The organism is Desulfuromonas thiophila (genome assembly GCF_900101955.1).
In the GTDB taxonomy this organism is placed as follows: domain Bacteria; phylum Desulfobacterota; class Desulfuromonadia; order Desulfuromonadales; family Desulfuromonadaceae; genus Pseudodesulfuromonas; species Pseudodesulfuromonas thiophila.
Map to the genome: position 1 here is coordinate 1 of NZ_FNAQ01000018.1, position 50,317 is coordinate 50,317.

General features: G+C 50.6%; 37 protein-coding genes and 6 pseudogenes. 12 read left to right on the forward strand and 31 right to left on the reverse strand.

The features are described from left to right. Both BLR80_RS12765 and BLR80_RS11020 read right to left on the reverse strand, forming a co-directional pair. The coding region (locus BLR80_RS12765) for a transposase (RefSeq protein WP_143012147.1) at positions 1–265 on the reverse strand (265 nt) is incomplete at its 3' end. 67 nt (positions 266–332) lie between these two features. Beyond that, positions 333–725: pseudogene (locus tag BLR80_RS11020) on the reverse strand (IS21 family transposase); the annotation flags it as partial. Between the two features lie 66 nt (positions 726–791). Here BLR80_RS11020 and istB point away from each other — a divergent pair. Beyond that, positions 792–1,295: pseudogene (gene istB, locus BLR80_RS11025) on the forward strand (IS21-like element helper ATPase IstB); the annotation flags it as partial. A 42-nt stretch (positions 1,296–1,337) separates the two neighbouring features. After that, positions 1,338–1,814, forward strand: a pseudogene (locus BLR80_RS11030) (transposase). A gap of 119 nt (positions 1,815–1,933) precedes the next feature. On the opposite strand, the gene yidC reads toward BLR80_RS11030, so the two are convergent. The 4 genes from yidC to rpmH are packed head-to-tail and all read right to left on the reverse strand — an operon-like array spanning position 1,934 to position 4,193. Then, a complete protein-coding gene (gene yidC / locus BLR80_RS11035) occupies positions 1,934–3,490 on the reverse strand; it encodes a membrane protein insertase YidC (RefSeq protein WP_092080050.1) in 1,557 nt (518 codons plus the stop codon). Positions 3,491–3,494: 4 nt separating this feature from the next. Next, complete coding sequence (gene yidD, locus BLR80_RS11040) at positions 3,495–3,701, reverse strand: membrane protein insertion efficiency factor YidD (RefSeq protein WP_092080053.1); 207 nt, start codon at positions 3,699–3,701, stop codon at positions 3,495–3,497. Next, complete coding sequence (gene rnpA / locus BLR80_RS11045) at positions 3,698–4,036, reverse strand: ribonuclease P protein component (RefSeq protein ID WP_092080057.1); 339 nt, start codon at positions 4,034–4,036, stop codon at positions 3,698–3,700. The genes yidD and rnpA overlap by 4 nt, the downstream gene beginning before the upstream one ends. 7 nt (positions 4,037–4,043) lie before the next feature. Next, on the reverse strand, positions 4,044–4,193 hold the full coding sequence (gene rpmH / locus BLR80_RS11050) for a 50S ribosomal protein L34 (protein WP_092080060.1): 150 nt from the start codon (positions 4,191–4,193) through the stop codon (positions 4,044–4,046). A 1,001-nt stretch (positions 4,194–5,194) separates the two neighbouring features. On the opposite strand from rpmH, the gene BLR80_RS11055 reads away from it, so the two are divergent. Next, positions 5,195–6,415, forward strand: coding sequence for an ISL3 family transposase (locus BLR80_RS11055; protein WP_092080063.1), 1,221 nt, complete (start codon positions 5,195–5,197; stop codon positions 6,413–6,415). Positions 6,416–6,742: 327 nt separating this feature from the next. Here the strand turns inward: BLR80_RS11055 and nth are convergent, their stop codons facing one another. The 12 genes and pseudogenes from nth to glmU form a co-directional block, all read right to left on the reverse strand. After that, positions 6,743–7,396 (reverse strand): endonuclease III, encoded by a 654-nt coding sequence (gene nth / locus BLR80_RS11060; protein ID WP_216095215.1) that lies wholly within the window; start codon positions 7,394–7,396, stop codon positions 6,743–6,745. Then, the gene (locus BLR80_RS12770) at positions 7,383–8,138 is read right to left on the reverse strand and encodes an endonuclease/exonuclease/phosphatase family protein (RefSeq protein WP_143012148.1); all 756 of its coding nucleotides are present in this window, start codon (positions 8,136–8,138) and stop codon (positions 7,383–7,385) included. Before BLR80_RS12770 ends, nth begins: the two co-directional genes overlap by 14 nt. Positions 8,139–8,340: 202 nt before the next feature. After that, a pseudogene (locus BLR80_RS11065) lies at positions 8,341–9,557 on the reverse strand (ISL3 family transposase). 157 nt (positions 9,558–9,714) lie between these two features. Beyond that, positions 9,715–10,758, reverse strand: coding sequence for an NAD(P)H-dependent glycerol-3-phosphate dehydrogenase (locus tag BLR80_RS11070; RefSeq protein WP_092080151.1), 1,044 nt, complete (start codon positions 10,756–10,758; stop codon positions 9,715–9,717). Then, positions 10,748–13,243, reverse strand: coding sequence for a DNA gyrase subunit A (gene gyrA, locus BLR80_RS11075; RefSeq protein ID WP_092080066.1), 2,496 nt, complete (start codon positions 13,241–13,243; stop codon positions 10,748–10,750). The genes BLR80_RS11070 and gyrA overlap by 11 nt, the downstream gene beginning before the upstream one ends. A 10-nt stretch (positions 13,244–13,253) precedes the next feature. Beyond that, positions 13,254–15,617, reverse strand: a complete 2,364-nt coding sequence (gene gyrB / locus BLR80_RS11080) for a DNA topoisomerase (ATP-hydrolyzing) subunit B (RefSeq protein ID WP_092080069.1) — start codon at positions 15,615–15,617, stop codon at positions 13,254–13,256. 1 nt (position 15,618) lies between these two features. Then, positions 15,619–16,716, reverse strand: coding sequence for a DNA polymerase III subunit beta (gene dnaN, locus BLR80_RS11085; protein ID WP_092080072.1), 1,098 nt, complete (start codon positions 16,714–16,716; stop codon positions 15,619–15,621). A 382-nt stretch (positions 16,717–17,098) separates the two neighbouring features. After that, positions 17,099–17,845, reverse strand: a pseudogene (locus BLR80_RS13420) (IS5 family transposase); the annotation flags it as partial. 682 nt (positions 17,846–18,527) lie between these two features. Then, positions 18,528–19,871, reverse strand: coding sequence for a chromosomal replication initiator protein DnaA (dnaA, locus tag BLR80_RS11100; RefSeq protein ID WP_092080081.1), 1,344 nt, complete (start codon positions 19,869–19,871; stop codon positions 18,528–18,530). A gap of 63 nt (positions 19,872–19,934) precedes the next feature. Next, entirely contained in the window at positions 19,935–22,307 is a 2,373-nt protein-coding gene (locus BLR80_RS11105; RefSeq protein ID WP_092080084.1) for a penicillin-binding protein 1A, read from the reverse strand. 30 nt (positions 22,308–22,337) lie between these two features. Continuing rightward, the gene (gene glmS, locus BLR80_RS11110; RefSeq protein WP_092080087.1) at positions 22,338–24,170 is read right to left on the reverse strand and encodes a glutamine--fructose-6-phosphate transaminase (isomerizing); all 1,833 of its coding nucleotides are present in this window, start codon (positions 24,168–24,170) and stop codon (positions 22,338–22,340) included. Positions 24,171–24,251: 81 nt separating this feature from the next. After that, entirely contained in the window at positions 24,252–25,628 is a 1,377-nt protein-coding gene (gene glmU / locus BLR80_RS11115; RefSeq protein ID WP_092080090.1) for a bifunctional UDP-N-acetylglucosamine diphosphorylase/glucosamine-1-phosphate N-acetyltransferase GlmU, read from the reverse strand. Positions 25,629–25,751: 123 nt separating this feature from the next. Here glmU and BLR80_RS13010 point away from each other — a divergent pair, with 123 nt between their 5' ends. Together BLR80_RS13010 and BLR80_RS11120 are read left to right on the forward strand one after the other, a co-directional pair. Beyond that, complete coding sequence (locus BLR80_RS13010; protein WP_171906432.1) at positions 25,752–26,279, forward strand: MXAN_5187 C-terminal domain-containing protein; 528 nt, start codon at positions 25,752–25,754, stop codon at positions 26,277–26,279. Next, positions 26,279–28,063, forward strand: a complete 1,785-nt coding sequence (locus tag BLR80_RS11120) for a B12-binding domain-containing radical SAM protein (RefSeq protein ID WP_171906433.1) — start codon at positions 26,279–26,281, stop codon at positions 28,061–28,063. The genes BLR80_RS13010 and BLR80_RS11120 overlap by 1 nt, the downstream gene beginning before the upstream one ends. 39 nt (positions 28,064–28,102) lie before the next feature. Here the strand turns inward: BLR80_RS11120 and BLR80_RS11125 are convergent, their stop codons facing one another. From BLR80_RS11125 to pal, 4 genes are all read right to left on the reverse strand, one after another. Beyond that, a complete protein-coding gene (locus BLR80_RS11125; RefSeq protein WP_171906434.1) occupies positions 28,103–28,972 on the reverse strand; it encodes a response regulator in 870 nt (289 codons plus the stop codon). A gap of 112 nt (positions 28,973–29,084) precedes the next feature. After that, positions 29,085–29,972, reverse strand: a complete 888-nt coding sequence (gene hslO, locus BLR80_RS11130; protein ID WP_092080100.1) for an Hsp33 family molecular chaperone HslO — start codon at positions 29,970–29,972, stop codon at positions 29,085–29,087. A 9-nt stretch (positions 29,973–29,981) separates the two neighbouring features. Further along, positions 29,982–30,881, reverse strand: a complete 900-nt coding sequence (ybgF, locus tag BLR80_RS11135; protein ID WP_092080102.1) for a tol-pal system protein YbgF — start codon at positions 30,879–30,881, stop codon at positions 29,982–29,984. Between the two features lie 215 nt (positions 30,882–31,096). After that, a complete protein-coding gene (gene pal / locus BLR80_RS11140; RefSeq protein WP_092080105.1) occupies positions 31,097–31,612 on the reverse strand; it encodes a peptidoglycan-associated lipoprotein Pal in 516 nt (171 codons plus the stop codon). A gap of 321 nt (positions 31,613–31,933) precedes the next feature. Between pal and nadA the strand changes: the two genes are divergently transcribed. The 7 genes from nadA (at position 31,934) to BLR80_RS11175 (ending at position 41,711) form a co-directional block, all read left to right on the forward strand. Next, on the forward strand, positions 31,934–32,848 hold the full coding sequence (nadA, locus tag BLR80_RS11145; protein ID WP_092080108.1) for a quinolinate synthase NadA: 915 nt from the start codon (positions 31,934–31,936) through the stop codon (positions 32,846–32,848). 67 nt (positions 32,849–32,915) lie between these two features. Beyond that, entirely contained in the window at positions 32,916–36,386 is a 3,471-nt protein-coding gene (gene mfd / locus BLR80_RS11150) for a transcription-repair coupling factor (protein ID WP_245691501.1), read from the forward strand. Between the two features lie 41 nt (positions 36,387–36,427). Then, positions 36,428–37,354 carry a peptidyl-prolyl cis-trans isomerase gene (locus tag BLR80_RS11155; protein WP_092080111.1) on the forward strand — a complete coding sequence of 309 codons (927 nt, stop codon included), beginning with the start codon at positions 36,428–36,430 and terminating at the stop codon, positions 37,352–37,354. 86 nt (positions 37,355–37,440) lie between these two features. Then, the gene (locus tag BLR80_RS11160; RefSeq protein WP_143012150.1) at positions 37,441–38,499 is read left to right on the forward strand and encodes a hypothetical protein; all 1,059 of its coding nucleotides are present in this window, start codon (positions 37,441–37,443) and stop codon (positions 38,497–38,499) included. Next, on the forward strand, positions 38,475–38,858 hold the full coding sequence (locus tag BLR80_RS11165; RefSeq protein ID WP_092080117.1) for a hypothetical protein: 384 nt from the start codon (positions 38,475–38,477) through the stop codon (positions 38,856–38,858). Before BLR80_RS11160 ends, BLR80_RS11165 begins: the two co-directional genes overlap by 25 nt. Continuing rightward, on the forward strand, positions 38,858–40,384 hold the full coding sequence (locus tag BLR80_RS11170) for a sensor histidine kinase (RefSeq protein WP_092080120.1): 1,527 nt from the start codon (positions 38,858–38,860) through the stop codon (positions 40,382–40,384). Before BLR80_RS11165 ends, BLR80_RS11170 begins: the two co-directional genes overlap by 1 nt. Continuing rightward, positions 40,362–41,711 (forward strand): sigma-54-dependent transcriptional regulator, encoded by a 1,350-nt coding sequence (locus tag BLR80_RS11175; RefSeq protein WP_092080123.1) that lies wholly within the window; start codon positions 40,362–40,364, stop codon positions 41,709–41,711. Before BLR80_RS11170 ends, BLR80_RS11175 begins: the two co-directional genes overlap by 23 nt. A gap of 138 nt (positions 41,712–41,849) precedes the next feature. On the opposite strand, the gene BLR80_RS11180 is transcribed toward BLR80_RS11175, so the two are convergent. The 9 genes and pseudogenes from BLR80_RS11180 to BLR80_RS11220 all read right to left on the reverse strand — a co-directional run. Next, entirely contained in the window at positions 41,850–42,902 is a 1,053-nt protein-coding gene (locus BLR80_RS11180; protein WP_092080126.1) for a TonB-dependent receptor, read from the reverse strand. Between the two features lie 90 nt (positions 42,903–42,992). Then, a complete protein-coding gene (locus tag BLR80_RS11185) occupies positions 42,993–43,307 on the reverse strand; it encodes a hypothetical protein (RefSeq protein WP_092080129.1) in 315 nt (104 codons plus the stop codon). 275 nt (positions 43,308–43,582) lie between these two features. Continuing rightward, the gene (locus BLR80_RS11190) at positions 43,583–44,014 is read right to left on the reverse strand and encodes a (deoxy)nucleoside triphosphate pyrophosphohydrolase (protein ID WP_171906435.1); all 432 of its coding nucleotides are present in this window, start codon (positions 44,012–44,014) and stop codon (positions 43,583–43,585) included. After that, a complete protein-coding gene (locus tag BLR80_RS11195; protein WP_092080135.1) occupies positions 44,011–44,511 on the reverse strand; it encodes a DUF1499 domain-containing protein in 501 nt (166 codons plus the stop codon). The genes BLR80_RS11190 and BLR80_RS11195 overlap by 4 nt, the downstream gene beginning before the upstream one ends. A gap of 11 nt (positions 44,512–44,522) precedes the next feature. Next, positions 44,523–47,810, reverse strand: a complete 3,288-nt coding sequence (locus BLR80_RS11200; protein WP_092080139.1) for a type I restriction endonuclease subunit R — start codon at positions 47,808–47,810, stop codon at positions 44,523–44,525. 17 nt (positions 47,811–47,827) lie between these two features. Beyond that, complete coding sequence (locus BLR80_RS11205) at positions 47,828–48,529, reverse strand: transposase (protein ID WP_216095216.1); 702 nt, start codon at positions 48,527–48,529, stop codon at positions 47,828–47,830. 131 nt (positions 48,530–48,660) lie between these two features. Further along, entirely contained in the window at positions 48,661–49,230 is a 570-nt protein-coding gene (locus BLR80_RS11210) for a DUF6933 domain-containing protein (protein ID WP_092080142.1), read from the reverse strand. Then, positions 49,227–49,844 (reverse strand): annotated as a pseudogene (locus tag BLR80_RS11215) (restriction endonuclease subunit S); the annotation flags it as partial. The gene BLR80_RS11210 and the pseudogene BLR80_RS11215, both read right to left, overlap by 4 nt. A gap of 211 nt (positions 49,845–50,055) precedes the next feature. Then, positions 50,056–50,317: integrase core domain-containing protein (locus tag BLR80_RS11220; protein ID WP_143012120.1), on the reverse strand; the 262-nt coding region annotated here is incomplete at its 5' end.

Genomic DNA, 50,317 nt, shown 5'->3' on the forward strand with positions numbered 1-50,317 from the left:
ACTCGCCGATCCGGCGCATGGCCTGGTTGAGTTCAGTCTGGACGGGATCATTCTGGCGTTTTTTCAGCGACTCGTCGATCCCGGCCAGCGCTTTCTCTCGCCACTGCTCCAGGCGGTAGATCTCAAGGCTCAGTTCGCGGGATAGCGCATCAACGGATTCGCCCCGCAGCAGACGTAGGACCACTTCACGCTTGCGGGCGGCACTCCAGCGCTGCCCCTCGGCCAACGGTCCTGTGACGGTTTCGTTCTGGTTCTGTTTGGTCATTGTTAATCTCCTTGGACACGGGGACATTACCCCAAATCAGTGTCCAAGAAAACCGGCGCCGCTCCATGCGCAGTTCAACCCAGTCGGCTTGCATCTGCCGACCCGGTTCCGTCTCGAAACGCACCACGGGCTCTAACTCCTTGACCGGGGCCAATGCTGCCAGAAAAAGCCGGACCATGCGTTCTGAACCGTCATAGCCGAGTTCCCGGATCTCCCGGGCCAGTACCGTTGCCGGAAGTCGATGGGGAGCGGCCGCTTTCTGCCGCTCTTCCAGAAACGTTTTGAACGGATCAAGCTTTCCCGGGCGTGGTCCGCGTTTCTTGTAGGTCGGCATGGCCGCCGAGCGCAGAAACTTGCGGATGGTGTTGCGCGAATGCCCGGTGATCCGATGGATCTCCCGGATGCTTTTGCCCTGTTTGCTGAGAATTCTGATTTCCATACACTCTTCCTTTGCGATCATGCCGACCTCCTGGTCGGCTAGGATAAGGGAAGAGTGGGTCAATTTTCAGTTGCCGAGGTGGGTCATTTTTACTTTTCCGCTAACAACGTCATCCTGCTCGGACCCAGCGGCACCGGCAAGACCCATCTGGCCCTCACCCTGGGCTATCGGGCCACGCAGTGCGGCGTCAAGGTGCGCTTCATCTCCGCTGCCGACCTGATGCTGCAACTGGAGAGCGCCCAGCGGCAAGGCCGTTATAAAGAAGTGTTGCGACGCAGCGTGCTGGGGCCGAGACTGCTGATCATCGATGAAATCGGGTATCTGCCCTTCAGCGACACCCAGGCGAACCTGTTCTTCCAGGTGATCGCCAAACGCTACGAAGAAGGCTCGGTCATCCTGACCTCGAATCTGAGCTTCGGCGAATGGGAGCAGGCCTTCGGCGGCAACACGGCCCTGACATCGGCCATGCTGGACAGACTGTTGCACCATGCCCATGTCATCCAGATCCGAGGCGACAGCTATCGTCTGAAAGAGAAGCGCAGAGCGGGAATCATGACCACCCCGCTACCGACGGCACAAATTGAAGACTGACACAGGAGATGGGTCAATTTTCAACTTCCAAGAGCCGGTTAAGTGAGTCGGTTGTCGATTGCCGTTGACACAAAAGTGCGGGGATGGCGCAAGACTGCGAAGTCCGACTGGGGAAACCCTCCCGAAACATTCCGGCTTGTGACCTATCGGGACGCGGAAACGAACATCGTCTATCCGTTGGTGACCAATACCCTGGACCTACCAGCACGAACGAGTGCCGATCTCTACAAGGAACGTTGGCAAATTGAGCTTTTCTTCAAGTGGATCAGACAGAACCTGAAAGTGAAGAGCATCCTCGGCACCTCCATGAACGCGGTGAAGGCCCAGTTCTGGATCATTCTGTGCGCCTATCTACCTAGTGCTGTCGTTTCAAAAGTTCCAGTCGAAAATCAGCGCGTCGTTACAACGTATATTATTGATATTGCTGCTGAACTTGTTCGAGCGAGGAGATTTTACAAACTATTTGACCCGCCAAAGCAGGAAAACGCTACGCAGAACGGTCAGTTATGTTTGCTGTGAAACTGTGAGACAGTTGTGCCCCAAAAAGCATCGCCCGATAGGTGTTACCCACTCGATCGGGGGAAGAGCCTATAAAAAAGGGCGCAACAAGTGCGCCCTCCTATAAGACAATCAAAAACTTAATCAGCACGCCTATATATGAGATATTGCTGCAAGATTGTTAAAAGATTATTTACTAACCAGTAAAGAACAAGTCCTGCAGGAAAATTAAGAAAAAGAAAAGTAAAGACGACAGGCATGGCAAGCATCATCTTCGCCTGAATCGGATCCATTGTAGAGGGTGTCAGCTTTTGCTGTATAAACATAGTGACACCCATAAGGACCGGCGTAACAAAATAAGGATCCTTAACAGAAAGATCTGTAATCCACAGCATAAATGGAGCATGACGCAACTCAATTGTATCAAGAAGAACTTTATATAGAGCGAAAAAAACAGGGATTTGAACCAACATTGGCAAACAACCACCTAAAGGGTTAACCCGGTTTTCCTGATACAATTGCATTGTAGCGCGATTAAGTCCCTCACGATCAGTGCGATATTTTTCACGAATTTTTTTCATTTCAGGCTGAAGCTTTTGCATAGCCTTCATTGAAACATAACTTTTCTGAGTGAGAGGCCAGAAAATAAGTTTTATGATTACAGTAAGAAGAATAATCGATACTCCATAATTTCCTACAATATTATAAAAATAATTTAGAAAAAAATGAAGAGGTTTGGCGAGGAATGAAAAAAAACCAAAATCGACAGCCTTTGATAAATTATAGTCAAATTTTGAAAGCTGATTAGTTTCCTTTGGTCCAGAGTAAAGCAACGTGGTAAAAGTGAATGTCTCTCCAGGTAAAACTGAAAACTCAGGATAATTGATTTGATGTAAAAAATATTTATCATTGCAACTAACAACTACTTGTGCATTATTGGATGCATTTATAAACAATGACATAAAATACTTAAGAGTGAATCCAGACCAAAGAGTTTTTTCGCTATAACTAGTGTGGCTATTAATTAGATCATCTTTGTCTTCCTTAACAAGCTCATCATTATGGAGAGTAATAGAACCCTCAAAATCAAATCGATTTTTAGATTTATTATTGTTGATATTGTTATAAAATTTTATGGAATAACTGTCTTGCAAAGAAGAGATTGTACAATTTTTTACTTCGGTGGAAAGCTTGATAATATATGAATCTTTTTCGAAAGAAAAATTTTTATATATCTCGACACCCTTTACATCTTTTCGAAAAACGACATTTGTATCATTTTTAGAATAAAGATGATATTCACCACCATTTAAATAGTTGGAAAAATTATCTTGAAAGTACTGCCCACCCCCAAGGCTATTAATTATACATACATTTTCCGAGTTATTGGCGCTTTCTAGGTATTTAGGAAAACAAATTTTCTCTATCGATGCTTCATTTTCAGAAAAAACAATATCATAATTAGCGGAATTAAAAATTATTTCACTACCTGCAGCTTGTTCATTTGTTATGGAAATAAAATCTTTTTCTGGCTGAATCAAATTATCCCTATTTTCATCTTCAGCAGAAGTTATATTACTTGCCATATCCTGAAGGTCAGCAGTATCGACTGAATCCTTACCAGGAAACAAAAAGGAAAAAGTAAACCAAACAAGAACCATTAAAGTTATTGCAATTATAGTATTTTTATTTTCCATCAGTTCACCTTAGTGGATCATACCCGCCTTTAGACAGAGGATGACAACGTGCGATCCTATATAAAGAAAGACCTAAACCCCGTAAAAACCCATATTTAGTAATTGCCTGAATAGAATATTCAGAACAAGTTGGTAAAAATCTGCAACATTGTGGCTTAAATGGAGAAATAAATTTTTGATATAAACCAATTATAAATATAGAAATTTTCATTTTATATGCTTCAGGCTATTTTCTAAATCAATCCAAAAAAAACGGCTATCTATATCTCTAAGATCACATTTTGCTACATAAACATAGTCATAATTCGGAGAATATTTTTCGATATTCATCCTAAAAAAAGCTCTAACAACTCTTTTAAATCGATTACGCAAAAAAGCCCTACCGTTTTTACGACTTACAACAAGTCCTAAACGTGCAGGGCTATCAATATTTAAGCATTTGAATATAACAAAATATTTACATTTGTATTTAATTCCAGCTTTAAATACCCTATTATACTCTTGTTTTTTTTTAACAAGATTTTTTTTCTCTAGCAAGTTAGCCACAACCCATCTACTTGACTGGGATGGAAACTACAAGACGCCTACGCCCCTTAGCTCTTCTCCTATTAAGAACGTTACGTCCATTCGAGGTTGACATCCGCTGACGAAAGCCATGTGTTCTCTTACGGCTAACACGACTTGGTTGATATGTACGTTTCACTTAATCCTCCTATGTGTTTAGCAAAACAAGCTGACATCATCTAAAAAAAAAAGTCAAAAGGCAAGAACTTTAAAAACAAGAAAAATTATAAATTTTATGATAAAATTTAATTAACTAATTAAATTTCAAATAAATTGCCAACCAAAAACGTCTAATAATATATTAGATCACATCAACCATACAAGCCAAAACTGCGCTTTTTCGTCTTACTCACAAAATCGCCCTTCCCCAAAGAGAGTTGGTAGGTTAGCGTCTCTTCAATGAAAGATGCTGATCTTTACGCTCACATTCATGGCATTCGGTCGCCGAAATAAAGCTCGCTCTCGCTGCCGGCGAGGTCAGTGTTTTTGTCGAACACGATCCGGCCATCACCCTGACTTATCCGAAGTGCGGGGCAACCGCCCCCGGCAACAATAAGCGGCAGTGAATATGGCAGCACCTCGACAACTGTCAGTACAAGACCATGCTGGTGGCCGACGCCTCCCGCGTTAAGTGCCTGGAACACGCCGTCGTAACTGTCGAAGTGTCTTGGTCAGAATCAAGCTGGGATTCACGGCCCTGTACGAAGCTTTGGTTATCAACTGGCTCTGAGAGGCCTCCATTTAAGCTGTTTCCCGGTAGATAAACCTCACTTGGAAAGCCATCGACGACATCATGTCGCGGGCCGTCGCTCGTGGACTTGCACGGCGTGAATCACAAAGTCACAAGCACGTCGAGATTGATGAGACCGCTTTTCGCAAACAGCATGACTACGTCACTATCGTTTCGGACCAAGAGCAAGGGCGTGTGTGCTCCAAGTCGCTTCGGGTCGTAACAAGAAGGATCTGGCCGCTTATTATGAGACCTTTTTAGGGCGCATAAATCAGGCATTAACAAGATATTGAAAAAGTCCCATCCGTTTTTTTAATGACGCAAGCCGAAAATGGGCTCCTCGCTATTCCATGTGGGTAATGGTATGAGAGCGTTACTCTCACCACTGCCCGGAGGTTTTGCTTTTCACTATGAATCCTGAAGCACTTTTTGCCGTTGCGCTCGGAATTGCCCCTCCCTGGGAGGTTGTCGGCGTTGAGTTCTCTCAAGCAAGCAAACGTCTCGACATCCGTATCGATTTCCCCCGAGGTGCGCAGTTTGCCTGCCCTGTTTGCGGCGCTCCGATGTCGGTTTACGACACAACCGAGAAAACCTGGCGGCACCTGAACTTCTTCCAGTACGAAGCCTATCTGACTGCCCGGGTGCCGCGCACCAACTGCCCCAACGCTGGTTGCGGTATCAAGCAGGTGGTCGCGCCCTGGTCCCGCGCCGGTTCCGGCTTCACCTTGCTGTTCGAAGCGCTGGTGATGGCTTTGGCCCGGCAGATGCCGGTCAATGCCATCGCACAGTTGCTGCAGGTTCATGACACCCGGCTGTGGCGGATCATTCGCAGCTATGTCGATGCCGCCCGCGCCGCCGAGGACTTCTGCGGCGTGACTCGTCTGGGTGCCGATGAAACCAGTGCCCGGCGGGGGCAGGACTATGTCACCTTCTTCTTCGACATGGACGCCCGCAAGTTGCTGTTCGGAACCCACGGCAAGGACCACACGACGGTGGAGCGTTTCGTCGCCGATTTCGAGACGCATGGCGGCAACCCGGAAGCCGTCACCGACGCCTGCATCGACATGTCCAAATCCTTCATCAAGGGGCTGCAGGAGCAGTTTCCCAACGCGGCGCTGACCTTCGACCAGTTCCACGTCATCAAGCTGATGAACGACGTGCTGGGCAAGATCCGCGCGGAAGAGGCCCGTCAGTTCCCCGAAGAGCTGCGCAAGACCCGCTATCTGTTCCTGAAAAACCCCGACCGCCTGACCGAGGAGCAGGAACAACGACTGCGCAGCCTAACCCGCTTCAACCTGGGAAGCATCAAGGCCTACATCCTCAAGCTGGGCCTGCAGATCGTCTACTGCGCCGAAAATCACCAGGAGGCGGAAATCCTGCTGAAAAGCTGGTACCGCCGTGCCGTGCGCAGCAAGGTCGAGCGGATCGTCAAACTGGCCAAAACCGTCAAAGAACACTGGCAGGGCATTCTGAGCTACTTCGACTCACGCCTGACCAACGGCTTTCTGGAAGGAATCAACAGCCTCGTTCAGGCAGCCAAGGCCAAGGCGAGAGGCTACCGGAATCCGGACAACCTGATTGCCATGGCGTATCTGATTGCCGGCAAGCTCGAATTTCCTCAACACACTTGAAACAGCGAAGAACTCGAAAATGCGATTTCCGTCTTGCTCACAAAATCAATTCATTGCGGAGCAATGATTGATTTTGATCGCCCGTCCATGGGCTCTACAGGCTGTTTATCAACAGCCAGTTGATATGTCTGACAATTACAAGAGTAAACCACAGCTCCTTGAAAGCTATGGTTTACTCTCTGCCATGAATGAGCGGGGCCACTTTTTACGACGGTAGATCGCGCTGATATTCACGGGTTGGGTACCGCCTGTCTTGCCTACGTCGTGGAGCTGCCTCTCGCTAAAGTCGGGAGTTCAACAGATGCCTGATATAAATAGATCTTTCAATCAAAGAAAGGATTTAATATTCTTTGGGCACAAATGAATTAGACAACATTCCGAACAAGCTGGGCGACGGGCCTTGCAGCAGTTGCGACCATGAAAAATAAGCAAATGTGACACTTTACACCACAATTCTGGTGTTATTTTTCGGCAAAGATCTTGCTCAATTACTCTAACATCAGTGGAATCAGATAATCCAAGCCGATAACTAACACGTCTCACATGAGTATCAACGGCTAATCTCGGTATATTAAATGCATTACTTAAAACAACATTAGCTGTTTTGCGACCAACCCCAGGCAGTTTAACTAATTCCTCAAAATTTTTCGGAACAACACCATTGAATTGATTAACTAATTGTTGTGCACACAAAATAATATTACGGGACTTAACACGGTAACAACCTATAGATCGCAAAATCTGTTCTATATTATCAATTTTAGCTGAGGCCAACTTAAAGGGATCTGAATAATATATGAACAATTCTTTAGTAACCTGATTTACACGAACATCGGTTGTTTGCGCAGAAAGAATAGTTGAAATCAACAATTCGTACGGATTTTGGAAATTTAACGAACAAGCAGCTTGGGGATAACAACTCAGCAAATAATTAAGAATCTGAGAAATTCCATCACAAGCCATAGTTTCACGAACCAACATAAAAATTATCAACAGAGCGCAAGTTCATAAAAGTGTTTCCCGGTACTGATTTAAATTTATCAAATAATTTTAAACCAACAGGTAGAGATATAAAATCCTGTGACAATGTAAAATTTAGAAATAAGGGTAAGTGACTACATAAAAATCTCTCTCGTATACAATATAAGATTTCTACCTGATTTACCAGAATCCCATTCATCTTATAAATACGGTCCCGAGCGATAAGAGGAAAGCAAGCCGGATATGTTGCTCGACACCAGAAAGGAGCGACACGTTTTAGGTTTTGTTGAAATGGATTAAACATACTAAGCCATATACCATCAAAAAAATCACCAACTAAAATACAAGGCAAAGCTAAATGAGAACGCTGAAAAATATCTGGACCAAATAAACGGTGCAACTGTTGAGGTCGAAACCAAAACCCACCACAAAGCCTTAAATTAACCAACAAAAAACGATAAATACTAAATCTTACATCTGCAACCTGACAACTTGCACCGGCCCCGAGATCAAATTCTTGAACTTGCTGAAATATCGGCACAGAAGCTAACAGAGCTAAACCGGAACGTTGTCCGACACGAATTTGTGAAAAACCAGTATAAAAAACTAATTCATCAAGACTGACTAAATCTGCATATTGCAAAGCAACTATATCAACCTGCTGCGATCGTATCCAAGAAAAAAATGACGCTGAATCCCGTAAGCCCTTAAGATTGAAAGATAACAGGCGGAGATTTCGCATCACATACTCCGGAGACAAATAAAAAATTCACCAAGTCGTGAAAGTTAAATCGATAAGATCTTTTACCGATAAAAAATTTTTCTTCGATCTTCATGCAAAAGTAGATGCAGATCTATAAATATAATTACATAAAGATCAATCTTCAGAGACAACCAGCTGATATTGTTTAGTTATCATACAAAACAACAGGATCCTCGCTGTTTCAAGTGGGTAGCCTGATATCAAGCTTGCCTGCAATGAGGTAACCCACGTTGATCAGATTCTTGATGGAGCTATACCCACGAGCTCTTCTTTTGGTTGCCTGGATGAGGCCGTTAACGGCTTCGAGAAACCCGTTGGAAAGCTTGCTGTCGAACCAGGCCAAGATTCCGTTCCAATAGTTCTTAATCGTTTTGGCGACTTTCTTGACTTGGCCAATCTGGCTTCGGATCGCCCAGCTATACCAGGCCGTAAGCCGTCCCTGGGCATCCTCGCAAGTGGTGGCGAAGTAAACATCCTGCAAAGCCAGTTTGATAAGATAAGCTCGGGCCGTCTTAAGCCGGTAGTTGGACAGCCGGGCAAGGTCTCATCCTGTTTTTCGGTCAGGTTTTCCGGGTTCTCAGGTAGGCATAACGGCTGCCTTTCATCATCTCCGGATAGATCTGAGCCTCTTCCGCACGCACTTTACTCAGAGCGTCGTTCATCTGCTGAATCAGGTGAAACGGATCAAAGGTGATTTCGACGTTGGGGAGGGCTTCGCTCACCCCCTTGATGAAGGCCTTAGATGTCGATGCAGGTGTCGGTAACGTAGGCGGGATCGCCCTTGTGGGCCTTGAGATCCTCCGCAAAGGCCCTGACTGTCTCATGACTCTTTCCCTCGGTCCCGAACAGAAGTCGCCGAAAGTCCAGATCAAAGAAGAGGGAGATGTAGTCCTGGCCTCTTCTAGCGGAGGTTTCGTCAATGCCGACGCGCTTCACCTCTGAATGATTCTCTTGCGCACGGGCACATTAGACATAATGATCGAGAACCCGCCAGATGCGGGTATCATGCTCGCCCAACAGAGCCGCAGCTACCTTGACCGGCATCTCTCGAACCAGGGCCATGACCACTGCCTCAAAAGAAGCATAAAGCCGGAGCCGGGTCGTGCCCAAGGGATCTGAACCTGCTTGACTCAACAACCGGCATTGGGGCACTTCACCCAAGGCACCCGGGCGGTCAGGTAGGCCTCATACTGGAAGAAGTTCAAATGCCGCCAGCTCTTCTCGGTCGTGTCGTAAACTGGGACTTCGGCGCTACAGGTGGGGCAGACGAACTGGGCACCACGGGGGAAATCGATGCGAATATTGAGCCGCTTGTTCTCCTGGGAAAATTCGACGCCGACGACCTCCCAGGGCGGAGCAATTCCAGGGGGAACAGCAAAAAAGGGATTCAGGGTTCATGACAAAAGAAAAACCTCCGGGCTATAGTAAGAATCACCTTCTCAAACCATTACCCACTTGAAACAGCGAGGAGCCCCGAAAACGGTATACAGAGCAGTCTGTTCTATTTGCTGTAAAACTGTAATAAATTAATAGACAGACGCAATAAATAAAATATTCAAAGAAAACAATCACTATTATCTTCAGACCGTAATTCTCGCTTCATCAATTCCTGAACAGCATCTTGGGGTTTTTTACCCTGATTAAGAATCATATACATCTGTTCAATAATTGGTACTTCAACGTTGTATTTTCTAGCAAGTAAATAGGCTGATAAAGTTGTTTTAACACCTTCAGCGACCATAGACATTTCAGCAAGGATATCACTTAATATCATACCTTGCCCTAATTTAATACCAACATATCTATTACGAGACAACTCACCAGTACAAGTTAATACCAAATCTCCCATACCAGCTAATCCTGCAAAAGTATGATTAAGCGCACCGCAACGTAAACCAAGACGACGAATTTCTGCTAATCCTCGAGTTATCAAAGCAGCACGAGCATTAAATCCATACCCCAAACCATCACTAATTCCAGCAGCTAGAGCAATTACATTTTTTAATGCACCAGCTAATTCAACTCCAATAACATCACAATTAGTATAAACCCTAAAATTGCTATTACTGAATATTGCCTGCAAAATACTGGCTTTTTCGATATTTTTAGATGCAACAACAACTGCACTTGGTTTACCTTGGGCAACTTCCATTGCAAATGTTGGTCCTGACAAAACGGCATAAGATGCCGATAAACTATCCGGTATTATATTACGAACAACATCACTCATAGTACTAAGTGTGTTTTGTTCTATACCCTTTGAAGCAGAAATAATAGTTGAATTTTTCTGTATAAAATCAACACCACTTTCAATTATTTTTCTCGAAAATTGTGTTGGAGAAACTAGTAAAACGTATGGCAAACTAAACACATCTTCAAGTTTATTTGTAAATCTTATTTTTTCATCAAGATATATATCTGGTAAATATTTTTTATTTTGTCGATGTAAATCTAAGTCTGCAACAAGTTCATTCTCATAACACCACAATACAACGTCATGACCATTAGATGATAGCAGAGTAGCGAGACTTGTTCCCCAGCTACCAGCTCCCACAACTCCTATCAGTTCAGATTTAAATTTAAGACGATCATTCCTCATCGTCATCAAACTCCTCATCTGAATCACAGTCGAGCAAATCAATAGTATTAATTAAGTCCTCATCCTTCTCGGCCAACTTAGCAACTGCAACAACACGTTCAGAAGGTTCGAGAACCATCAAACGAACACCTTGTGTATTTCGACCAATAATAGAGAGACTATGAACACTAGTTCTAAGAATTTTACCCTTATCCGTTATAAACATTAAATCTTCATCAGAAGAAACAAGTTTAACATCTACTACAGCCCCGTTTCTATCTGATGTTTTTATTGTAATAATACCTTTTCCACCACGCGATTGTTTTCTATATTCATTAATATGAGTGCGTTTACCGTAACCACGTTCAGTAACACTAACAAGAGTTGCATTAATATCTTCGGTAACAGCTTCCATGCCAATAATAAAATCTCCATCCTCAAGACTCATGCCACGAACACCTCGCGCAATCCGCCCCATAGGTCTAACTTCAATTTCATTAAATCTGATAGATTTTCCGCAATAACTTGCTAATAATAGGTCCATATTACCGGAAGTAATTCTAGTTGAAACAAGACAATCATCACTATCTATTGTCATTGCTATGATACCACCTTGTCTCGGATTTGAATATGACATCAAATCTGTTTTTTTAACAATTCCTTTTTTAGTACATGCGATAATAAATTTATCTTCTGCAAATTCTTTAACCGGCAATATTGTCATTATTTTTTCATTTTGGTCTAACTGTAATAAATTAACTATTGCCTTACCGCGTGCTGATCTTCCTCCTTGAGGAATTTCATGTACTTTAAGCCAGTAAACTTTACCAGTATCAGTGAAAACTAAAATATATGAATGCGTCGAGGCAATAAATAAATGTTCTACGAAGTCTTCTTCCTTCGGTTTAATACCAGTTTTTCCTTTGCCTCCTCTTTTTTGAGATCTATACAAAGAAACTGCATTTCTTTTTATATAACCAGAATGTGTAACCGTAACTACCATATCTTCTTCAACTATAAAATCTTCTAAAGTTAAATCTTTTCCAGCACTAACAATTTCAGTTCTACGAGGATTTGAATATTTATCCCTTAACTCAATAAACTCTTCTTTAATGACATTTAGAATTTCAATTTCACTTCCTAAGATAATTTTCAGTCTATCAATAAGAGCAACTAAATCATTATACTCAGAAATAATCTTATCTCTTTCAAGTCCTGTTAATCTATGTAAGCGCATATCCAGAATAGATTGAGCCTGAATATCTGAAAATTTGAATATTAATATCAAAGAATTTTTAGCGTTTTGTGAATTTTCTGACTCTTTAATTATTTTTATAATATTATCAATATTATCGATAGCTTTTTTTAAACCACTTAAAATATGAGCTCTTTCTTCAGCTTTCCTAAGCTCAAATATACACCTTCTAGTAACAATATTTCTTCTATGTTCAATAAAATAATCAAGTATCTGCCTCAATGATAATATTCTTGGTTGGCCAGATACGATGGCTAAAAAAATAATTCCGAAAGATGTTTGCAGTGTTGTCATTTTATAAAGTTGGTTTAAAACAACTGCAGAAACTGAATCTTTCTTTAATTCTATTACTATACGCATACCATCACGATCTGACTCATCTCTCAGATCTGAAATTCCATCAATTTTTTTCTCTTTCACTAATTCTGCAATTTTTTCTATTAACTTAGCTTTATTCACCTGATAAGGTATTTCATTTACTATAATACTTTCCCTTCCAGTACGTTTATCTATTTCTATTATAGCTTTAGCTCTTACTTTAAGTATACCTCTTCCAGTTTTATATGCTTCAATTATATCATCTCTACCCAAAATAAAAGCACCAGTAGGAAAATCTGGACCTGGTATAATTTGTAACAAGTCGTCAAAATCTATTGATGGATCATTAATTATTGCAATTAATGAATCAAGTACTTCCTTAAGATTATGTGGTGGTATTTTTGTAGCCATACCTACAGCAATACCTTCAGAACCATTAATCAGTAAATTAGGTATTTTACATGGTAAAACCAAGGGCTCAATTAATGAATCATCATAATTATTACCAAAGTCTACTGTTTCTTTTTCAATATCAGATAAAATTTCATGGGCTAAACGATCCATCCTAATTTCTGTATAACGCATAGCTGCGGGAGAATCACCATCAACCGAACCAAAATTTCCTTGTCCATCAATAAGTGGATGTCTCATCGAAAATGGCTGCGCCATTCGAACGATGCTATCATAAACCGCAGAATCTCCATGTGGGTGATATTTACCAATAACGTCACCGACAACACGAGCAGACTTCTTATATGGCTTATTATAATCATTATTTAATTCATGCATTGCATACAATATTCTTCGATGAACAGGTTTAAGTCCATCGCGAACATCAGGTAATGCTCTTCCGATAATAACACTCATCGCGTAGTCCATATATGACTTACGCATTTCATTTTCTATATTTACATCAACTATTTTATCAAACATATTTTCACACTCATATATCTAAATTCGAAACACTGAGAGAATTTTTTTCAATGAATTCACGCCGTGGCTCAACTAAATCGCCCATTAAAACTGTAAATACTTCATCTGCAGATATTACATCTGAAATTTTAACTTTCAATAGAATTCTTTTTTCTGGATCCATAGTCGTTTCCCAAAGTTGTTCCGGATTCATTTCACCTAAACCTTTATATCTTTGTATATATATACCTTTCTTACTTCTTTCATATATTTCTTCATAAACTTGTTTAATACCATTACAGCTTGTAATGAACTGATCATTTTTATAAATGTCAAATTTAATTTGATAGTACTGTTCTATATCACTATAAAGTTGAATTAAATAGCTATATTCTTGTGACGATATCAATTTCAAATAATCACTGTCAATCCTAACATTAATATTACCTGACCGAAAAATGATTCGCTGTGGATTGTCATAAAAAGTGAATTTTGACGACACTGACAAATTTTCAAGTAAACCGTAGAAAAAATGGAGGTTTTCAAAATCAGGGCTATCTCTCGCAACTTTGTTTTTTATTAATAAATCTAATACATAAGAATTTATTCCCTTATTTACTAACTTCGTATATGAATCATTAAATTTAATAGTATTTTTAACAATAGGTATTATTTGTTTTCCGCGTAATTTTTTTCCTAAATACTCAAGGTGTATATCTTCCACACCAGATTCAAGTAAGTAATCCACTAATGACATTTCATCCTTTATGTAATTTTCTTTTTTTGATTTTTTTATTTTATATAGGGGGGGCTGTGCGATATATAAATAACCTTTCTCTATCAACTCAGGCATCTGTCTATAAAAAAAAGTCAATAAAAGTGTTCGTATATGTGACCCATCAACATCTGCATCAGTCATTATTATTATTTTATGGTATCTTATCTTATCTATATCATAATCATCTTTGCCTATTCCGGTACCTAATGCAGTTATTAGTGTTCTAATCTCGTTTGATGTTAACATTTTATCGAATCTTGCTTTTTCGACGTTAAGAATTTTACCTTTTAATGGCAGTATTGCCTGAAAAGCCCTATCTCTTCCTTGCTTTGCACTACCACCTGCACTATCACCCTCGACAATATACAATTCACTTAAAGAAGGATTTTTTTCCTGACAGTCAGAAAGTTTTCCAGGTAATGAAAGGCTATCTAGAGCTCCTTTTCGACGTGTTAGATCTCGAGCTTTTCGCGCAGCTTCACGTGCCCTAGCAGCATCAATTCCTTTTTCAAGAATTTTTTTTGCAACTTGAGGATTTTCTTCTAAATAGACTGATAATTTTTCATTTACTAGACTCTCAACGAATCCTTTAATTTCAGAATTACCTAATTTTGTTTTTGTTTGTCCTTCAAATTGAGGATTAGGTAATTTAATAGAAATGATAGCAGTCAAACCTTCTCTTAAATCTTCGCCACTGATATTAACTTTTACATTCTTTAAGAGATTATTTGAGGAGGCATAACTATTCATAGTTCGCGTAAGAGCAGCTTTAAATCCAATTAGATGTGTACCACCTTCATGTGTATTTATATTATTTGCAAATGAGAATATTTTTTCATCGTAACTATCATTATATTGTATAGCTACTTCGATATTTATTTTTTCCCTATTACCTTCTATATATATGGGATGATCGTGTAAAGGATTTTTAGCACGATTTAAATATTCAACAAATGATGTTATCCCACCTTCATAGTAAAACTCTTGTTTTTTTTCGGATCTATTATCATTTACTGTAATCTTCACACCAGCATTAAGAAAAGCAAGTTCTCTCATTCTTTTACTTAGAATTTCGAATGAAAAAACTGTTGTTTCAAATATTGATTCATCAGGCCAAAAAGTTATTTTAGTTCCTCTGTTATTCGACTCAGAAATAAATTTTAGATCAGTTACTGGTTTACCATATTCATATGTTTGACAATAAAATTTATTTTCCCTTCTAATTTCTAAATATAGTTTTTTAGATAATGCGTTTACGACGGAGACACCTACACCATGTAATCCACCTGAAACTTTATAACTATCATTATCAAATTTTCCTCCCGCGTGTAGTATAGTCATAACGACTTCTGCAGCAGGCTTGTTTTCAGTTGGATGTAAATCAACTGGTATTCCTCTTCCATTATCTTCTACAGTTATTGAATTATCTAAATTTATTGTTAATATTATATTTGTACAAAATCCGGCCAATGATTCATCTATTGAATTATCGACAACTTCATAAACAAGATGGTGTAATCCTTGTTCATTTGTTGAACCTATATACATTGCTGGTCTTTTTCTTACTGCTTCTAGACCTTCCAATATTTTTATATTATCTGCTGTATAATTATTCATTTTATAACCTCATAGGCATTATAACAGAAAGAAATTTTTCCGAATCACCATCAGTAAAAAGACAAGGCGACATATTGTCTTTTATATATAAATTTATATTTTCGCAGTTTGTAGAATTAAACAAATCAAGTAAATATCTAGAGTTGAAAATAATTTTTATTTGATCACCTGTATAGTCTATTTCTATTTTTTCTTCTGCTGTACCATAATCATTATTCGATGCTTCAATTATAAGTATTTTGTTTGAAAAAATTAGACTAATATTTTTTGTAACATCGTTACTCATTATTGATATTCTTCTAACTGCGTCATTTAAAAGTTGTCTGTTTAATTTTATCGGAAAACTATTTTTTTCAGGTATTACTTTCTTATAGTTAGGGAATTCGCCATCTATAAGTCTTACATACAAATTTACTATATCATTATCTATCAATATATATTTATTTTCTATATATATATTAATAAGTTCTGATTGTTCTAAAATTTTCTTTATTTCGATTAGCCCTTTTCTTGGAATAATTATTCCATTATCTATTCTAGAATCATTTATTTTTTCGGTGCTATATTTAGATAATCTGTGACCATCTGTAGATACAAAATTTATTTTATTATCTTCTCTTTGAATATATAGACCGCATAAATTGAATTTTGTGTCATCTTGACTAATTGTTGGACTTGTCATTGATATTGCTTTTATAAATATTTCTTTATCAATATTTATGTTACTTGTTTTATTTATTATTGTTTTTTTTGGAAACTCTTCTTCAGGTAACCCAAGTAATTTATATTCAGTTTTAATGGTTTTTAACTTTATGAAATTATTTTCAATTTTTTCAATATTAATGTTTTCATTTGGTAATTCTTTAATGATATCATATAATTTTTTTGCTGGAACAGTTATTGATCCTTTTCTTATTGTTTCACAATTGAATTTTGAAATTAATGTAATTTCTAAATCTGTAGCTTCAATTGTTGATTTTTCATTATCTACGTTAATTAATATATTTGATAATATGGGCAATGTTTTCTTTTTTTCAATTATAGATTGCATTAACCCAATTGTTTTTAGAATTTCATTTTTTTCTACAGAAAAGTTCATTTTTTATGCTCCTTTTTTTTGTTTTATAAAAATATTCATAGTGTCTGTTTAGTGTTAATAATTTTTGTAATACGTTGTTTTTATTATTTTTTTTGTTTTGGTTAGTTGTGGAAAGATAGTGGTTTAGATGAACTTATTGTTGAATAGTTTTTTCTTTGTATTTTATCCAGTAAGGTGATGTTTTAATATATTAAATATATTTTATATACATAAATAGATATGATTGATCTTATGGTTACACCTGTTATTTTGCCAATGGCGATCTGCACAGAGTTATTGTTAGCTTTTACCACTATAAAACGCCTGAGTATGATGCTGTTGAAGTAGACGCAGCTGAAATTATCTCGATGACTCGTTGTTCTAGGGAACCTCCCAATAAATCTAAACATATGTGAGTTGAATCTAAAATCGGCATTGAGTTGTAATTTCTCGCTAAACGTTCATAGCGCGTTGCAATTCTGCGATATTTCTTGATTTTCTGGAAAAAATGCTCAACCAGATTGCGTTCTTTGTAAATATTTCTATCGTAATCACGCTTCTTCTTGCGATGGCTACAAGGCGGGACAGCGGCGAGAGCTCCGTTGTAGTGAATGGCCTGGATAAAATCGTCTGAATCGTATCCCTTGACAGTAAGGATATATTCAGCCTCCAAGCCACAAATAAGCGCCTTGGCCACGGTATATTCTGAGGTTTGGCCCTGAGTCAGAACAAGACGTATAGGATTGCCCAAAGCATCAACGGCAGCATGGATTTTTGTACTCAATCCACTGTGGGATTGACCGTGCCCCTGCTGGGCTTATGTTTTTTCTGCGCAGCGCCATGCGTGATGGACGCGGACAATGCTTCTGTCAATCATCAGGTGTTCCAAATCGGGATCATCGGCTATGGTTTCAAAGATACGCAGCCAAACCCCTTTGCGAGACAAACGGTCATAACGGACATAAACATGATGCCAATGCCCATAATGCTTGGGGAGATCGCGCCAAGGGGCTCCTGTTCGAGCGACCCATAAAACAGCCTCGAGAAACAGCCGATTATCTTTGGTAGTAACACCGCAATCACTGCTTTTTCTGGGGAGTAATGGGGCAATACGTTTCGACTGATCGTCTCGTAAGATTGCTCTGTCCATTTTTTGTTCCGTTTGAGGGGCGGGTATCCCCCTTATCGGAACTAAAAAATATACGTTTAAATGAGAACGCTCCTTGGTTTTTGATCTTGTCTTATTCCTTCTTTATAAGGTAGATGATGGTACCTGAGCAGATCTTGGTGCCCCACAGCGCTTTGGTGATATCTTTGATCCGCCGCACGGATATATCTTAATATTCGCTTCCTTGACCGAAGACACCCGCTTCCGTGAACGCTCGAAAATGGTCATCTCGAACGTCTGTTGCCCTAGCTTGATTATCAACAGGGTGACCTAGCCGACACGGCTATCGGTACGGGCCTTATGGCACTGATACTTTTCAGTGTTTTGCATAGGCGATCCGCTTTAGCTTCTAAAACCTAGTTGTGGATCTCCCCAATCGTGTTTCGCTTTATATTTCCCCGGTGGTCACGGATGATGTCTTTATTGAGCTGGAGAATCTTCCTTTCTTTTGCGCTTCAATCATTTTTCCACGGCAGTGTTTCTTTTTGGCCTGAATTGGTCTCTTACGACGTTAATTTAGCCCATCAGCGGACCTGCGGTTTTGTTTAAAAAAATAAAAGGCATGCTATCGGCTTATTACTGTGTAATATTTGACGCTATATATAATATTACTTTAGTGTAAAAATTAAGTAATATGTATTTAGTTTTTATACGTAGACGAAAATTATACTACTAAAGTAGATTTTATATTCCTGATTATGTTTTTTAATATTTGATTTGTCTCCATTTCAGCCTCAATTTTCTTTATTGAATGAATTACTGTAGAATGATCCTTCCCACCAAAATGTTCACCAATTTCGGGATATGAGCAATCTGTTAATTGACGGCATAGATACATGCTTATCTGTCTTGGAACGACATATTTTTTCGCTCTTTTAGAAGACTTTAGATCGGAAATTTTTATATTGAAATGTTGACATGCTTTTTTCTGTATGTCTTCAATGGTTACGATAGAAGATTTTTCTATAATTATATCTTTAAGAATTTCTTTTGCCATTTCGACGGTAATTTCTGTTGATGTTAAACTGGCATATGCACCTAATCTTACAATGTAACCTTCTAATTCCCTAATATTGCTAATAACAGAGTTTACAAGAAAATCAGTTACTTCTTTAGTAAGCTTTATCTTGTTTTTTTCTGCTTTAGCTTCAAGTATGGCTTGTTTGGTCTCATTGTCTGGTGGTTGAATATCTGCTATCAGCCCCCATTCAAATCTCGATCTAAGTCTTTCTTCTAATCCTGGTATTTCTTTAGGGAATTTATCTGATGTTACAACTATTTGTTTTTGTGATTCATATAAGGAATTAAATGTGTGGAAAAACTCTTCCTGGGTTCTTTCTTTTCCAGCTATAAATTGTACATCATCTATTAGTAATACATCTATATTTCTAAACTTGTTTCTAAATTCATCCATTTTACCGTAACGAATTGAGTTTATAAGTTCATTAGTGAATTTTTCTGACGAATAATAAAAAGCTCTTAATTTTTTATTTTGTATTACGCAATTTCCTATAGCATGAAGAAGGTGTGTTTTTCCGAGGCCTACACCTCCATAAATAAATAATGGATTATAAACCGTAGCTGGATTATTTGCCACAGCCTGAGATGCCGCTGCAGCAAACTGATTTGAATTTCCTGAAATAAAATTTTCGAAAGTATATTCCTTATTAATGTATGAATTTATTGTATCAACTTTCGTTTTAATTGTATTTTCATCTATTTTGGAATTTCTTTTGTCTTCATCTATGTATTTATCTGATACAATTATTTTTATATTTATATCAGAAATACTATGTTTTTTAAAAGCTGCAGTCTTTATTAAATCTACGTAGTTTTTATCAACCCAGTTTTTTATAAATATATTTTTTACACAAAGTGTAATTGTATTATTTTTAAATTCGAGGAACTTTATTGGCTTGATCCATGTTGTAAAGTTTTGCTCGCTTGTTGAGTTTTTTAGAACATCTAGAATAGAAAGCCATAAATTTGAATCGTGATAATTGATCATTATTGAATATTTTTCTTTTTAATTGGTTGTTTTTATTTATATAGTGTTTTGATAATTTCTGATTCATTCCCAACGGAAAAAATCTTTCGCTTGTGGTTGCCGATTGTCTGAGGCGTAACGCTGAGGTGCGGTTCCAGGCGCGAACACTTCAATAAAGCTGTTCGGCTGGTCTTCTGCTGTAAGAAGTCCTGAAGTACGGTCAATAGGATGGAATTCAATTCTGTCTGGTATTTTGAATTCCTCAATAGGCCATGATTTGCACGCCTCCACCATAAAATTTATCCAAGCTGGTGCTGCTGCTTTTGCTCCAGTTTCTTGCGGCCCGAGAGGCTTTTCCTTGTCATAGCCAACCCAACTTACTGCTACCATTTGTGGAATATAACCAACATACCAAGCATCTTTTAGTTGATTAGTCGTTCCGGTTTTGCCAGCACTAGGGCGTTTCAGACTGCGGGCCCGGATCCCGGTTCCTTCTTCGACCACTGATTCCAGCATATTTGTAATCAGGTAGGCTGTTTCCTCAGATATAACTCGCTGCCGACGGGGCTTTACCAACCGTTGATTGGCTAAAAGTCCTGAAGGAAAATCTGCAGGATCGATGGACTCAAGTATGCGTCCTTCGCGGTCGAGAACGCGCTGAATATAACTGGGTTCTATGCGAATGCCACCATTAGCGAATACTGTGTATGCTGTAGCAAGTTCAAGAGGTGTCAATGCACTTGAACCTAAAGCCAAGGTTAAATCTCGGTTGAGGGGTGATTTAATGCCCAGTTTCTTCAGATAGGTCAGGGTATATCCAACACCAATTTCTTCGAGAAGCTTAACAGTTACCACATTATTCGATTGGGTTAATGCCTGGCGTAGTGAGGTAGGACCGGCAAAACGATTGTTATAGTTTTTGGGTTGCCAGCGTTCACGTCGGCCGTCACTGCTGGTGCGATTGTAGATAACCGGAGAATCAATAACAACTGAAGCGGCAGTGAAACCTCGGTCCAGTGCTGCAGCATAAATTAGGGGTTTAATGGCTGATCCTGGCAGACGCTTTGCCTGAGTCACCCGATTAAACTGACTGTCTGTAAAATCGTATCCGCCAACCATGGCCAAGACAAATCCTGTATCCGGCTCAAGGGCAACCAGAGCTCCTTGGGCCTGTGGTTCTGGCAGTAAGTCTGCAAGAAAAGGCTGCCTGTCTTGCTGGATAACCCGAATGCGTACCAGTGCTCCACGCGGAATCTTACGGGTGATTTCACCTGGTGTCTCGGTGGCGTTGTCTACAAGCTGAAAAGGTTCCAACCATTTGATGCGATCTTGTGGAATCAGCCCCTGGGCCGCACCATAGCGGATATGGAGTCCTTGCTGATCACGATCGGTGACCAAGACTTCCAACTCCGCATGTGGCTGTAAGGCCTGCAGTGCCTGACGGGAAAGAAAATCTTCCTGCTCAGTCGGCCGGATGATTCTGCTTGGCATGGGAAAACCGTGACGGCGTTGGTATTCCCGCAGATTGGCGCGTACAGCCTGATGCGCTGCTTGCTGCTTGGCGAGGTCAAGACTCGTGTAGACTTGCAAGCCGGCAGTATAAAGCTGGTCGGAGCCATAGGTTTGCTCCAGGTAACGGCGAACCTGCTCGGTAAAATATCCGGTTTCCTTGAGGAAATTCTGGTTTCGGGCATGAATGGTAAGTTCTTCGTTTCGTGCTTGATCAGCCTGCTCGCTGGTGATGAAGCCCTCATTGACCATGCGCTGCAAGACATAGCGCTGTCGCTCTCGTGCTCCCGTCAGGTTGTGATAAGGCGAATAGCGGCTTGGGGCCTGGGGGAGCCCAGCCAAGAGGGCACATTCCGCTAGGGAGAGGTCTTTGATATCCTTGGCGAAATAGTTTTCCGCTGCCGCCTGGACGCCGTAGGCGCCATGGCCCAGATAAATTTGGTTCAGATAGAGGTGGAGAATCTCTGTTTTACTGAAACGTTGCTCGATGCGCCAAGCGAGAATGGCCTCCTTGAATTTGCGCGAAAATTTTCGTTCCGGCGTCAGCAGCAGGCTTTTGGCGACCTGTTGGGTTATGGTGCTGCCACCCTGCACAATGCCGCCGGCCTGCAGATTACGCAAGGCAGCACGACCGATGGATACCAGATCGACCCCTTGATGTTCAAAAAAATTGGCGTCTTCAGCCGAGACAAAAGCCTCGATCAGGGCTTGTGGCATCTGGCTGACCGGAACAATAATGCGCCGTTCACGATAAAATTCCGCGATCGGTGTGCCGTCGTTGCTGTAGATGCGGGTGATAACAGGAGGCTGATAATCCTCCAGCCTATCCATCTGGGGCAAGGTTTCCAATACCAGTACGTAGGCTGTAAGCAGAGCAGTCAGGCCCACCAGCGTACCGGCAGCTGTCAAGTAGAACAACCACCAGAAAATTTTTTTTACCCAAAACATATCAGAGTATCCGGCGCGACAGAAACGCGCTTATTCCACAGTGACTGACTTCGCCAAGTTGCGCGGCTGGTCGACATCGGTGCCTTTAAGTACGGCCAAATGGTAGGCCAGCAACTGCAGAGGAATGCTGGTTAGAATCGGCATTAAATCGTCATGGGTAGTGGGAATGATAAAATATTCCCGCGCCAAGGCCCGTAAATCAGAGCAATCGCAATCACTGACAATGAAAATTTGTCCTCCGCGGGCGTGAACCTCTTCCAGGTTGGCGCAAACCTTGGCAAAGGTGGCATTTTTTATTGCCAGGACCAAAACCGGCAGGTCTTCGTCAATCAGGGCGATCGGACCATGCTTCATCTCACCGGCGGGATAACCTTCGGCATGAATGTAGGAAATCTCCTTGAGTTTGAGAGCTCCTTCCAGCGCAATCGGATACTGATTGCCGCGGCCAAGATACAGAAAATCGCGGGCGTGCAGGTAAGGGCGCACCGTTTGTTCAATGGCTTCATCCAGTTGCAGAACCTCTTCTACAAGCCGTGGCAAGCTCATCAGTGCGGCGATCAGTTCTTGGCGCTGTGAATCCGCCAAAGTTTTTCGCTGCTGGGCAAGAAACAGGGTAAAAAGCACTAATGCTATCAATTGAGTTGTAAAGGCCTTGGTCGAGGCCACGCCAATTTCCGGACCGGCATGAGTATAGATAACCCCGTCGCTTTCCCGGGCAATGGACGACTCAACCACATTGCAAATGGCGAGTACTGGTGCTCCTTGGGTCCGTGCTTGCCGCAGAGCGGCAAGAGTATCGGCAGTTTCGCCACTTTGGCTGATAACCAGGGTCAGGCAGCGGCTGTTGATCAAGGGGTCGCGGTAGCGAAACTCACTGGCAATATCCACCTCGACCGGAATGCGCGCCAGTTTTTCGATCAGAAATTTACCGACCAGGGCGGCGTGCCACGAGGTACCGCAAGCTATGAGATAAAGCCGGTCGATTCCTGTAAGACAGGACGTGCTGAGTTGAATATCGTTGAGGATGATCTCGGCCTTGTTTTCACTGATGCGTCCGGCCAGAGTGTCGGCAATGGCACGTGGCTGTTCATGGATTTCCTTGAGCATGAAATGGCGATAACCACTTTTTTCCGCCATCAGCGGACTCCAAGTGATGGTTTTGCTCTGGTAAGGCCGCCTGTTGCCATCAAGATCGACGATTTGAAGTTCCGCTCGGCGTAACAGGGCCACTTCGCCGTCGTTGAGAAAAATCATGTCGCGGGTATGAGATAGAATGGCTGGAATGTCGGAGCCGAGAAAGAATTCCCCTTCGCCGTTTCCCAACACCAGCGGTGAGCCATTGCGGGCGGCGATCAATAGATCAGGGTGCTGATCACAGAGAACCGCGATGGCATAGGTACCGCGCAACTGCTTGAGGGCCTGGCAGACAGCTGCAGGGAAGTCAGCCGACTGTTTGTAGGCTTCCTCGATCAGATGAGCAATGATTTCACTGTCGGTCTGCGAGCGGAACTGATGGCCATGGGCACTTAGCTGCTGCTTGAGTACCAGATAGTTTTCGATGATACCGTTGTGGACCACAACAAAACCGCCGGCCCGGTGCGGGTGAGCGTTATCTTCCGAGGGTTTACCGTGTGTGGCCCAGCGGGTATGGCCGATGGCAAGGGTTCCGGGCAGGGCCTGTTGAGCCAATTGCTGTTCCAGTTGGGCCAATTTACCCTTGGCACGCAGGGTTTTGAGTTGCTGATCGGGGCCCAAGACGCAGATGCCGGCCGAATCATAGCCACGATATTCCAGCCGTCGCAGGCCGTCGACAATCAGGGGGACAGCCTGCTGATGACCGATATAGCCGACAATTCCACACATGGCAGTTTTTCTCCTTCAGTTCCGTCGGAATACAGGGGGAGGCGCGGGTTGCGTGACAACCGGCACGATGTGCGCGGTTTTTTAGGGCCGCTTGCGTTTGCGCCAGCCCGGAACAATTTTTTGTTCCGTTCGTGATAACGCCAGGGCATCGGCCGGAACGTCGCGGGTAATGGTGGAGCCGGCGCCGATGAGACTGTTGCGGCCAATGGTTACTGGAGCGATGAATTGCGTGTCGCTGCCGACAAAAACACCGTCCTCGATAACGGTCTTGTGTTTATTGACACCATCGTAGTTGCAGGTGATGGTACCGCAGCCGATGTTGATATCGCAGCCGAGGTCGGCATCGCCGATATAGGACAAATGGCTGGCCTGCGAGCGCAAGCCGATCTGGGCTTTTTTGGTTTCGACAAAATTGCCGATTTTGTTATGACCAGCCAGAACTGTACCGGGACGCAGATGAGCCATGGGGCCGACGATCACCCGTTCGCCCAGATAGGCTTCTTCCAGGGCGCTGCCGGCCTTGATGTGGCAGTCGTCACCCAACTGACAATCCTGCAGAACGGCACCGGTTTCTATGAGGCAACGCTGGCCGATACTGGTGGCGCCGCGCAGATGTACCCCTGCCTGCAGCAGGCTGTCGCGTCCGATGCGGACATCGGCGTCGATGTAGGTTGTGGCGGGATCTTCCAGGCTGACACCGGCATACTGATGTTCTCTGTTGATCCGTTCACGCAGCCAGCGACCTGCTTCGGCCAGCTGTACACGATCATTGACTCCAAGACACTCACGGGCATCCACCAGCAGTGCGCTGGCAACGGTCAGACCACGCTGGTGGGCCAGCGCGACGCAATCGGTCAGATAAAATTCGCCTTGGGCGTTGCGGTTGTCGAGCTGGTCGAGCAAGTCGAAGATCAACGGCGCGCGGAACACAAACACGCCGGTGTTGATTTCGCGAATGGTTTTTTCATCGGCCAGAGCGTCTTTTTCTTCGACGATGCGGCAGACATGATCCTGTTGCCGCAGAATTCGGCCATAGCCGGTGGGGTTGTCCAGCAGGGCGGTCAGCACGCTGATGGCGGCCTGCTGCTGCCGGTGCTGTGTCAGCAGCAGCTCAAGGCTTTCGCGGCGCAGCAGCGGGACATCGCCGCATAATAGCAGCAGATCGCCCTGAAAGTCCGCCAGGACGGACCGGGCGCATTGCAGGGCGTGACCGGTGCCCAGCTGTTCGTGTTGCACCACAAAATCAAGGCCCTCGGCGGAGCATTTTTGCCGGAGCTGTTCGGCGCCATGGCCGATAACCAGAACCCTGCGGTTGCTGCCAAGTTGACGGGCCAGCTGCAAGGGATAGCTGACCAGTGGCCGTCCGGCCAGGGGGTGGAGCACCTTGGGCAGATCGGAGCACATCCGGGTTCCCTTGCCGGCAGCCAGAATGACTGAGGCCAAAGCGCTATTGTTCATCGTCAATCCCCGTGCTTGTGTTAGACTTGCGCTCCGCGGTTTCTTTGCTGCTGAGCTGCGGGCTTCTTGAAACGGGCGGGCCGGGCCGCCGCAAAACCCTGTGGATAATGTGTAGATAATAGCATGGACGAGCGTCGGCGTCTGACCCAAAATTTGACGGATCTTGAACAGCAGCTGGCTGATCTGCGATTGCAGTATGAACAATACTTTGCCGGTGTGGAAAAACGGGCGCCACTGCGGGCTCGGGAAACCCTGGAACGGCAGTTGCGCCAGTTGACTCGCCGGCCGGTGATGCAGACCGAGCTGCGGTTGCGGCTGCAGAATCTGTCGGCCCGGTTCTACAGTTATGCCAGCCTGTGGGAGCGCCTTCAGCGCCAGCTTGACGAAGGACGCCAGCAGCGAGGTAACAGCCGGCCGTTGTCCCGGACGGAAACGCCAACAAGCCCCGGTCAGCAGCTCTATCAGGAGTATCTGGCCGTTTGCCGGCAATGTCAGGTGCCGGCCAGCTTGGGCGATGTCGGCCAGATCGAGCGTCTGCTGGAACAGCAGCGCCGCAAAATCGAGGAAAAATATGGAGCGGTGCAATGCAGCTTCCGGGTGGTGAACGAGAACGGTCGGCCGGTTATCCGGGCGCAGATCAAACGTCCCTGATGGTTCCGCTTCCTCGGGTACTGTGGCTCAGCTGGCATGTGCGACCGTCTCCTCAGGCTGTTGCCCTGGCAGCCGGCAGCATCATCGCCGCGCTGCCCGAGTCTTGGCGTGCACAAATGCCGGTGGTCGAACTCTATGGTCCCGCTGGTGCCGACGCGTTTTGGCCAGAGGTCGACAGGCTACAGCCTGACTGGGTCGCGTTCAGTATCGCCGTCTGGAATCATGACTGGTGTCTTGCCTTGGCGCGCCAGCTGCGGCAGCGTTTTCCCCGGCTGCGCCTGCTGGCCGGCGGTCCGCAAGTCAGTGCCCGGCCAGATGACCTGGCCGCTCTGGCACTGTTCGATGTGCTGTTTTGTGGTGCTGGTGAATATCTTTTTGCCGAGATGATCAGGAATTATCTGGCCGGAGCGCCGCTGCCGACATTGCTCAGGGCTGATGGGGGCAACAGCTTCGGCCCGTCTCCCTGGCTGACGCAAACCCTGCCGCTGCGATCCGGTCTGCTGTGGGAAACCGCCCGCGGCTGCCCGTTTCGTTGTGCCTACTGCTACGATGGCGGCGGTCGCCACAAGGTCGAAATCCTGCCGTTGGAGCGTTTGCGCCAGGAATTGCGGCTGTTTGCCAACGGCGGCGTGGAACAGCTGTGGGTACTGGATTCCAGCTTTAATGTGCCAACTCGGCGGGGCCAAGCGCTGTTGCGTTGTCTGCTGGAGGAGGCGCCGCGACTGCATTACCATCTTGAGGCCAAGGCTGAGTATCTTGACGAGGCCATCGTGGAATTGTTGCAGCAGCTGTCCTGTTCGGTGCAGGTTGGACTGCAGTCGATTCATCCGGCGGTGTTGCAGACCATCGATCGTTCGCTTGATGCTGAACGTTTCTGTGCCGGTCTGGAGCGGCTTGGCAATGCCGGTGTCACCTATGGTATTGATTTGATCTATGGTTTGCCCGGCGACGATTATGCCGGTTTTTGCGCCAGTGTCGATGCGGCTCTGTCGTTTCAGCCCAACCATCTCGAATGTTTTCCACTGGCGTTGCTTCCTGGTACCCGTCTGGCTGGTCAGGCCGAGGTTCTGGGGCTGGTGGCGCAGCCAGAACCGCCTTATGAAATCCGTGCCACGGCCAGCCTGTCAGCAGATGAACTGCTGCGCTGTCGCCGCTTGGCGGCAGCGATTCAGCTGTTTTATAACAATGGCCGCGCCATGGCCTATTTCGGCCTGCTGTGTGAAGCCCTGCAACAGCAACCAGCCAGCTTCCTGGCTGATTTTGGTGCCTGGCTGGACGCTCGTGGCCAACTTTTGGTCGGTGATCAGTGCGCAGAACCGCCCATGGTTGAATTGATGGCGCAACAGGAGGCATTCGTACGGTGTCAGTTCGCTGCGGCCGGGTTGACCGACCTGATTCCGATGGCGGTCGATCTGATCCATTTTCACCGGCTCTGGTCTGATGCGCTGTTGGCTGCTGATCTGCCCCAAGCGGGACGACAGACGGGCTTTCTGCACCAGGTACAACTGGCCGCCGGGGTTTTCGTGGGTCAGTTTCACTATGCTGTGAGGTTGTACGAGGAAGGCTGGGTGGACGATCTGGTGGAAGCTGTTGAACTGTATCCGGCCGAAGCGGACAGCGCGGCGCTGTTTTTCCGCAGCCTGGGACGGGTTTGTTGCCAGCCTATCCCGGCGCAACTGGCTACCTGGTTGCAGGCTGCTCCGGCAGCGCGCGGCACGCTCAAGGTTTCCGCGCGGCGTCAGCTGCAACAGCTGCTGGTTGAGGGCGTCTGCCAGCTGCCTTAATGGGCAGCTACGGGTTTTTAACAGGTAACTTTTGTCGCTTCATTGGCTGGATTTTTCCTGTTGTTTCAATAAGGCCGGATTCTGATAGACCAGACGTAAAGCACGACGCACCCGCGCTGCTAAGCGTTGGCCGTTGATGGGCTTGGCGATGAAGTCAAAGAAGCCCATGTCCAGTAATTGGGCTTCTTCACTAGCGGTGGCCCGGAAGGACTGGGCAATGACCGGTATGGCGGCGCTGTGCGGAATTTTGCGCAGAGACTGGAAAAACTGCACGCCATCAAAACCGCTCAGCTGAATCTCGCAGATGATCAGATGAGGGTGGTTTTTCTGTACCGCCATCAGGGCATCAGAGCTTTTGCTGGCGGTGGCGATGCGGTAGCCTTGGGGCTCCAGCGCTGTCTGGGCGGCATTGAGCATCTGCGGCGCATCAATCAGCAGCAGGCGCCACTGACCGTCAAAGGTTGGGGTCTCCAGGTTTTTCAGGTAATGGGTGTTGATCGCTTCGTGGATTTCCTTGGGTGTGGTCAGAAAGGGGATGACGCGCAGGCCGGTGGCGAAGGACAGGGTGTCGAGGGTTTCCATATCCAGTGGATTGACCATGGCCAGATACAGCTTTCTGGCTTCCACCTTCAACGGAAAGATCAGCTTCTCTAGGGCTTTCTGGCTGTCAACCAGATCCAGCAGGGACTCGGAAAAATGGTGCTGGGAGATATTCTTGATGGTTTTGAGACCAAACTGGCGGGCCAGGACCAAGGCGATGTCCTGTTCGGAAATGATTCCCGATTCCTCGAGGATCTGTCCCAGCCGTTTGCCGCTGACGGCCTGCTCAACCAGCGCCCGATCGAGATCCTGTTGGCGGATAACGCCCTCTTCCAGCAAGACTTCGCCAAATCGTTTCCGTCTGTTCATAAGGTTTCCTGTCTCGTTGATAACCATGATACCTTCAGAACAACCTAGCAGAATCTAATGCGCTGACAAGGGGAAAATGCTGCCAAGGCGTTGGGATACGGGTCTTTGGTGGTTATGGCGTATCTAACCGGGCCGTCGAAGTCAAATCCTCGGGGGTAAAGCCATATTGTGTTTTGCAGTACTCACAGGTTACCGACAGACCCGCAATTGAAGCGGCCAGGGCGTTTTGCTCCTTTGTCGGCAAGCTGGCCAACAAAGCAGCGGCCCGGTCACGATTGCAGTGGCAGCTGAAGCGCAGAGGCTGGGGTGGATACAGTTGCAAGGATTGGGTCGGAAAGAGGGTCTGCAAAATGACGGCCGGTTCTGTGCCCGTAGCCAGTAGCTGAGACAGCGGTGGCAGCTGGGCCAGTTGTTGTTCAAGAAGTTCGAGGGCCTGGTCGGGGCAGCCCGGCAACACCTGGATCAGAAAACCGCCGCTGGCGTCCACGCCGGCTTGAGGATCAAGCAGTACTCCCAGATTGACACAGGCCGGAGTTTGCTCGGAAACCATGAAATAGTGCGCCAGATCTTCGCCGATCTCGCTGCTGCTCAGTTGTACCATTCCCTGGTAGGGTTCTTTCAGGCCGAGATCCTTGATGACACGTAAAAACCCGGCACGGCCTATCGCCGTCGCCACATCGTAGTGCCCTTCGCGTGGCGGTAGCGCGGCTACGGGCTGGGCGATGGTGCCACAGATGCGACCATCGGCGTCACCCTCCACCTGTAAGCGACGCAGAGGGCCGTTACCTTCAACGGCCAATGCCAGGCGCTGGCCCGGTTTGAGCAGGCCCGTCATCAGGGCGCCGGCGGCCAGCAAGCGCCCGAGGGCCACCGTTGCCGTGGGATCGGTTTGCTGGCGCTGGCAGATATCCGCTGTTAGGTGAGTCGTGCGGGCACAGATCAGACGAAAGGCACCATCCGCGGTCAGGCCGCGAACCAGCACATCAGGAAGTCGTTCCATTGCTGCCCCTTATTGCCAGTTAGCAAGGCGCTGACGTGCCTTGTCTGCCTCGCCGCTGTCAGGATAACTGGCCACTACTTTTTCCAGAATGATGCGGGCGTTGCGGACATCGCCGAGGGCATGGAAGGCGAGTCCTTGTTTCAGCAGGGCGGCAGGCACCTTGGGGTGCTGTGGAAACAGCGAAATAACATCCTGAAACTGCAGGATGGCATTTTCGTATTTCTTGTCGCCGTAATAGGTTTCTCCAATCCAGTATTGAGCGTTGACCACCAGACTGTGGTTGGGAAAACGGCTGACAAAGGTTTCAAACAGCTGGCGCGCGGCGGTAAAATCCTGCTGTTGCTGTACCTGTTGCAAGGCCTGATCATAGAGCTGCTGGGCTTCGTGGGGTTCACCGGGCAGAGCGGTTTCGCTGCTAGGCGCGGATGCCGGTGTGGTTGAGACAGTGGCTTCCGACGCTGCGGCGAGGGGCAGGCTGGCAGATTGTGGCAGCGCCGCCACGCCGGCGGTGGCTACCGGCGGCGTGGCGGTGACCGGTGGCTGCTCTGGGGAAGTGGTACGCAATTCGAGGTCGTTCAGCCTGAGATTGAGCTGGTCGAACAGCCGTTGCTGCTGTTGTTGCTGATCGGCAAGCTGGCCGGTCAGACTTTGCAGATCAACCCGCAGACTGTCGAGTTCGGCACGAAAATCTGCCTGCTGACGGTTGATCTGCCGCAACAGGTCGTCGTTGCCCTGGCTGCCGCCGGGGCGAGCCTCCAACTGGTATTCCAGTCGCGACACACGGGCACTAAGACTGTCGCGCGGATTGCCACCGCCAGCTGGCATGGTGCCATAGACGGAAGAGCAGGCCGTCAGCAACAGCGGCAGCAGGGCGGCAGGGCCAAGCAGAAGGGAATTCTTTACGTTCATAAGCAATCTCCCGGACGGTTACAACAGGGTGTCGCCGGAAGCCCGGCGCGCCCCAAAGAGTAGGTGAGGTGCGGCGAATTTTCAAGCGCTGGCGCGGAAAAGGATTTTTTTCACTGTCGCAGGTCAGGAAAACTGGTTACAAAAAAACCGCACGGGGTATGCGCTCCCGTGCGGTTTTTGATTGAAGCAGCTTGCGCTGCCAGTGTTTCTGCTGCTTACTGCTGGGGGTTGAACTCGGCGCGGCGGTTCATTGCCCAGGCTTCCTCGTTGGAAGCGCGCACCAGCGGCATTTCTTCGCCGTAAGACAGGGTGCGCAGGCGCTCCGGTGCAATGCCGAGAGCCTTGAGGTACTCGGCAGCGGCCTTGGCGCGGCGCTCACCCAGGGCCAGGTTGTACTCGTCCGAACCACGCTCGTCGCAGTGGCCTTCGATGACCAGGCCGGTCTGCGGATTGATTTCGAGGTAGCGGGCGTTCTGCTGCAGGGTCTCGCGGGCGTCAGGACGCAGGACATGCTGGTCGAAATCGAAGTGAATCCGCTGCAGTTCGGCTGTAGCCGCCGGAGCCGCTGCCGCTTCGCTGACCGGCTCGGCCGCGACGGCGTAGGACGGAACCTCTTCGGCCGGATCGCAGCTGTTGGTCGGAACCTTGTCCGTTGCCTTGTAGGGCTTGGCGCAGCCAGCAGCCAGCAGGGCAGCACAGGACAGAACGATGAGGAGCTTAAACGCTTTCATGGTGTTGCTCTCCTTCCTAGGAAAGAAAAAAAGATAAACGGCTACACGTCGAACGCGAAACCGTGCGTCGTCGGGCCAAGCGGAGTATACTCGCAGCATAACAGAAAACAAGGGGATCTGCATTGGGAAATAAAAATTTTTCTGCCCGGTTTCAGCGTCTTTCCGACCTGGCCTGAAAGGGTTTGGGTTCTGTCTAAGTATTTGACAAACGAAATCTTTTTACTCTAGTATCGCCGCTGCGGCCGTGGCTTGCCAGCTGCCCAGATCCTCTTATGACCATATCGGCCGGTGGTCATCCGGCAGAAAGGAACCGAGCGCCCCATGGAACAGCAGCACCAGATTGATCGTATTCGCCAGCTGGCGCGCCAGCGAGACGCCCTGATTCTGGCCCATAACTATCAGCCCGAGGTTATCCAGCAGCTGGCCGATATCACCGGTGATTCCCTGGCCCTGTCACTGGAGGCGGCCCGCACCAGCAAACCGGTTATCGTGTTTTGCGGTGTCCATTTCATGGCCGAAAGTGCAGCTGTGCTGGCGCCGCAGAAGCTGGTCCTGTTGCCCAATGCCCAGGCGGGCTGTCCCATGGCCGATATGATCACGCCAGAGGATGTGGCCCGGCTGCGGGCTGAGCATCCGACAGCAGCGGTAGTGGCCTATGTGAACACCAGCGCCGCCACCAAGGCCGCCAGCGATATCTGCTGTACCAGTGCCAACGCCGTGACAGTGGTCAATTCATTGTCTGAGAAAGAGGTTATTCTGATCCCTGATCGCAATCTGGGTCGCTATATTGCCTCACGGGTCGATAAGATCTGTCATATCTGGGATGGTTGTTGCCCCGTACATGACGAATTGCCGGCCCAGGCTCTGGCCGCGGTCAAGCGGCAGTATCCCCAGGCGCCGGTGCTGGCCCATCCGGAATGCACACCGTCGGTGCTGGCGCAGGCAGACGCCATTTTGTCCACCGGTGGTATGCTGCAGCATGTGCGGACTGCGGCCGAGCAGCAGTTCATCATTGCGACGGAGCGTGGCATTGCCGTACAGCTGCAAAAGGACAATCCCGCCAAAGAGTTTATCTTTCCTGACTATCCGTTTATCTGCGAAGACATGAAGCGAACCAGCCTGGATGATGTCGAGCGTTGTCTGCAGCTGCTGCAGCCGCGTATCCGCGTTGCCGAGCCCGTGTGCAGCGCCGCCCGCCGGGCTCTTGAGCGCATGCTGGCCATCCCGCGCGACTGATGCCGATGTCCTGTGCCTTTTCGCCCTGTGTCTGCTGTCGCCGCCACAGGGGTCTGGTCCTGTATCCGTGACCGAATCCACCAGCCGTTTTCACGCCCACAGCACCACCGCCAGTGTTGCCGCCGAACTGGCCACCAGTGCCGGCACCGTGCATCTCGCCGGACTGAGCGGTGGGGCGCCGGCCTGTTTTCTGGCGCGGTTGCTGTCGCCGGCCCGCCCCCTGTTGCTGATCACCGCCAGTGCCGATGAAGCTCGCCGTCAGTACGACGAGCTTTGTTTCTTCGCGCCTGCCAGCGGCCAGATTCATCTGTTCCCGGCCTGGGAGATCGCGCCCTATGATCCTTTGCAGCCCCATGGCGAGATTGAGGCGGTGCGCCTGGCGACCCTGCGGGCGATACAGCTGGGGCAGGCTCAGGCTGTTGTCACAACGGCGGCGGCGCTGTTACAGCGGCTGATCCCGCAGGCTGTTCTGGCTGAACTGGCTTTATCGCTGTCCTGCGGTGCTGACTATGGTCGCGAGCTGCTGCAGCAACGTTTTTTGGCGCTGGGCTACCGGAATGTGCCGCTGGTGGAGGATCGCGGCACCTTCTGTTTTCGCGGCGATCTGCTGGACGTGTTTGCGCCGGGGCAGTCCCAGCCGCTCCGAATGGAATTCTTTGGCGACCGGCTTGAACGCATACGCCCTTTCGATGCGGCCAGTCAGCGCAGTGTTGACTGCGATCTGACCGCTGTCGAATTGGTGCCGGCACGCGAAATGGTGTTGCAGGGCGAGCTGCTGGAAGGTTTTTGTCAGCGGCTGAAGCAACGCTGCGACGATCTGGGTTTGCCGCGCAGCTGCCGTGAAGCGGTGATTCTGGAAGCGCGTGAAGGGTTGCTGGCGCCCGGCCGGGCCTTTCTGCTGCCGCTGAATTATGACCGGCTCGAAACCCTCTTTGACTATCTGCCGCAGGCCCGGGGCGTCTGTTTCGATCCGCCGGCCATTGAACAGGCCATCGACAGCCAGGCCCAGGCCATCCGCTCCGGTGCTGAGCGGGCGGCCGCCAGCGGCGAACCCTTTGTCGAGCCGCACCAGCTGTATCTGGCACCGCCGGAGATCGAGCAACGGCTGCAACAGTGCCGGCGCATTGATCTGGGCGGCTTGCAGCTGCTGGATGATCAGCACTACAGCCACCGGTTCCAGATGATCTGTCGCGGCAACGGCGCCTTTTTGCAGGTTCCGACCGCCCAGCGGATTACGCTGCTGGTTGATCAGTTGCAGCAATGGCAGCGGGAACGGTGGCGCGTGCTGCTGGTTTGCCACCAGCCAGGTGCGCTCGAGCGTCTACGCGATCTGCTGCAACATCGCGATATGGTCCTGTCCTGCCGTGCCGGCCTGCCGCAGGACAGCGGTCTTTATGGCTGCCTTGGCTCGGTGCGCGGTTTCGTGCTGCCGGACGAGCGCCTGGCGCTGGTCAGTGAGGAGGAGATCTTCGGTCCGCGGGCCAGGCGCAACAGTCGGCGTGAGGCCCGCGCCAAGGCGGTGTTATCGTCTCTGGCGCGGCTGCAGGAGGGCGATGCCGTGGTGCATGTCGATCACGGTATCGGCATCTACCGTGGGCTGCAGCATCTGGTCAGTGGCGCGGTGGAAGGCGATTTTCTGCTGCTGGAATATGCCGGTGGCGACCGGCTGTATGTGCCGACCGAACGCATCGAGAAGGTACAGAAGTATTCTGGCGCTGAAGGTGCGGCGGTCCGGCTTGACAAGATGGGTGGCAACGCCTGGGAAAAGACCTGTCAGCGCGCCCGCGCGGCGGTGGAGGAGATGGCGCGCGAATTGCTGACCCTCTACGCCCGCCGCCAGATGCACCGGGCCCAGCCGTTCAGTCCGCCAGACGACGATTTTCGCGCCTTCGAGGCCGCCTTCCCCTACGAGGAAACGCCGGACCAGCTTGCCGCCATCAACGACGTGCTGGCCGACATGCAGTCTGAGGTGCCGATGGACCGGCTGATCTGCGGCGATGTCGGTTTCGGCAAGACCGAGGTGGCCATCCGTGCTGCCTTCAAGGCCGCGCTCGATGGTCGGCAGGTGGCTGTGGTAGTGCCGACCACAGTGCTGGCGCGGCAGCATTTCACCACCTTCAGCGAGCGTCTGCGCGATTATCCGCTACGGGTCGAAATGGTTTCGCGTTTCCGCACGCCGGCGCAGATCCGCCAGGTGTTGACCGATCTGGTGGCGGGCCAGGTGGATATTGTTATCGGCACGCACCGGTTGCTGCAGCGCGATGTGCGGTTTAAGGACCTGGGTCTGGTGGTCATCGACGAGGAACAGCGCTTTGGCGTGAGCCATAAGGAACGTCTGAAGAAACTGCGGGCCCAGGTGGCCATGCTGACCCTGAGCGCCACGCCCATACCGCGTACCCTCAACATGGGTCTGCTGGGCATGCGCGATCTGTCGCTGATTGATACCCCGCCGGTCGATCGCCTGGCCGTGCGTACCTATGTCACCCGCTTCGACGAGGATCTGATTCGTGAAGCCATTCTGCGTGAACTGCAGCGTGGCGGCCAGGTCTACTTCGTCCACAACCGGGTTCAGTCCATTGCCGCCATGGAACGGCTGTTGCGCAGTCTGGTGCCCGAGGCCCGGATCGCCGTCGGTCACGGCCAGATGGCGGAAAAGGAGCTGGAACAGGTGCTGCTCGATTTTATCGAAGGGCGCAGCCAGGTGCTGTTGTGTAGCACCATCATTGAAAACGGTCTCGACATTCCGCGAGCCAACACCATTCTCATCAATCGGGCTGACTGCTTTGGGCTGGCCCAGCTTTATCAGTTGCGCGGAAGGGTCGGGCGGGGCAAGGAACGCGGTTATGCCTATCTGCTGATTCCCGGCGAGGCCAGCCTGACCCGGGAAGCGCGCGCCCGCCTGCAGGTGTTGCAGGAACTGACCGAACTGGGCGCCGGCTTTCGCGTTGCCAGCTACGATCTGGAACTGCGTGGCGCCGGCGACCTGCTGGGCGCGCGTCAGGCCGGGCAGATGGCCGCCATCGGTTTTGAGATGTACACCGAACTGCTGGAGGAAACCATCGCCGAGCTCAAGGGCGCGGAACACCAGGGTCGCATCGACCCGGAAATCCGTCTCGGACTCAGGGCGTTTCTGCCGGAAAACTATGTGGCCGATCCCAACCAGCGGCTGGTGTTCTACAAGCGGCTGGCGGCGGCGGAAGACGAGCAGGGTCTCTACGATCTGGTTGATGAATTGCAGGACCGCTACGGCGCCCTGCCGCCAGCGGCCGAAATTTTGCTTGAGATGATGAAGTTGCGCGTCGATCTTAAACGGCTGCGGATTGAACTGGCGGAGTATGACGGCCGCGCCCTGGTCTTTGGTTTTCATGCCAGCACGCCGGTGGCGCCCGACAACCTGCTGCGGCTGCTACAGGAAGATCCCCGCCGTTACAGTCTGTCGCCCGATTACCGTCTACGGGTGGTGACAGAGCGGCTGGGCGATGGTGAACTGCTGGCCGAGGCCAGAAAGCAATTGCAGGCGTTTTGCGGCGCGTGCTAGCTTCGGCCATTCTGCAAGCCTTTCAAGGAGAACCTTTTTTCATGCGACATTCTGCCCTGTCTTATCTGTTGCCCCGCCTGTTGTGTTTAACCCTGCTGCTTCTGCCGCAGGGGGTTCTGGCCGAGGAACTGATCAGCCGTATTGCCGCCGTGGTGAATGATGAAATCATTACCACGCGCCAGTTGCAGCAGCGCCTCGATGGCCTGCCTAGCGGCATGCCGCGTGATCCGCAGGCCCAACTCGAACTGATGATCGACGATGTGTTGCTGCGTGCCCGAGCCAAGGAACTGGGTGTGCAGGTCAGCGAAGAGGATATTGACCGGGCCGTGGCCGATGTGCAGCAGCAGAACCGCATCGATGCTGCCCAATTGGAACAGGCCCTGCTGGCGCAGGGGCTGACCCTGGCGCGTTATCGCGAACAGCTGCGCGAGCAGATCCTGCGCTACAAGCTTACCGGGATCGAGGTCCAGAGCAAGGTCGATGTTACTCGCCAGGAAATTCGCAGTTATTATCAGGAGCATCTCGACCGCTACCGTCACAAGCCGCGGCTGCGGCTCAGCCGCCTGTCCTTTCCTCTCGGACGCGATGCTGACGCCGTGCGGGCTGCCGCCGAGCAGGCACGTCAGGATCTGGCGGCCGGTCGTCCCATCGAGGCGGTACTGGCCGACTTGCCACCACATGCCGCCGCCGATGGCGATGACATGGGTTCCTTCGCGCCGGGGGAGCTGTCGGCCGAGTTTGAGGCCGCCGTGGCTGACGTGCCGCAAGGCGCCGTCAGCGCCCCGGTCGAGCGCGACGGCATTTTGCATCTGCTGCGGGTGGAGGAACGTCTGGCCGGTGGCGTTACCGATCTGAGCCAGGTGGAAGAGGATATCCGCAACCAGCTACGCCAGCAAAAGATGGAGCAGCGGCTGAAAACCTGGCGAGACGAACTGCGCCAGAGTGCCTATATCGATATCCGTCTGTGATCTCAGCACATCTTCCAATGCATCTCACGCACCCATCCCGCAGTCGCTCTGCCGGATGGGTGTTTGTTTTTCGACACATTTGTCGAATGGCCGACAATCTTGTTGCGGGCTGCAGTAGCTGGCTTGTCGGCCGCGCCGGTCGGACTGGAAAAAGGCGTTGTGGAACGGCTTTTGTATGGAGCAGGTATTGTCGCAGCTTAAGGCTTTGTTATGGGTTTTTCAGCTGTTTGCTTGTGTGGTTCCTGTTCTGGACTTCCCTGGCTCAGGCTGCGCCGCAACTGGTAGCTGAAATGGCTCTGGGGTATGACGATAACCCGCAGCAACTGATCCGGCCGGAGGGTTCAACATTTTGTTTTTACCGTTTGACGGCAGAGTACGACCGGTTGCTGGCGGATGGCTCCGCCGGTTTTTATGGCTCGGCCCAGTGGCAGGATTTCTGGCGCCTGGACGACCGGCATCAGGCGTTGCTGGGGGCGCGGCTACGGCAGCCGCTCTGGTCGAATGGGGCTGAGTTGATGCTGTTTAGCGAGTTGGTGCAGCAAGCCGACGGTCTGGTTGCAGAAGAAGACTATTGGGCTGGGCGAGCAGGGCTGACGTTGAGTCGGGTCTGGGGACTGCGCTGGTATGGCCACTTGCAGCTTGGCTATCAGGAACGCTGGTATCGCGATAGCAGCGCGCGACAACACGATGGCCATGTGTCGGGCCAGCGCGAGCTGAAGCCAGAACCTTCAGGGCAAGGAGATCAACCCGTTACCTCCAGAGTTTCCCGGCGTCAAGATGATCAATGGCAGCTGACTGCGTTGCTGGAATACCGCTTCAGTGCCTTCTGGCGGCAACATGTGCAATTGCAGCTAGCGGACAATGCTTCGAATTGGCGGCGAGAGCGCTATACCGAATGGGCGTTGAGTTACCTTCTGCATGCGGAACTGGGCAGGTGTCAGTTGGAGTTGTGGTTGGAACGCGCCTGGCGCGATTTGGTCAAAGCCAGTGAACGACAGGACGGTTTGGGCGCTGAATTGGCCTGGCCGCTTGGCCGGAGTTGGGATCTGGTTGTTTCCTGGCGCCTCGAACAGGTCGAAAGTCCGGTCGCCGAGGATTGTTATCGATTACGGGTGAGCCAATGCGGGTTACGCTGTTTCTTCTGATGCTCATTTTTCTGCTGCCGCCAAATCTGTCAGCTGTCGAACCGGTTCAGCGTGCCCGCCTGCTTGGCGTCAGTTCAGATGGCCGCCAGTTAAAGCTTGCGGTTGAAACCGCAACAGGTCTGCGCGAAGAAGAGCACGAGCTGGCGGATGTTGTCCGTCTGCCTCCCCAGATACAACTGGGTGACTGGTTGGAACTGGAACTGGCGGAACCGACGGGCAGGGTTCGTGTTGTGCGGCCGGCGCGATCGCTCTCGGTAGACCGAACCGGCGTGCGCAGTCGGTTGGCCCGTCTGCGGGACAGCCATCAGGGGGCCGCGACGTTCTCAGGGCGTGGCAGCAGCCGGGGGGGAGGCCGCTGATGACTTTGCGGCCGGACGTTCGATCCTGGCGGTTGGCTCTGTGGCAGCTCAATCTGTTGGTATTCGGTGGCCTGGTTGCGGGTGTGTTGCTGTTTTTTCTCTGGCAGATTGACAGCACGCGTCATTCCTTCGAGGAACATTTCGATGAACACAGTGAACTGATTGGGCAGGTGGCCGCCAATGCCCTGATCAATGCCGAGCAGACGCGTCACTTGGTAGAGCAAATCGTTGCGGCCTTTTTGCAACGCAATGCCGAGTTTCTGGCCACTCTGGAGGCCATAGAACCTTTTAGTGAGGCGGAACTTACGGCTTATAGTGTTGAAAATGGATTGGTTGGCATTCAGATCAGGCGATTTGGCGACTCTGCGGTAACCGGACCGCCGAATTGGCAACCACCAGAGAGCCTTCTGTCGTCCAATGGCCTGTATGCCGTACCCGATCAGCACCAGTATGTGCTGATCGCACAACAGGCTGCTTTGCAGGTGGTGGTAGCTATTGATGCAACGGAAATAGAGCAGCTTCTGCAGCGCCTAAGTCCGGCCCAGGTTCTTCTTGAGATGCAGGCGCTCAGTGGCATCGACCATATGGAGCTGTCGCCACTGTCGTCGCCGGCGGTTGCGGCAACAGCACCGCTGCGGCAATTGCCTCTTGGCGATCAGGTGTTGCGCTTGCAACTGGCCGAGGGTTCCCTGCAGCGGCGCCAGCAGCAACTGTGGCGGCAGTTCGGTCTGTTCGCGGCTCTGCTGAGTCTGGCCGGCCTGAGTCTTTCCTGGCTCCTTTATCGTTCCCAACAACACCAATTACAGCAGGTCCAGACCATTGAGCGGGAGCTGGGGCAGCGGCGAGAAGATGCCCTAATCGGCCGGGCAACGGCAACCATCAGTCATGAAATCCGTAATCCGCTTAGTGCCTTAAGTCTTGGGCTGCAGCGGCTGCAACTGGAATGCCCGCAGCTGGGGCCGGAACAGCATGAAATGGTGCAGGCCATGCGTGAGGCGGTCGCGCGCAGTAACAGTATTCTTGTTGCGTTGCAGCGTTTTGCCCGGCCGTTGCAGCCGCAGTGGCAGAACTGTGATCTGACCGCCCTGATTGAGCGCCTGCTGTTGCTTTATCGCCCCCAGATTGAACGACAGCGATTGCAGCTGGATAGCCAATTGCAGCCCCAGTCCCTACTGGCTGATGAAGCCCTGATGGGCCAGCTGGTGGAGAACCTGCTTAAAAATGCCTTAGAAGCCCAGCCCGATGGCGGGATCGTGCGGTTGCAGTTGTCCCCTGTGCCTTCGGGGGTTGAATTGCTGATTGAAAATGGCGGTAAGAGTCTTGACGATGCACAGGTCGCGCGAATGCAGGAACCCTATTTTACCACCAAGACCAGGGGGTCAGGTCTCGGTTTGCCCCTGGCAGGCAAGATTATCGCGGCGCATCAGGGGTTATTGCAACTGAAACCGCTCAGAACCGGTGGGCTTCAGGTGCGGGTTTTTTTGCCACGAAAGGATTCTGGCGGTGGTCTTACTGATTGTCGATGACGAACCGAGCCAGCGGGAGCTGCTGGCGGGCTTTCTGCAACGTCAGGGCCATCAGGTGTTCTGTGCTGCGGGTGGAGACGAGGCCCTGGAGCTCTACCGGCGGCATCCGATTGATCTGGTGCTGCTTGATCACAACATGCCCGGCGAAACGGGTGATCTGCTCATAGCGAAGTTCAAGGCGATCAATCCGCAGCCGAAGATTGTGCTGATGACGGCCTATGCCGCTGTGGATCTGGCGGTACGTTGCTTCAAGGCGGGAGCGGACGATTTTCTCGAGAAGCCTCTTGATTTGCTTGAACTGCGCGACAAGCTGGCTGCGGCTGAAGAGCAGTTATTGCAGTTGCAGGATGTGCTTGTGGTGGAGGAACAACTCGTTGATTCTCCCCTGCCGTTTCCTTTTGTCGCCAAAAGTTCTTCCATGCAGCAATTGCTTTCGCTGGTGCGACGGGTGGCCAAAAGTCCCTGGCCGGTGCTGATTGAGGGTGAAACCGGCAGCGGCAAGGAACTGGTGGCGCGGCTGGTCCATCAGCTTAGCGAGCGGCGTGAGGGCCCGTTTATCGAGGTCAACTGCGCCGCCATTGTCGAGAGCCTGTTTGAGGCTGAACTGTTTGGTCATGAAAAAGGCGCCTTTACCGGTGCCGTTGGGCGCCGCGATGGCCACTTTGTTGCCGCAGATGGCGGAACCCTGTTTCTGGATGAAATTGGCGAATTGCCCCTGCCCCTGCAGGCCAAGCTGCTGCGGGCATTGCAGGAACAACGCATTCAGCCGGTGGGCGGCTCGCATAGCCGCGCTGTTGACGTGCGGGTGGTGGCCGCTACCAATGCCCATCTGGTAGCGATGGTGAACGAGAACCGTTTTCGCGAGGATCTCTACTATCGCCTGAATGTCTTTGAGGTTCAGGTGCCGCCTCTGCGCCAGCGGCGTGATGATATCATCGCTTTGATCGAACTGTTTCTGGGCGATCGTACCGGACAGCTGGAGCTGGAGCCGGCGGCCCTGGATGCCTTGCTCAAATACGACTATCCGGGTAACGTGCGCGAGTTGCGCAATCTGATTCAGCGCGCAGCGACGCTGGCGCGGGGTGGCTGGCTGCGCCGGACGGACCTGCCGCCTGTCGTGCAGGCACGGCAACGGGAAGAGGGAAGTCGGCTGTCGTCCCTGGCGCCGCTGCCGGATCAACTCGAAGCCCTGGAGGCGGAACTGATTCGGCAGCGGCTGGAGGAGGCTGGCGGGGTGCAGACCCGTGCCGCCGAATTGCTTGGGATCAGTGAACGCGTCCTGCGCTATAAAATGGCCAAGTATCGTCTTGGTCGCAGAAGAGGATAGGGCTTTACGGGCTTGATGGCGTCGCGAACCCTCAGCACTGCGTTGCCTCGATGACCGTTGGTTGGTCACATGGCGCGCTTTGCCAGGGATTTTTTGCCTAGTCAGCCATCAGGATGCTTTTGGTGCAGGCACCAGCGATTACAATAGCGGGATTTCGAGACCTGCCAGAACGATCAGGCTCTGGTCCTGGTCATCGCCGTTTTCATTGCTGGCCGCCAGGCTGCAGCTGGCGCTGAGCTCCCGCCAAAGGTTCCAGCGCAGTTCCACCAGTCCCTCGTTGAGCCAGGAGCGTTCCAGGTCGGAGTACTCCAGCTGATATTCCAATTGCCAGCGGAGCTGGCGGGAAAGTTGACCGCTGTATTTCAGGGTCAGATTAACGATGGTTTCCTGCTCCTCATCAAAGTACCCCAGTCCCACGGCGGCCTCCAGCCGTGGCAACCAGACCGGTTGATGACTGAGCTGCATCAGACTGTTGATCTGGTCGGGACGGTCGGTGGCGTAGTCCTCGTAATAGGCGCCGAGAGTCAGGTGCCAGCCCGGCCGCAGGAGCCAGCCAGCCAGCAGGCCACTGAGCTGCTGGGCGCCGAGGTGTAATTCGGCTCGTTCGGTGGCGATATTGTAGACGGGCTCCGGATCACGTTGTCGCTGATAACTGAGGCTGAGCCAGTTCACTGTGCCCTGGTAGTGCAGGCGTGCTGTTCCGGTCCAGAGGTCGCGAGTATTGTTCAAACGGTAGAAGCCACTGTCGCCGCGATCGGTAAAGCGTTCGCAGCGAAGTTCGGCAGAGGCATTGAATCCCTTTGCCGCTTCATATTGCCACTGAACGAAGGCGGCACGCTGATTCAGGCTGAAATCGTTGTCGCCAAACAGCAAGCTTTTTTGCTCAATGGTTCCCTGCTCAAGCCCGGCACCGATCCGGTGTTGAGCCAGACTCGTGCCCAGCTGTAACTGGCTGCTGCGTTCCTGCCAGCGGTACAGATCCTGCCCGAGTTCCGGCAGGTATTCGGTTTCTTCCAACCACAGCTGGCGCAGTTGCAGGCTTAACGCCGTGCTGGCGGGTGGTGCTGACTGACGCAGGGCATAACTCAACGGGTTGGTGGCGCTGTCCGCTTGGGCGGATTGTGGCCATACAATAATGGCCAGCAGCACGACCGCCAGCAGCCGATGCAGGAAGAATAAAGCGGTATACATGGCAGGATTCCAGGCTGGGAAAGGGCAACGTCCACCAGAAAGAACAGAGCGTTTCGCCGGAAGACGAAACGCTCTGCTTTGTTGGGGCGATCAGCGTGTGCGACCAGCACGAGCGCGCTGGCCAAGAGCAGCAGCGGCGCCACTGCCGTCGAGCAGTTGCTGCCCGCCGGCCTCGTAGGTGTCACACAGACCGTTGTTGTCGGCGTCAACGAAGTTGGTGGCGGCGGCACCCTGGCCGGTACCGGGAGTCGGACGCGCATCGCCGATACCATCGCCATCGCTATCAATCAGGTACAGACCACTGCCGCCAAGGGAGCCGCGAAATTGTGAAGCCAGGGCAGGTAGACTGCTCAGCAAAACGGTGACCAGGGCCAGGCTCATCAGAGAAAGAATGCGTTTTTTCATGGAAGTTTGTCCTTTCAGGCAACATGGGGTTGCATTAAAGATGGGAACGATCGGGGCGAAAATCACAACAGCGCTGTTGTCGTTGGGTAAAGCAACGCCTGTGCCAAGAGCTGGGGACTCTCGCCAGTTAATCCTATCTCACTGAAAGAACATCTGTTTTGTGAAAAATAAACCAGCACAGGAGCTTGTGAGCTGTGCTGTGCGAGGGAAACCCTGGACCGGATCGACAGACGGTGCTGGTGAAGACGACAAGATTGTCGATCCGGTCATCCTGCTTAACCTGACTGGCGCCACCAGGCTTGCAGACGCTGCACGATCGGCACGTTGGCCGCTGTCAGGCGGTAGTCAAGCAGGCGGGGAATGGCAACCCAGGCCAGCTGGTCGTGTTCGCGCAGCAGCAATTGGCCGTGGTAACTGGCGACGAACAGGCTGTGGGTGCAGATCAGGCCGCGTGGGTAGCGGTGAAAGGTCCGGCTGAAGCAGGCGCCGATGCGGGCCGAGATGCACAGCTCTTCGGCCAGCTCGCGCCGCAGGCAGGCGGCCGGGGTTTCACCCGTTTCGCATTTGCCGCCGGGCAGTTCCCAGTAGCCACCCAGGCCCTGGCGCGGCAGCCGGCGCGCCAGCAGCAGCTGGTTGTCGCGCAGGAGAATGGCGGCACTGACCTGGCGGGCGGGTCTGACGGTTGTCTGCGCTAACGGTTCCCTCATGGCTGCTGCAGGGCCTCGGCGAAGGCCTGCCGCAGGCGTTCGACCCGCCGACGGTTGACACCGAAATCGTAGTAACCCACCCGCGCGGCGCTGCGGATGTGGATCAGACCATCCTGCGCCACCAGGCGGCATTCCACATCATCGACAAAACGGAACAGCCAGCTGGTAAAGGTGGCGCGCAGGTAGCCGGCTTCCAGCGCACCCATCCCTTCACGCTGGATCACCCCGCCTTCGGCCCGGATGGCCTCCTTCAATGCCGCCCAGGCCTGGTAGGGCGGAACCTTGTCGAAGGACAGGGGCGCCACTTGGGCTTCGGCGCGCACTTCCTCACTGCTGACACAGTTGGGATGGGTCGGACAGGCCGGCAAGCTGCTCATGTAGGGCGGCCGGTAAGGGGCCGGCGCGCCACAGCCGCTCAGGCCCAGGATCAGGCCAAGGATCAGGCTGAGCAGGCCGATGGCGGCGGCGCGACTTGGGGCGGAAGATCGTGAGGGCATGGTCGACTCCTTTACGCTGGAAATTTCCGTTCCTGGGCTTTGGTGTGATAAACAGGCGAAATGCGGGCAAGGCTGTCGGGCTCCTGGCGAAATCGTTTGAAATTTTCCGCCTGCTCGAAGATTTCCTTGTAGACCTCATCCCGATCCACTGGCGGGTAACCATGCTCGGCCAACACGAGGATCAGATCCACTTTCAATTCGGCCTTGATGTCGTCGCGCTGGTTCCAGTCGGTGTATTTAATCTTGTCATTCACGATGGCCTTTACGGCCTTGGCCAAGATCAGCAGCTTGTCCTCGGGGTAGGTGAAATCGTATTTGATGGCCAGCCCGAGTAAAATGTCGTAGAAGGCCTTTTCCTCGATATCGATGCCCATGTCGGAACCAGAGGCCATCTCCCGGTGCAGGGCGCGGATCAGGTCAACGATCTCGCTGGAGAAGTCTTCCAGTACGTTGCTGACCAGCACGTCCTCTTCCTTGCGCTCGTTGTAGGCATCCACCAGTGCCTTGAACTTCTTCGAGAAGTCGGTTCCCTTGGCCTTGTTGAGTTTCTTAAAGTCGTCTATCGCCTTGGCCAGCAGCTGCTGCAGGAGCTTAACCTTGGTGTTGGGCAGCTTGATCTTTTCGATCTTGGCCAGGTAGTCATCGTCGAAGATGTCCATAGCCCCGGCCTTGTCATCCCCCAGCTTGAAGATCTCCTCCACCCCATCGGCTTTGAGGGCTTGCGTGATCATCTCCCGCACCTTGGCGTTCATCTGGGCGGTGTCGGGTGCATTCCCCTTGGTCAGCTTGACGATGATCGACCGCACGGCAAGATAGAAGTGGATCTGGTCGCGCTCCTGCTGTTTCAGCTCTTCCGAGCCACAGCAGATATCGTAGGCCGCCTTCAGGCGCTTGACCAGCTGCATGAAACGCTTCTCGATCTTGTCGGTCAGTTGGGCGAACTCGGCAGCATTGTTCAGGCAGTTGAGCTGTTGGACGGAGCTACCGCTGTAGTAGGGTGACGCATCGAAGCTGTGGAACATCTTGTTCAGCAGGTCGAGGTGATCCCGCACGACAATGATCGATTGCCCGATTTCCTCGATGTTCTGCTGGTCGGCCTTGTTGTAATGGGCCAGCGCCAGGTTCATCTGCCTTTTGATGCCGAGGTAATCGACCACCAGCCCCTTGTCCTTGCCCTCGTACTTGCGATTGACCCGCGAGATGGTTTGGATCAGGTTGTGACGTTGGATCGGCTTGTCGATATAGATGGTATCGAGGTGCGGTACATCAAAGCCGGTCAGCCACATATCGACCACGATGGCGATCTTGAAATTCGACTTGTCGCTTTTGAACTGGCGGTCCAGCTCCTTGCGGTCGTCCTTGGTGCCAAGCAGGTCATACAGCGTCTTCTCATCGTCCTTGCCACGGGTCATCACCATCTTGACCCGCTCCATCGGCTTGATCTCTTTCTTCTCCTGCTCGGTCAGGCTGGCCCCTTTTTCGCAAGCCAGCACCTCATTCCAGTCAGGTCGCAGGGCGATGATTTCCTTCCACAGGGCATAGGCGATCTGCCGCTTGCTGGAGACGAACATCGCCTTGCCCTTGATCGTCGCCCCTTCCTCCAGACGTTTCTCGTAGTGTTCAACGAAATCAGTCGCCAGCGCCTTGATGCGATCCGGGTCACCCAGAATGGCGGTCATGCTGGCGCTCGCCTTTTTGCTCTCCTCGATCTGGTAGTCGCTCGCACCGTCCTCGGCGCACTGATCGTAGTACGCTTCAATCTCTTCCAACTTCTTGTTGTCGAGCACAACCTTGGCGGCCCGCCCCTCGTAGACGATCCGCACGGTGATCTCGTCCTTCACCGATTCGGTCATGGTGTAGCTGTCCACCACCTCACCGAAGACATCCAGGGTGGCATCGATGGGGGTGCCGGTAAAGCCGACATAGGTGGCATTGGGCAGCGAGTCGTGCAGGTACTTGGCAAAGCCGTAGGTCCGCCGCACCCCGTTCTCGGTGACACGCACCTTCTGGTCGAGATTGACCTGACTGCGGTGCGCCTCGTCGGAGATACAGATGATGTTGTTCCGCTCGGAGAGCAGCTCGGTATCCTCGGTGAACTTGTGAATGGTGGTCAGGAAGACCCCGCCGCTGTTGCGTCCTTTCAGGTAATCACGCAGATCGGCACGGCTCGCCACGCTGATCACCGACTGGTCGCCGATGTAGCCCTTGGCGCTTACGAACTGGCTTGATAGCTGATCATCCAGGTCGGTGCGGTCGGTAATGAGCACGATGGTCGGACTCTCAAAATCGACGCTCTTCATCAGCAGGCGGGTCAGAAACAGCATGGTGAAACTCTTGCCGCAGCCGGTCGCGCCGAAATAGGTGCCGCCCTTACCATCCCCACCCGGTTTCCGATGCGCCTTGATGCTCTGGTAGAGCTTGCCAGCGGCGTAAAACTGAGGGTAACGGCAGACCACCTTGACCTGTGCCTTGGAAACATCGGGGAAGTAAATGTAGTTGCGGATCACCTCGCGCAACCGATCCTTATCAAACAGCCCCTGAATCATGGTGTGCAGGGCGTTGATGCCGTCCTGCTCGATGGTCTCGTTGCCGGTCACCTTGCGCCAGGTGTAGAAGTAATCGTAGGGAGCAAACAGGGAACCCATGCGCGAGTTCACTCCATCGGAAATCACGCACAGGGCGTTGTACTTCATCAGCTCTGGGATATCGCGGGCATAGCGGGTGGTGAGCTGCACGTAGGCGTCAAAGATGGTCGCCTCTTCGCGGATGGCGCTCTTGAACTCGAACACCACCAGCGGCAGGCCGTTGATGTAGAGGATGCCATCGGGGATGCGTTTTTCGCTCCCCTCGATCTCCAGTTGGTTGACGATCTTGTAGATGTTTTTGTCGCCACCATACACTGCCGACTCTTCGGCAACGATGGTTTCAATTTCCCCTTCTGCGGGGATACGTCGTTCCGGCAAACCGGCATAGTCGATCAGCTGAATGTACAGGTCTTTCTGGGTGTGATCTTCGCGCTTGAGGAGGAAACCGTCGGCAACCAGCTTGTGGATGGTTTTGTTGGAATCGTACAGGTCTTGCGGATTCAGCCCCTCCAGCCGCCGGATCACCGAATCGATCTCGGCCTTGGTGATGTTGTCGCCGGCATACTGGTGGGCGAGGAAAGCCTGAAGGTCGGACTTGATCAGCACCTCATTCGGTGCCCGCTCGAACGAATCGCCCCTGTGGTGCGGGTAGCCCTGATCTTCCAGCAGGGCGATGATCGCCTGCTCCAGCTTCTCCTCGGTGAATTTCGCCATCCCCAATCCCTCTTCGATCATACCCGCCAGTTCTCACCGGAATATTCACAAACAGGTTCACGCACCATGGTCTTGCGATCATTCAACCGATCCTGATCCCATTGGGCCGGATTATTGTGAATGTAATCGCGGATACGGTCCCATTCCGATTGATCACGGACAATATGCTCCCAATAATTGCGTTGCCATAATTTTCCGGAAAATCGCGGCCAATCCTTCTGTTTGATCCCGCGAATATATTCATTGGTCGTCATGGTTTTAAACCATTGGACGATTTGTGATAATGGGACCGGGCAGACACATAGGTCTGCCCCTACGCCTGTCCCATCATCATTTGCCCCCGTAGGGGCGGACCCATGTGTCCGCCTTGGTTGTAATAAACGTTGATGGGCGTTTGAAACCGGGCAGACACGCAGGTCTGCCCCTACGTCGATGCCATCAACAGACGATCCCCTGTTATGGACAACAAAATGAACGTGGTTGGGCATGCAAATCGACGCATCACATTGCACGGTGGCAAATTTATTTTCCAATTGCGCGAACCATCGCACTACCATTTCGCCGGCTGCGTTTAATTGCATTTCCCCCTGGACGACATTGCCGAACAAACATTCCCGGTTCTGAACGCAGATCGTCACAAAATAAATGCCGGGCCGGGCATAATCGTACCCCTTCAAGCGGATCGAACGACGATGATGTTTGGCACAGCGGTTCATCATTGTTGTCCCTTGGGTGGGTCTTTGCCAGCGCCTGTGATCATCAGAGCGTCTCATTCTCAAAACGGCACTCGATGCGGGCCTGACCGTCGTCCGTGGTGTAGAGGAGGAACTCGTCAGTTGGTTCAATCGTATCAGTCATTGTGGTTTCCTTTGCCGTCCGGCCACAACAACGCCAGCATCTCTCGCCCTGGCCAGACATACCCTTGCCCCTTGATCGAAGAGGGGCGCTCGGCCAGCCAGGCGCTGGTTTGATAGGGGGTCAGCTCCATGATCGATTCATTCCGATAGTCGAGGGATAAGCCCAGTTCCTGCCCCATCTGGTTGAGCGTGCCTTGCACCGAGCGGTTGCAGTCGTTGTCGCAGACCAGCGGGGCCAGCCATTTTTCGGCGGCCTTCATGTGCTTGTCTTCGGCGCCGACCTTGAGCAGGGTATTCATAAAACCGTCCTGAAAGAACCAGTCCAGTTCGGCGAAGTCGGCCTTTTTCAGCGCCGGGACAAAGACCGGGAAACGGGTGGCATCGTGAACGAACAGCACGCACTGGCGGCGCTGCAGCAGGATCAGGTTGGCGTGCCAGTCGCCCAAGGGATTGGTAGCGGGATCGCGCACGAGCGAGAGAACAGGTTTCCGGCTGCGCAGGCGACCATCTTCCAGTAACGGCAGCTTGGCCAGCAGCTTTTTGGTGCAGTGCAGGCGAATCATACGACCTCCGTGACCCGTTTCTCGGCATCGGGGATGCGGAGTTGGCCGGAGAGGAGTTTGGGAAGGAGGGTGTCACGGAGTGTTTCCAACCACCTGTCCTCTTTACGCAGGTCAACATGGCGGTCAAGTAGCGGCTCAACAAAAGAGGTACAGGCGTCTAGTATCTCACCAGCAGGGGCAACACATTTCGCCTGACTAAGATGTTCTCGCTTAATATGACCCATCGTAACAGCTTTGTCGGCGGCAATACGCTGAAACTCTTCAAGGTGGTGTTTCGTGTAATTGTAGAAATACCATTTCGGATAGGTTGCCGATGTTACCTTAAACAGATGCTGGTTTAGAGCAGCCCTTCCTCCGCACCAGATGTCTACCAACAAAGAGCCTGACCATGAAAAAACAACATCTCCATCATCAATAATGCACTTGGGGGTAATCGTGGGAGAGGCTTTTTCTTCACCATCGGCAAAGCCTTTTCTCAGTTGTGCAATCTTAACGACCGGCAAAAAGTCATCCTCGTTTTCGGGTCTAAACTTCTGCAAAGCCAACCCATTCTGGTAGTGTGCGATTTCATCGAGCGACTCAACCTCCCACCCCTCAGGAATCCACCCCATCTCATCACTGAAAACAAAGCTGCTCGGGAACTGCTTTTGAACCGCTTCAGGGAGAGGTTTGCGCTTGTCGCCAAGGGCGGCTCGCACCTCGGCCCTTGCTTGCAGTTCATCGGGGATGGGTTTTCCTACGGCAAGGGCGTTGTCGATCACCGGATCGAAATCGACAAACCAGCTCTTGATGTAGCGGAACCGGTTCCCTGGACACAAGTTTAGCTTACGCCGCCTGACGGATTTCATCAGGTGATCTGAAGCCGTTTTTCTCAACACGCCATTCGCTGTTGTAAAGCTCCACGAAGGTCTTCACGGCTTCGCGAACGTCGGTGATGTTACGGAAAACCCGGCCATAGATGGCCTGCTCTTTCAAGGTGCGGTTGAACCGTTCGGCAACTCCATTGGTCTGGGGTTCGGCAACAAAGGCAAAGCTGGGAGTGATCCCCCAGAACTTGATCTGGTTCTGAAAATGGTCTGAGAGGTAC

Bases quoted from the DNA above. Each gene is read 5' to 3' on its own strand.
- BLR80_RS13010 (WP_171906432.1), top strand. From the start codon at position 25,752: ATGGACGAGCGTCGGCGTCTGACCCAAAATTTGACGGATCTTGAACAG.
- glmU (WP_092080090.1), bottom strand. From the start codon at position 25,628: ATGAACAATAGCGCTTTGGCCTCAGTCATTCTGGCTGCCGGCAAGGGA.
- BLR80_RS11190 (WP_171906435.1), bottom strand. From the start codon at position 44,014: ATGAGGGAACCGTTAGCGCAGACAACCGTCAGACCCGCCCGCCAGGTC.
- BLR80_RS11055 (WP_092080063.1), top strand. From the start codon at position 5,195: ATGAATCCTGAAGCACTTTTTGCCGTTGCGCTCGGAATTGCCCCTCCC.
- nadA (WP_092080108.1), top strand. From the start codon at position 31,934: ATGGAACAGCAGCACCAGATTGATCGTATTCGCCAGCTGGCGCGCCAG.
- BLR80_RS12770 (WP_143012148.1), bottom strand. From the start codon at position 8,138: ATGCGAAATCTCCGCCTGTTATCTTTCAATCTTAAGGGCTTACGGGAT.
- BLR80_RS11210 (WP_092080142.1), bottom strand. From the start codon at position 49,230: ATGATTCGCCTGCACTGCACCAAAAAGCTGCTGGCCAAGCTGCCGTTA.
- glmS (WP_092080087.1), bottom strand. From the start codon at position 24,170: ATGTGTGGAATTGTCGGCTATATCGGTCATCAGCAGGCTGTCCCCCTG.
- yidC (WP_092080050.1), bottom strand. From the start codon at position 3,490: ATGGAAAATAAAAATACTATAATTGCAATAACTTTAATGGTTCTTGTT.
- gyrB (WP_092080069.1), bottom strand. From the start codon at position 15,617: ATGAATAATTATACAGCAGATAATATAAAAATATTGGAAGGTCTAGAA.
- BLR80_RS11185 (WP_092080129.1), bottom strand. From the start codon at position 43,307: ATGAAAAAACGCATTCTTTCTCTGATGAGCCTGGCCCTGGTCACCGTT.
- BLR80_RS11070 (WP_092080151.1), bottom strand. From the start codon at position 10,758: ATGAGGAATGATCGTCTTAAATTTAAATCTGAACTGATAGGAGTTGTG.
- nth (WP_216095215.1), bottom strand. From the start codon at position 7,396: ATGTTGGTTCGTGAAACTATGGCTTGTGATGGAATTTCTCAGATTCTT.
- BLR80_RS11180 (WP_092080126.1), bottom strand. From the start codon at position 42,902: ATGTATACCGCTTTATTCTTCCTGCATCGGCTGCTGGCGGTCGTGCTG.
- dnaA (WP_092080081.1), bottom strand. From the start codon at position 19,871: ATGATCAATTATCACGATTCAAATTTATGGCTTTCTATTCTAGATGTT.
- BLR80_RS11120 (WP_171906433.1), top strand. From the start codon at position 26,279: ATGGTTCCGCTTCCTCGGGTACTGTGGCTCAGCTGGCATGTGCGACCG.
- yidD (WP_092080053.1), bottom strand. From the start codon at position 3,701: ATGAAAATTTCTATATTTATAATTGGTTTATATCAAAAATTTATTTCT.
- BLR80_RS11205 (WP_216095216.1), bottom strand. From the start codon at position 48,529: ATGATGAACCGCTGTGCCAAACATCATCGTCGTTCGATCCGCTTGAAG.
- BLR80_RS11125 (WP_171906434.1), bottom strand. From the start codon at position 28,972: ATGAACAGACGGAAACGATTTGGCGAAGTCTTGCTGGAAGAGGGCGTT.
- BLR80_RS11155 (WP_092080111.1), top strand. From the start codon at position 36,428: ATGCGACATTCTGCCCTGTCTTATCTGTTGCCCCGCCTGTTGTGTTTA.
- BLR80_RS11165 (WP_092080117.1), top strand. From the start codon at position 38,475: ATGCGGGTTACGCTGTTTCTTCTGATGCTCATTTTTCTGCTGCCGCCA.
- pal (WP_092080105.1), bottom strand. From the start codon at position 31,612: ATGAAAGCGTTTAAGCTCCTCATCGTTCTGTCCTGTGCTGCCCTGCTG.
- BLR80_RS11200 (WP_092080139.1), bottom strand. From the start codon at position 47,810: ATGGCGAAATTCACCGAGGAGAAGCTGGAGCAGGCGATCATCGCCCTG.
- ybgF (WP_092080102.1), bottom strand. From the start codon at position 30,881: ATGAACGTAAAGAATTCCCTTCTGCTTGGCCCTGCCGCCCTGCTGCCG.
- BLR80_RS11195 (WP_092080135.1), bottom strand. From the start codon at position 44,511: ATGCCCTCACGATCTTCCGCCCCAAGTCGCGCCGCCGCCATCGGCCTG.
- dnaN (WP_092080072.1), bottom strand. From the start codon at position 16,716: ATGAACTTTTCTGTAGAAAAAAATGAAATTCTAAAAACAATTGGGTTA.
- BLR80_RS11170 (WP_092080120.1), top strand. From the start codon at position 38,858: ATGACTTTGCGGCCGGACGTTCGATCCTGGCGGTTGGCTCTGTGGCAG.
- hslO (WP_092080100.1), bottom strand. From the start codon at position 29,972: ATGGAACGACTTCCTGATGTGCTGGTTCGCGGCCTGACCGCGGATGGT.
- BLR80_RS11160 (WP_143012150.1), top strand. From the start codon at position 37,441: ATGGCCGACAATCTTGTTGCGGGCTGCAGTAGCTGGCTTGTCGGCCGC.
- gyrA (WP_092080066.1), bottom strand. From the start codon at position 13,243: ATGTTTGATAAAATAGTTGATGTAAATATAGAAAATGAAATGCGTAAG.
- BLR80_RS11105 (WP_092080084.1), bottom strand. From the start codon at position 22,307: ATGTTTTGGGTAAAAAAAATTTTCTGGTGGTTGTTCTACTTGACAGCT.